The sequence below is a fragment of the Brevibacterium sp. CCUG 69071 genome (assembly GCF_021023135.1).
Classification (GTDB): domain Bacteria; phylum Actinomycetota; class Actinomycetes; order Actinomycetales; family Brevibacteriaceae; genus Brevibacterium.
Genome location: NZ_PGFV01000004.1, coordinates 461,374 through 519,044, shown reverse-complemented (window position 1 = coordinate 519,044; position 57,671 = coordinate 461,374). Strand labels below are relative to the sequence as shown.

At 65.9% G+C, this 57,671-nt stretch carries 46 protein-coding genes (2 of these 46 only partly in view); 22 read left to right on the top strand and 24 right to left on the bottom strand.

Annotated elements, in window-relative coordinates; genetic code table 11:
• Window positions 1–321 carry the start of a siderophore-interacting protein gene (locus CV023_RS13910; RefSeq protein WP_230746519.1) on the bottom strand. The gene continues 672 nt to the left of window position 1, outside the view, so the window shows 321 of its 993 coding nt (coding positions 1–321); the start codon lies at window positions 319–321; its stop codon lies off the left edge, out of view.
• 358 nt (window positions 322–679) lie between these two features.
• On the opposite strand from CV023_RS13910, the gene CV023_RS13905 reads away from it, so the two are divergent.
• Both CV023_RS13905 and CV023_RS13900 read left to right on the top strand, forming a co-directional pair.
• Complete coding sequence (locus CV023_RS13905; RefSeq protein ID WP_230746517.1) at window positions 680–1,645, top strand: ABC transporter substrate-binding protein; 966 nt, start codon at window positions 680–682, stop codon at window positions 1,643–1,645.
• Window positions 1,646–1,758: 113 nt separating this feature from the next.
• Window positions 1,759–3,237: a D-serine ammonia-lyase gene (locus CV023_RS13900; RefSeq protein ID WP_230746516.1), complete on the top strand. Its 1,479-nt coding sequence runs from the start codon at window positions 1,759–1,761 to the stop codon at window positions 3,235–3,237.
• Here CV023_RS13900 and CV023_RS13895 read toward each other — a convergent pair.
• Window positions 3,204–4,661, bottom strand: coding sequence for an APC family permease (locus tag CV023_RS13895; RefSeq protein ID WP_230746514.1), 1,458 nt, complete (start codon window positions 4,659–4,661; stop codon window positions 3,204–3,206). The two genes, CV023_RS13900 and CV023_RS13895, sit on opposite strands and share 34 nt — an antisense overlap.
• A gap of 167 nt (window positions 4,662–4,828) precedes the next feature.
• Complete coding sequence (locus tag CV023_RS13890) at window positions 4,829–5,749, bottom strand: LysR family transcriptional regulator (RefSeq protein ID WP_230746512.1); 921 nt, start codon at window positions 5,747–5,749, stop codon at window positions 4,829–4,831.
• 206 nt (window positions 5,750–5,955) lie between these two features.
• On the opposite strand from CV023_RS13890, the gene CV023_RS13885 reads away from it, so the two are divergent.
• Both CV023_RS13885 and CV023_RS13880 read left to right on the top strand, forming a co-directional pair.
• The gene (locus CV023_RS13885) at window positions 5,956–7,395 is read left to right on the top strand and encodes an aromatic ring-hydroxylating oxygenase subunit alpha (protein WP_442859942.1); all 1,440 of its coding nucleotides are present in this window, start codon (window positions 5,956–5,958) and stop codon (window positions 7,393–7,395) included.
• Complete coding sequence (locus CV023_RS13880; protein ID WP_230746510.1) at window positions 7,392–8,843, top strand: hybrid-cluster NAD(P)-dependent oxidoreductase; 1,452 nt, start codon at window positions 7,392–7,394, stop codon at window positions 8,841–8,843. Before CV023_RS13885 ends, CV023_RS13880 begins: the two co-directional genes overlap by 4 nt.
• A 93-nt stretch (window positions 8,844–8,936) precedes the next feature.
• Here CV023_RS13880 and CV023_RS13875 read toward each other — a convergent pair whose 3' ends face one another.
• A complete protein-coding gene (locus CV023_RS13875; RefSeq protein ID WP_230746508.1) occupies window positions 8,937–9,566 on the bottom strand; it encodes a TetR/AcrR family transcriptional regulator in 630 nt (209 codons plus the stop codon).
• A gap of 55 nt (window positions 9,567–9,621) precedes the next feature.
• On the opposite strand from CV023_RS13875, the gene CV023_RS13870 reads away from it, so the two are divergent.
• On the top strand, window positions 9,622–10,581 hold the full coding sequence (locus CV023_RS13870; RefSeq protein WP_230746506.1) for a quinone oxidoreductase family protein: 960 nt from the start codon (window positions 9,622–9,624) through the stop codon (window positions 10,579–10,581).
• A 94-nt stretch (window positions 10,582–10,675) separates the two neighbouring features.
• On the opposite strand, the gene CV023_RS13865 is transcribed toward CV023_RS13870, so the two are convergent.
• The 7 genes from CV023_RS13865 to CV023_RS13835 all read right to left on the bottom strand — a co-directional run bounded on the left by CV023_RS13865 (window position 10,676) and on the right by CV023_RS13835 (window position 19,457).
• Window positions 10,676–12,241 carry an ABC transporter substrate-binding protein gene (locus tag CV023_RS13865; RefSeq protein ID WP_230746504.1) on the bottom strand — a complete coding sequence of 522 codons (1,566 nt, stop codon included), beginning with the start codon at window positions 12,239–12,241 and terminating at the stop codon, window positions 10,676–10,678.
• Window positions 12,238–13,122, bottom strand: a complete 885-nt coding sequence (locus CV023_RS13860) for an ABC transporter ATP-binding protein (protein WP_230746502.1) — start codon at window positions 13,120–13,122, stop codon at window positions 12,238–12,240. The genes CV023_RS13865 and CV023_RS13860 overlap by 4 nt, the downstream gene beginning before the upstream one ends.
• On the bottom strand, window positions 13,119–13,970 hold the full coding sequence (locus CV023_RS13855; protein WP_230746498.1) for an ABC transporter ATP-binding protein: 852 nt from the start codon (window positions 13,968–13,970) through the stop codon (window positions 13,119–13,121). The genes CV023_RS13860 and CV023_RS13855 overlap by 4 nt, the downstream gene beginning before the upstream one ends.
• Before the next feature lie 23 nt (window positions 13,971–13,993).
• Entirely contained in the window at window positions 13,994–14,983 is a 990-nt protein-coding gene (locus CV023_RS13850) for an ABC transporter permease (protein ID WP_230746497.1), read from the bottom strand.
• Window positions 14,983–15,927, bottom strand: a complete 945-nt coding sequence (locus CV023_RS13845; RefSeq protein WP_230746495.1) for an ABC transporter permease — start codon at window positions 15,925–15,927, stop codon at window positions 14,983–14,985. Before CV023_RS13845 ends, CV023_RS13850 begins: the two co-directional genes overlap by 1 nt.
• Window positions 15,928–16,095: 168 nt before the next feature.
• A complete protein-coding gene (locus CV023_RS13840) occupies window positions 16,096–17,301 on the bottom strand; it encodes a proline racemase family protein (RefSeq protein WP_230746493.1) in 1,206 nt (401 codons plus the stop codon).
• Window positions 17,298–19,457, bottom strand: a complete 2,160-nt coding sequence (locus CV023_RS13835) for an oxidoreductase (protein ID WP_230746491.1) — start codon at window positions 19,455–19,457, stop codon at window positions 17,298–17,300. Before CV023_RS13835 ends, CV023_RS13840 begins: the two co-directional genes overlap by 4 nt.
• A 221-nt stretch (window positions 19,458–19,678) precedes the next feature.
• On the opposite strand from CV023_RS13835, the gene CV023_RS13830 reads away from it, so the two are divergent.
• On the top strand, window positions 19,679–20,464 hold the full coding sequence (locus CV023_RS13830) for a GntR family transcriptional regulator (RefSeq protein WP_230746489.1): 786 nt from the start codon (window positions 19,679–19,681) through the stop codon (window positions 20,462–20,464).
• Between the two features lie 138 nt (window positions 20,465–20,602).
• On the opposite strand, the gene CV023_RS13825 is transcribed toward CV023_RS13830, so the two are convergent.
• Complete coding sequence (locus tag CV023_RS13825) at window positions 20,603–22,063, bottom strand: MFS transporter (protein WP_230746487.1); 1,461 nt, start codon at window positions 22,061–22,063, stop codon at window positions 20,603–20,605.
• A gap of 362 nt (window positions 22,064–22,425) precedes the next feature.
• Window positions 22,426–24,021: an aminotransferase class I/II-fold pyridoxal phosphate-dependent enzyme gene (locus tag CV023_RS13820; protein ID WP_230746485.1), complete on the bottom strand. Its 1,596-nt coding sequence runs from the start codon at window positions 24,019–24,021 to the stop codon at window positions 22,426–22,428.
• 90 nt (window positions 24,022–24,111) lie between these two features.
• On the opposite strand from CV023_RS13820, the gene CV023_RS13815 reads away from it, so the two are divergent.
• Window positions 24,112–25,170, top strand: coding sequence for a LysR substrate-binding domain-containing protein (locus tag CV023_RS13815; protein WP_230746483.1), 1,059 nt, complete (start codon window positions 24,112–24,114; stop codon window positions 25,168–25,170).
• A gap of 80 nt (window positions 25,171–25,250) precedes the next feature.
• Complete coding sequence (locus CV023_RS13810) at window positions 25,251–26,195, top strand: ABC transporter substrate-binding protein (protein WP_230746481.1); 945 nt, start codon at window positions 25,251–25,253, stop codon at window positions 26,193–26,195.
• Window positions 26,196–26,285: 90 nt separating this feature from the next.
• Here CV023_RS13810 and CV023_RS13805 read toward each other — a convergent pair whose 3' ends face one another.
• The 9 genes from CV023_RS13805 to CV023_RS13765 form a co-directional block, all read right to left on the bottom strand.
• Entirely contained in the window at window positions 26,286–26,744 is a 459-nt protein-coding gene (locus CV023_RS13805) for an RrF2 family transcriptional regulator (RefSeq protein WP_230746479.1), read from the bottom strand.
• A gap of 105 nt (window positions 26,745–26,849) precedes the next feature.
• Window positions 26,850–27,752, bottom strand: coding sequence for a sulfite exporter TauE/SafE family protein (locus CV023_RS13800; protein ID WP_230746477.1), 903 nt, complete (start codon window positions 27,750–27,752; stop codon window positions 26,850–26,852).
• A gap of 191 nt (window positions 27,753–27,943) precedes the next feature.
• Complete coding sequence (locus CV023_RS13795) at window positions 27,944–29,329, bottom strand: tripartite tricarboxylate transporter permease (protein WP_230746475.1); 1,386 nt, start codon at window positions 29,327–29,329, stop codon at window positions 27,944–27,946.
• Window positions 29,326–29,829, bottom strand: coding sequence for a hypothetical protein (locus CV023_RS13790; RefSeq protein WP_230746473.1), 504 nt, complete (start codon window positions 29,827–29,829; stop codon window positions 29,326–29,328). Before CV023_RS13790 ends, CV023_RS13795 begins: the two co-directional genes overlap by 4 nt.
• 92 nt (window positions 29,830–29,921) lie before the next feature.
• On the bottom strand, window positions 29,922–30,857 hold the full coding sequence (locus CV023_RS13785) for a hydroxymethylglutaryl-CoA lyase (RefSeq protein ID WP_230746471.1): 936 nt from the start codon (window positions 30,855–30,857) through the stop codon (window positions 29,922–29,924).
• The gene (locus CV023_RS13780) at window positions 30,857–32,128 is read right to left on the bottom strand and encodes a hydroxymethylglutaryl-CoA reductase, degradative (protein ID WP_230746469.1); all 1,272 of its coding nucleotides are present in this window, start codon (window positions 32,126–32,128) and stop codon (window positions 30,857–30,859) included. Before CV023_RS13780 ends, CV023_RS13785 begins: the two co-directional genes overlap by 1 nt.
• Window positions 32,129–32,403: 275 nt before the next feature.
• A complete protein-coding gene (locus tag CV023_RS13775) occupies window positions 32,404–34,293 on the bottom strand; it encodes a helix-turn-helix domain-containing protein (protein ID WP_230746467.1) in 1,890 nt (629 codons plus the stop codon).
• Window positions 34,294–34,415: 122 nt separating this feature from the next.
• Window positions 34,416–35,147 (bottom strand): GH25 family lysozyme, encoded by a 732-nt coding sequence (locus CV023_RS13770; protein WP_230746465.1) that lies wholly within the window; start codon window positions 35,145–35,147, stop codon window positions 34,416–34,418.
• A gap of 23 nt (window positions 35,148–35,170) precedes the next feature.
• Window positions 35,171–36,487: a pyridoxal phosphate-dependent aminotransferase gene (locus CV023_RS13765; RefSeq protein ID WP_230746463.1), complete on the bottom strand. Its 1,317-nt coding sequence runs from the start codon at window positions 36,485–36,487 to the stop codon at window positions 35,171–35,173.
• 247 nt (window positions 36,488–36,734) lie between these two features.
• Here CV023_RS13765 and CV023_RS13760 point away from each other — a divergent pair, with 247 nt between their 5' ends.
• The 11 genes from CV023_RS13760 to CV023_RS13710 all read left to right on the top strand — a co-directional run bounded on the left by CV023_RS13760 (window position 36,735) and on the right by CV023_RS13710 (window position 49,354).
• On the top strand, window positions 36,735–37,370 hold the full coding sequence (locus CV023_RS13760; protein ID WP_230746461.1) for a TetR/AcrR family transcriptional regulator: 636 nt from the start codon (window positions 36,735–36,737) through the stop codon (window positions 37,368–37,370).
• 78 nt (window positions 37,371–37,448) lie between these two features.
• Window positions 37,449–38,261 (top strand): ABC transporter ATP-binding protein, encoded by an 813-nt coding sequence (locus tag CV023_RS13755; protein WP_230746459.1) that lies wholly within the window; start codon window positions 37,449–37,451, stop codon window positions 38,259–38,261.
• The gene (locus CV023_RS13750) at window positions 38,258–38,992 is read left to right on the top strand and encodes an ABC transporter permease (protein ID WP_230746457.1); all 735 of its coding nucleotides are present in this window, start codon (window positions 38,258–38,260) and stop codon (window positions 38,990–38,992) included. Before CV023_RS13755 ends, CV023_RS13750 begins: the two co-directional genes overlap by 4 nt.
• Before the next feature lie 278 nt (window positions 38,993–39,270).
• Complete coding sequence (locus tag CV023_RS13745; RefSeq protein ID WP_230746455.1) at window positions 39,271–39,909, top strand: nucleotidyltransferase family protein; 639 nt, start codon at window positions 39,271–39,273, stop codon at window positions 39,907–39,909.
• On the top strand, window positions 39,906–40,793 hold the full coding sequence (locus CV023_RS13740; protein ID WP_230746454.1) for an SDR family oxidoreductase: 888 nt from the start codon (window positions 39,906–39,908) through the stop codon (window positions 40,791–40,793). The genes CV023_RS13745 and CV023_RS13740 overlap by 4 nt, the downstream gene beginning before the upstream one ends.
• Before the next feature lie 143 nt (window positions 40,794–40,936).
• Window positions 40,937–43,066 carry a hydantoinase/oxoprolinase family protein gene (locus CV023_RS13735; protein ID WP_230746453.1) on the top strand — a complete coding sequence of 710 codons (2,130 nt, stop codon included), beginning with the start codon at window positions 40,937–40,939 and terminating at the stop codon, window positions 43,064–43,066.
• Window positions 43,063–45,132 carry a hydantoinase B/oxoprolinase family protein gene (locus CV023_RS13730; RefSeq protein WP_230746452.1) on the top strand — a complete coding sequence of 690 codons (2,070 nt, stop codon included), beginning with the start codon at window positions 43,063–43,065 and terminating at the stop codon, window positions 45,130–45,132. Before CV023_RS13735 ends, CV023_RS13730 begins: the two co-directional genes overlap by 4 nt.
• Window positions 45,129–46,067 (top strand): carbamate kinase, encoded by a 939-nt coding sequence (locus tag CV023_RS13725; protein ID WP_284934592.1) that lies wholly within the window; start codon window positions 45,129–45,131, stop codon window positions 46,065–46,067. The genes CV023_RS13730 and CV023_RS13725 overlap by 4 nt, the downstream gene beginning before the upstream one ends.
• 28 nt (window positions 46,068–46,095) lie before the next feature.
• Window positions 46,096–47,010, top strand: a complete 915-nt coding sequence (locus CV023_RS13720; RefSeq protein ID WP_230746450.1) for an AAA family ATPase — start codon at window positions 46,096–46,098, stop codon at window positions 47,008–47,010.
• 8 nt (window positions 47,011–47,018) lie between these two features.
• Entirely contained in the window at window positions 47,019–48,224 is a 1,206-nt protein-coding gene (locus CV023_RS19040; RefSeq protein ID WP_230746449.1) for a VWA domain-containing protein, read from the top strand.
• A complete protein-coding gene (locus CV023_RS13710; protein ID WP_230746447.1) occupies window positions 48,221–49,354 on the top strand; it encodes an XdhC family protein in 1,134 nt (377 codons plus the stop codon). Before CV023_RS19040 ends, CV023_RS13710 begins: the two co-directional genes overlap by 4 nt.
• Before the next feature lie 91 nt (window positions 49,355–49,445).
• On the opposite strand, the gene CV023_RS13705 is transcribed toward CV023_RS13710, so the two are convergent.
• Entirely contained in the window at window positions 49,446–52,472 is a 3,027-nt protein-coding gene (locus tag CV023_RS13705; protein ID WP_230746445.1) for a DUF1116 domain-containing protein, read from the bottom strand.
• Window positions 52,457–53,299, bottom strand: coding sequence for a DUF2877 domain-containing protein (locus CV023_RS19170; protein WP_284934594.1), 843 nt, complete (start codon window positions 53,297–53,299; stop codon window positions 52,457–52,459). The genes CV023_RS13705 and CV023_RS19170 overlap by 16 nt, the downstream gene beginning before the upstream one ends.
• 314 nt (window positions 53,300–53,613) lie before the next feature.
• Here CV023_RS19170 and CV023_RS13700 point away from each other — a divergent pair, with 314 nt between their 5' ends.
• The 3 genes from CV023_RS13700 to CV023_RS13690 all read left to right on the top strand — a co-directional run.
• Window positions 53,614–55,431 carry a PucR family transcriptional regulator gene (locus CV023_RS13700; protein WP_269067376.1) on the top strand — a complete coding sequence of 606 codons (1,818 nt, stop codon included), beginning with the start codon at window positions 53,614–53,616 and terminating at the stop codon, window positions 55,429–55,431.
• Window positions 55,432–55,649: 218 nt separating this feature from the next.
• The gene (locus CV023_RS13695) at window positions 55,650–57,125 is read left to right on the top strand and encodes a uracil-xanthine permease family protein (RefSeq protein ID WP_230746444.1); all 1,476 of its coding nucleotides are present in this window, start codon (window positions 55,650–55,652) and stop codon (window positions 57,123–57,125) included.
• Between the two features lie 4 nt (window positions 57,126–57,129).
• Window positions 57,130–57,671 carry the 5' portion of an FAD binding domain-containing protein gene (locus CV023_RS13690; RefSeq protein WP_269067375.1) on the top strand. Its footprint extends 463 nt past the window's final position, so 542 of the gene's 1,005 nt are visible here — the first part of the coding sequence; the start codon lies at window positions 57,130–57,132; its stop codon lies off the right edge, out of view.

Here is a 57,671-nt window from a genome sequence, read left to right as displayed (position 1 = left end):
GAGCTCACCGTTCTCTTCACTCCACTGCCGGACGGTGTAGGTCCGCATCGATCCGCGCACCTCGGGGTCGACCTGCAGCCATGCCTGGTACCAGGACACCCCGGCCTCCTCCTGCTCGGCGAGGAAGCTCAGGAGGTCGAACTGCGGTTCACGAGCACCCTGGGGCGGAATGATGAGTTTGAAGCGAAGATCACGAGGGTGTCCCTTGGGGCCGAAATCGTCGAGCCCGGGTCCGCCGAATGTGATGCGGCGGAAGGTCGGGCTGAGGTCCTCGATGCCGGTGACGGTGGCTTCGAAGGCGCCGATGGGTGCTCGTGACACTGATTCTCCTTCATTCTCCGCGACTTTCGGACTCATCCCACCGAGGGTCGCGGGATCGTATGCGAGCCGATCGGATGGGCGACCACCGGTGTGATCGGTGTGCCTCTGACAGTCGGCCTTGATGTCCATGGGCCAGCCTACGCCAAAATGGTTAGGCAAGCCTTTCCACAATGATGTTACCGTGGACCCGGCATCGTCGATTTCGGTCACAATGTGGACTCTTGCGGTCGCGCCGGGGGCCTCAGTCGCCATTTCCAGATCCAAGCAGTCCTGCCGAAACGGACGCGTCGCCATCATCGTCGTTCTGCCACAACCGAAGAACAGCACTGCCCGAACTCAGCTCACCGAAAGGCTCTTGATGCATCGCCGTCAGCTCCTTGCCCTGTCCGCTCTTGCGCCGTTCGCGCTCGTCGCCTGCTCGAGGGAGGGGACTGAGACCACGGGGGCCGCGAGCAGCGCCGAGAACTTCTCCTACTCCCCGGAGGGATATGACGGTCTGACCATCGAACTCGACCGGCCGGCCGAACGCATCGCCATGGACTTCTATTCGGCTGCGGCGCTGGCACCCTATGGGATCAAGCCGGTTGCGGTCTACGGGTTCGGCCAGAACGAGTCCCCGGGCAAGTCCTTCGATCACACCGGTGTGGAGATCGTAGGCACCGATATGGAGCTTGATGTCGAGGCGCTTGCCGCGACGAATCCCGACATCATCGTCGCCTACGGCAACGAGAAGGGCGACGGTTGGACCTGGTGGGAGGACAAGCTCAAGGAGCAGGTCACCTCCCTGGCGGAATTCGTGCCGGTCAAACTCGACGGCGCCACCCCGGACTCGATGTTCGCCCAGTACGCAGCGATCGCGCAGGCCCTCGGAAAAGACACCGAGACGGGCGAGATCGCGCAGCAACGCAAGGCCTTCGAGGGTGCGCGGCAGAAGATCCGCGACATCACCGCGGAGAAGGACTGGCTGACCGTGCTGCTCGCGAACTTCAGTTCGGAGCTCAACTACACTGCCAAGGCGCTCGGCGTCGCCAAGATGCTCAGCGACGACGGACTCAAGCTGGTCGGGCCGGATTCCGGTGCGGACACCAGCTGGGCCGAGGTGTCCTGGGAGAAGATGCCCGACTACCCCGCAGACGTCCTCCTCGTCCACGACGCCTCAGCCGAATACGAGGACAATCCGATCTTTGAATCTCTCCCCGCGGTCAAGGCCGGCCAGCTCGGCACCTGGGACGACAAACGGGCCTACACCTACGACGGCTACACGCAGTGGCTCGGCGAACTCGCCGAGGTGCTCGAGAACGCCGAGGACATCGTCAAGGATTGAGCAGTCGGGGCCCCGGGCGGAAGGGTCCGAGGGTGCGGGGCGAGACAGTCCGAGGGTGCGGGCGGCCCCGACATTGCGCCCCTGGCGGTGACCGGGCGGGATAGGATCGCTCCATGAGCGACCTCCCGCCCGATCTAGCCGATGACGACATCATCCGCTCCCTGGCCGCAGCCGTCCCGACGACATGGATCCGCGCCGGCACCGAGGTGGGTCCTGGGGGCGCGGAAGAAGCGCACACCGACATCGCAGCGGAACTGCCGGAGCTGGCCTCCGCGGCCGACGCCGCCGCCCAGCGATTCGAGCGTTTCGCTCCGTGGTTTGCCGAGACGTTTCCCGAGGCGATCATCCCCGAGGCGGTCGGGCTCGAGATGCCCGGGCACGACATACCCGGGCTCATCGAATCTCCGCTGACCCGGGCGGACGCCGCACAGAAGCGGCTCGACGCACTGTTCGGCACTCGACTGTCGGGACAGCTGTGGCTCAAACGCGATGATCGCCTCGCCGTCAGCGGGTCGATCAAGGCTCGGGGCGGCTTCCATGAGGTGCTCGAATACGCCGAGGCGGTCGCCGCCGAGCACGGGCTCGACGCTGACGACCACGCCACCTACTCCGGCGAGGAGTTCCGCAGGATCGCCGGCACCTATCGGATCGTCGTCGGTTCGACGGGGAACCTTGGGCTGTCGATCGGGATCCTCAGTGCCGCACTCGGATTCGCAGCCACGGTGCACATGTCGGCCGATGCCCGGGCCTGGAAGAAGGAGGAGCTGCGCGATCACGGTGTCGAAGTCATCGAACACGACGGAGACTTCGTTGCAGCGGTCGAGGCCGGTCGCACCTCGGCGCTGGGGTCCGAACGCACCCACTTCGTCGACGATGAGGATTCGATCAGCCTCTTCGCCGGGTATTCGGTCGCGGCTGAGCGGCTCAATCGGCAGTTCGCCGAAGCCGGCGTGACGATCGATTCCGACAGCCACCTCGTCGTCTATCTGCCCTGCGGGATCGGCGGCGGTCCGGGCGGGGTCACCTTCGGCCTCAAGCGTGCCTTCGGCGACAACGTCCACTGCGTCTTCGTCGAACCCAGCCAGGCTCCGGCGATGTTCCTCGGCGTGCGCACGGGTCTGCACAGCGGCATCGCCGTTCAGGACATCGGACTGAGCGGCGCCACCGCCGCGGACGGACTCGCGGTGGCCAGACCTTCTCGTTTCATCGGGCCGACGATCGGGCCGCTGATCTCAGGTTTCGCCTCGGTGCCGGATGACGTGATCAAAGCCGGGGCCGGAGTTCTCCACGAGACCGAAGGCATCGACGTCGAGCCTTCGGCGACCGCAGGTCTGACGGTGCCGTGGCGGATGGGAACGGACGATGACCGCGACGAAGCCCCCGCCCCGTGGCCGAAGGCGAGCGTCCATCTCGTCTGGCTCACGGGAGGTGCCATGGTGCCGGCCGATGAGATGCGCGGCTATGTCACCGAAGGGCTTGAGCTCGCACCGACGATCGCCCATTCCGCCCAGGCGGTGTTCCGCGAGTGGGCGGGCACGAACTTCGAGCTCTCAAACCATCACGCTCGGAGCAGAGCCGCTCGTCTCTTCTGAACCAGGTACACCACGATTCCTATGGCCAGCCAGATCGCACCGATGAGCAGGGCCAAGGGGTTCGCGCTGATGAGCACCGCGAGAAGCAGCAGAGCGCCGATGACGGGGATCACCCCGTGGTTGAGCCAGCTCGGCTTCTCGCTGCCGAGGCGTTTGACGAGGAAGTAGCCGACCACAGACGCCTGGACGAAGACGAACGCCGTAAGCGCACCGACGTTGACGATCGAAGTCAGTTGGTCGAGTCCATCGGCACGGCTCGCCGCCCACCCGGCGACGACGATGTTCCCGGCCGCGGCCACGAGGATCCCCTTCCATGGCACACCGGTCCGCGGGGCCACCTCGGCGAGGAATTTCGGGACCTGCCGCTGCCGACCCATATCCATGAGGATCCGCGATCCGGCGGCCTGACCGATCATCGCCGAGAACGCGGCACCGACGGCCTTGGCCAGCGCGAGCAGCCAATGCACCCACCCGCCGAGGGTGGAATCGACCGCGCTGTAGTACGCGGCCCCCTCCAGCGAGGGATCCGCCTGCAGATCGGCCGGAGTCAAGGGCGAGAGCAGGCTGCCGACCCACGTCTGTGCGACGAAGAAGACGCCGGCGAGCACTAGGCAGATCAGCGTCGCGCGCCCGACGATCCGCGGCCCGCCCTTGGCCTCCTCGGAGAAGGTCGCCAGCGAATCGAAGCCGAGATAGGACAGCACCGCCACGGACACCGCGGCGAGCACGGCGGTCAGCGAGAACGCATCGACCCCGGTCAGCGGTGAGAGCCAATCGCGGGTCGGTCCGTGCTGGGCCAGGTGCGCGATCCCGAGGACGAGCACGAGAGCGAGCACGGCCACCTCGACGAGGACGACCGTGGTGATGACCCGCGAAGCGACCTTGACCCCGGCGAGATTGAGGCCCGTGGTCAGCACCACGGCCACACCCACGAACACCCACACGGGGATGGCGGGGAAGATCGAATTGAGCGCGATTCCGGTGAACAGATACGCCACGGAGGGAATGAAGAGGTAGTCGAGGAGGATCATCCACCCGGCAACGAATCCTGCCGGTCTGCTGATGCCTGCCGAGGCGTAGGCGAAGACCGTGCCCGCCCGCGGCACCTCGCGCGACATGCGCATATAGCTGACCGCGGTGAAGGCCATGACGATCGTCGCGACCACGTAGACGAGGGCCACGGCGCCGCCCGAACGGGCGTCGAGCGTGCCGAAGACGCCGACGGCCGCGGCCGGCCCGATGAACACGAGACCGAAGAAGACGAGCTCCCTCAGGCCGATCGTGCGACGCAGCCAGCCGGTGGAATTCGCCGCGGAACCGGCGCCGGCGTCGGTTCCAGCCCCGGCGCCGGCCCCGGAGCCGGAAGGCGTTCCAGAACCGGGTTCCGGTCGTCCCTGCGTGCTCTCACCTGCATCGCTCATCATTGCTCACTCCGTCCTCGTGCCGATCATCGCTCTGACTCTATGCCCGATCCCCGGCAGAGGGAATGTGGATCCGCTCACCGGTGCGCCGAGGCGGGGTGCGGTTCGGTGCGGTCCGGATCGGTGGCGCCTGGGCCGGCCCCGGCCGGAGACACCCGCCGAGGCGGGGCTCAGATCTCCCGGCGAGCCACCTCGGCGGAGACCTCGGCCAACACCTCGAGAGCCTCGGCGATGAGCGGCTGACCGGCGGATCCGCTCCTGATCCCGGTGAGGATCTTCCGCGAGGGCACGGGATCTCCGCGCAGCGGAACCCGAGCGACATCGAAGCCCTCCGGGAGGCGCGCCAGGCGCGGAATGAGCGCGACCCCCAGCCCCGCCGAGACGAGCGCCGCCCCTGTCTCCCACTCCCGCGACTGATGCGCCTTCTCGGGCAGGAACCCGGCCGCGGCGCAAGCCGTGCGGACCAGCCGGTGATACGGCGAACCCGGTCGATCGAGGATCCAGGCCTCCTCGGCGGCCTCGCTCAGCGACGCCGCCGAACGGGTCGCAAGCCGGTGATCGGCGGGGACGAGCAGATCGAGGCGATCGCTGAAGAGTGCAGACTGCTCGAACCGCGCATCGCTGCGCGGCGGCAGCGGGTCGGTGGCCACGACCACGGCGATATCGGCCTGCTCGGCCAGCAGGAGATCGAAGCACTCTTCGGGCTCGGCCTCGATGATCGTCACCCGACTGTCGGGGTAGCGCTGTGCAAGCCGCTGCGCCGTCGGCGGCAGCAGAGTGGCCGCGGCGGTGGAGAACCCGCAGAGTCTCAGCTGTCTGCGCCGAGTCCCCGTGCCGAGGCCGTCGAGCTCCCCGCGGATCTCCTCCCACCGAGTGAACAGCTCTTGGGATCGCTCGAGCAGAAGCTGCCCGGCACGAGTGATCACCAGACCCCGGCCGCGCTGCTCGACCACGGGCATGCCGAGGTCCTTCGACAGGGATCTGAGCTGGTGCGATACGGCCGACGGCGTGTAGCCGAGACGGCGGGCGACCTCGGTGAGGGTGCCGAGTTCCACGAGCACTCGAAGGACATGGAGGCGCTGATCGATCATGCAATATTTTTGCACAATTGTGACGAAAAGTATTCGCTTTTCTTTGTCAGCCCCTAGTCGGACACTGGGAGGACAGAGGTGAAGGCGGCTCCGGAGACCGCACCGACGCTGTCGATGGCTGCACCGGCACCGTCGAAGCGGCGCTGCAGATGCAGACGGCGTCAGCCATCGCCGAGGCAGGAGATCACGATGAGGTGGTGGACGACATGACCCTGGCACCCGAGACGAACAGGTCCCCGGCAGGAGCAGGCGGATCCGGCGCGACCGCCGCGACGCCCGCGTCCGCGACCACGACGATGCCCCCAGCCGCGACCGCGACCGATCCGACCGTGATCGACCGATTCATCGACGACCGCCGCCCCGGCTACTCGCTCGAATCGCCCTTCTACACGAGTCCCGAGTTCTACGCCCGCGACGTCGAGGCCATCTTCGCCTCGACATGGATCTTCGTCGCCACCGTCGCCGAGGTCCCCGATTCCGGTGACTACGTGACGATCGACATCGGCTCCTACTCGGTCATCGTCATCCGCGACGACGACGGAGACATCCGCGCCCACCACAATGTCTGCCGCCACCGCGGCACTCGTCTGCTCGGCGAACTCTCCGGCTCGGTCGGCAACATCGTGTGCAGCTACCACCAGTGGACCTACACCCCGGCCGGCGAACTCATCTCGGCCGGAGTCCAGGCGCCCGGCTTCGACAAGGCCTGCTTCTCGCTGCGCTCGGTCAACGTCCGCGTGATCGGCGGTCTGATCTTCATCTGCATCGGCGACCCACCCGAGGACATCGACGAGGTCGCCGAAGTGATCGAGCCCTACATCGCCCCGCACGACATCGCCGGATCCAAGGTCGCAGCGCAGGTCGACCTCATCGAGGACTCGAACTGGAAGCTCGTGATGGAGAACAACCGCGAGTGCTATCACTGCGAGGCCGGCCACCCGGAACTCACCTGCACCTTCTTCCCCACCTACGGGTACACGCCCGAAGAGATCCCCAAGCGCCTCATGCCCGCCTACCAGCGCTATCTCGACGCAGAGGACCAGCTGCACGCCAACTGCGATCGCAACGGCATCCCCTATGCACTCGTCGAAGACCTCAGCGGTCGTCCCACCGGATTCCGGATCGAGCGGGCCGCCCTCGACGGCAAGGGGGAGTCGTACACGATGGACGGATCGGCCGCCTCGGCGAAGCTCCTCGGTGATCTCGATACCTTCGTCCTCGGCCGCGCCTCGCTCCACGTCCAGCCGAACATGTGGTTCCATGCGATGGGCGACCACGTGGTGACCTTCAGCCTGGTCCCCTTGGCCGCGGACAAGACGCTCGTGCGCACCACCTGGCTCGTCGCCGCCGACGCCGAGGAAGGCGTCGACTACGACCTCGACAACCTCACCACGGTGTGGATCAAGACGAACGAACAGGACGCGGCCTTCTGCGAACGCGGGCAGGCGGGCGTGTCCTCACCGGCCTACATTCCGGGACCCTACGCGCCCACCGAGGAACACCTCGAGGAGTTCTGCGCCTGGTACATCGAACGCCTCAAGGCGCACCGCGAGAAGGCGACCGGCGGCAGGGTGTCAGTTGGGAAAGCGACTGACGGAGATGCAAGTGGCGGAGATGCGACTGACGGGAAGGCGGCAGACCGATGAGATATCGCCGGAACACCCTGACCCCGGTTCTCGAGGAAGTCAGGAACAAGGCGATCTTCCGTGTGCCTTCACCTCGAAGGACGCTCGCCGAGGCGGTTCGGCAGACCCTCGAGCCAACGACGGCTCCCGAACTGGTCACGACTCCCGAGCCGGCTCCTGCGACGGCAGCGTTGCCGACGCCAGAGACTGCCCCGCCCGCGACGACCCACCCGGCGCTGCTCGTCGGCACCGGGTCCGCCATGAGCGCACCGGCGGCAGAGCACGTCGACACCATGCCGATTCTCGGCGGGGCCCTCGCGCTCGCCGGGGACGCTCGGCCGGGTCCCCGCGGGGACGTTCCGGGCAGTGACGAACTCACCGGCTTAGTCGAGGTCGTGCGGATCACCGAGGTGACCCACGACGTCAAGACCTTCGAGCTTTGGGCACCGTGGCTGACAGCGGTCGATTTCGAGCCGGGCCAGTACGTGACGATGCGCGTGCCTGAGCTCGGGCTCGAGCGCTGCTATTCGATCTCCTCGGCGCCCTTCGGCACGAACACCTTCACGGTGACGATCAAGCGCGTGCCCACAGGCATCGTCTCGACTCACCTGCACGAGAGGGTGCGCGTCGGCGACCTGCTCCATGTCGACGGCCCGTACGGTCTCTTCAGCACGAGCTTCCACCCTGCGGCCAAGCATCTGTTCCTCTCGGCCGGATCGGGCATCACCCCGATCATGGCCATGGTCCGCAGTCTCCTGGCCCGCCCGACCGGGATCCCCACCGACATCGTCTTCGTCCACAACGCCGCCACCCCCGCGGACATCATCTTCCGCACCGAGCTCGAACAGCTCGCCGAGGTGCCCGGAATCCGGGTCGTGACGATGTGCTCACGTGATTCCGTGGACGAGACATGGTCCGGCAGGCGCGGCCGAATCACGCAGGATGTGCTCGCCGAGGCGGTCCCCGATGCCGCGGCACGCGAGACCTTCGTGTGCGGTCCGAACGGATATATGGACACCGTCCGGCCTCTCCTCGCCGAGGCGGGTGTCACCGCCGTCCACGAGGAGTCGTTCGTGTTCGCGAAGAGTCCCGGCGCGCGCCTGGCTCAGTCCCGTGCCCGGGGCAGGGCCGGTGCGCGGGACGAGACGAGTGGGCGGAACCGGACGGGTGCGCAGAACGGGACCGGCGCGCAGCGGGCAGGGCTGAGCACCCATGCGATCGACTTCAGCCTCAGCGGTCAGCGCATCGACTGCGATGCTGCGACCACGGTCCTCGATGCGGCGGTCGAAGCGGGGATGACCTTCCCCTCCTCCTGCGAAGAGGGGGCGTGCGGAACCTGCAAATCGGTGCTTCTCAGCGGTGAGGTCGAGATGAACCATGCGGGCGGTATCCGGCCCAAGGAGATCGCCGCGGGCAAGTTCCTTCCCTGCTGCTCGACCCCGCTGAGCGACCTCATCGTGGAGCGCTGAGAAAAACGCGCCGAGCTGGGAGGATCCCGGCCGCGAGCGACCTCGGGTTCCGAGCCCATTCAGTCTCGGAGCCCCGCCACCCGCAGACTCCCATCACCCCTGAGCGATGCCCGCGACGATGCGCTGAACTCGGGGGATGAGCTCCTCGAGCTCGTGGCCTTCGAGCCTCAGCCACTGCTCCAGCTGTGCGGCCGAGAGCACCGCCATGACCGCCTCGGCGCGGAATCTCGCATCCTCCGGACACTCCTCGGCGATGAGGATCTCGAGGTGTCGGCGCCAGAACGGATAGACCACTCGGTCGAAGCGCCCGCGGGGGCTCGAAGCCTCGGTGAGCAGCACGAGTTCGAGATTGCCCGCGATATGGCGGATGTATGCCTCGACGAACGCGGTCAGGCGGTCGATTCCGGGCGCGCCCGGACCCAAGGGCGGTGGTCCCTGGAGCATCCGGGCATGCATATCGCGAACCCGGTCATCGAGCAGCGTCGAGGCGATTCCCGCCTTATCGGTGAAGTTCCGATAGAGCGTGCCTTTGCCGACGCCGGCGCGACGGGCCAGTTCGTCCATGGTCAGACTCGCCACGCCGTGTTCGGTCACGAGCGCTGCGGCGGCATCGAGGATGCGGCGCCGATTCCGCTGGGCATCGGCGCGCAATGGAGCGTCGGGGGAAGCCAGGGGAAGCAGACCTCTTCCAAAAGCGGACTGCGGTCCGGTATGCTCGCTCATATACGGACTATAGTCCGGATGCGAATCCGAGAGAAAGCTCAGCGAGGAGGCGACGATGACAGCGATCATGGTGCACGAACACGGAGGGCCTGAAGTCTACGTGCAGACTGACGGTGAGGACCTGCGGCCCACGGAGGGTCAGATCCTCGTCGAGCTCAGCGTCTCGGGAGTGAACTTCCTCGACGTCGTGCAGCGTCGAGCGGCCCTGCCGACACCGTTCCGTGCCGGCGTCGAAGGCGTCGGCCGAGTCACCGAAGTCGGTGCCGGGGTCACGGGCTTCGCGGTCGGCGATCGGGTCGGGTGGATGGCCGGGGGTCAGGGCAGCTTCTCCGACCACGCGCTCGTCAGTGCCGACAAGGCCGTCCTGCTGCCGGACGATATCGACGACGAGACCGCGGTCGCCGCTCTCATGCAGGGCATCACCGCCCACTACCTGACCACTGACACCTTCCCCGTCTCGGCCGGAGGCGTCGTCATCATCCACGCCGCCGCCGGAGGGCTCGGCCAGACTCTCACCCAGATCGCCGCCCTCAAGGGGGCCACGGTCATCGGCACGACCTCGACCGAGGAGAAGGCGGAGATCGCCCGCATCAACGGGGCGGCGCACGTCTTCGGCTACGAGGACTTCGCCGAACGGACCCTCGAAGTCACGGACGGTGCCGGCGCCGCAGTGATCTTCGACGGAGTCGGAGCGACGACCTTCGAGAAGGATCTCACGGCAGTCGCCACCCGCGGCACGATCGTCATCGTCGGCAACGCCAGCGGCCCCGTCCCGCCGGTCGACCCGAACACGCTCAACACCTCGGGCTCCCTGTTCCTCACCCGCCCGACGGTCGCCGACCACGTGCGCACGCCCGCGGAGCTGCACGCGCACACCGATGAGATCTTCGCGTGGATCCGCCGGGGAGAGCTGAGAATGAATATCGGTGCCCGGTACCCCATCGCCGAGGTGGCTGAGGCCTTCGCGGCCCTCGAATCCCGGGCGACGACCGGCAAGATCATCCTCGAGCACTGAGGTTTCAGGGCGCTGGCCTGGGGGCTGAGTCCGAATGGGGACTCGACCCCCGGGGCTGAGTCCGAATCGGAACTCGATCCCCGGGACCGGGTCCTCAGTGCTTGAGCTTCGTCTCCCGCAGGCCGTAGGTGCCGAGCACATAGGGCTTGAAGTCGACGACGTCTCGACTGATCCCGTAGAGAGCCTTCTGATAGGCGACGGGGATGATCGGGGCGTCGTCGGCGACCTGCTGCTGGATCTTCGCATACAGCTCGTTCTGCTTGGCTTCGTCCTCCTCGGCCACGGCCTCCTTCGCCCACTTCTCGACCTTGGGGTTGCCGTAGCCGGAGCGGATCCCCGAATCGTCGGTCACGGCGAGGAAGTTGATCATCTGCGAGGTGTCCGAGACGTCCGAGGTCGCGTAGCTGACCTGAACCTGGAAGTCGCCGTTCGTCCGGTTCGTCGTCAGGGTCGCGTCATCGAGCTTCTGCACGTGCACGGTGAGACCGATGTCCTGCCAGGCCTGCTGGGCGATCTGGGCGAGCAGCTCGCGATCGGCCACACCCGAGGGGATCTGGATCGTGATGTCCGCGCCATCAGGATGATCGGACTCCTTGACCAGCTGCTTGGCCTTGTCCATGTCGAACTCGCTGCCGTCGACCTCCTCGGCGTGCCCGGTCAGACCGGGTGAGATGAAGCTCGTGGCGGGGTCCGCGTAGCCGGCATAGACGACGTCGACGACGGACCTGCGGTCGATGGCATAGGACATCGCACGACGCAGCTTGGGGTCGCTGAGCTCCTCGGTAGTGTTGTTGAGGTTGAAGTAGAGGATCTTCGTGGACTCGAACGCCTCGGCCCTGACATCCTGTGACCGGGCGAGCTGACTCATGCTCAGCGGTGCCGGTTCCTGGTTGATGTCGGCCTGCCCGCCGAGGAGCTGCAGGCGCCGGGTGTTGTCCTCCGTGACGACATTGAAGGTCACCGAATCGAGCGAGGGCACTCCCTCCTGCCAGTAGTCCGGGTTCTTCTTCAGCCGCAGGCTCTGGCCCTTGTTCCAGGTGTCGACGGCGAAGGGTCCGGTTCCGTCGGCGTGGGTCGCCATGTACTCGGCGTCATGTCCGCCGAAGTCGTCCGGGTAGATCGAAGCGGCGAAGAGCGCCATGTAGCTGGGCAGCGGCCCCCACGGCTGCGAGAGGTCGATGCGCACCGTGTGATCGTCGACCTTCTTCACGTCCTTGATCGGGGCGAACTCACCCGCCCACAGATTGTCCTCGTCCTCCTGGTCCCGGGCATAGTCGAGCGAGAAGACGACGTCATCGGCATCGAGTTCCTTGCCGCTGTGGAACTTCACTCCCTCGCGGAGGTGGAACGTCCACGACAGCTTGTCCTTCGACTCCTCCCAGTCCGTGGCCAGCCCCGGTTGGACTCCTGTCCCGTCGGGTTTGTTGAGGGTGAGCGTCTCGTAGACCTGCTGCAGCGTCCAGATGTCCTCGTTCTGGGTCGTCGTCGGCGGTAGCAGGGTGGTCGTGTCATCGGCTCGGGCATAGACGAGATCGCCGCCCGGGCGCACCGACTCCTGATCTCCGGAGCCGCAGCCGGCGAGGACGAGCAGGCTGGCGCACAGTGCCGCGATGAGCCCGGCGAATCGGGATCGTGCGGTGGGTCGAGATCGTGCGGTCATCGCGAGCCTCCTTTGGTCCGCGCATGCAGTCGATAGTCGGTTCCGTCCGCGGAGGCTGCACCGGCCGTGCCTCCCGACCCCGTGGAGGCGCCGTCGAGGAAGGCGCTGTCGAACCTGGGGATCGCGGCAAGCAGCGTCTTCGTGTATTCGTCCCGGGGCGCGGTGAAGATCTCCGCGGTCGTGTTCTCCTCGACGAGGACGCCGTCGTGGATGACATAGACGCGTTCGCAGAGGTTCTTGACCACCGCGAGGTCGTGGGAGATGAAGAGGATAGAGAGCCCCAACTCCTCGCGCAGGCGGGCGAAGAGGGCGACGATCTCGGCCTGCACGCTGACATCGAGAGCCGAAACGGCTTCGTCGGCGACGATCACCTCGGGCTCGACGGCCAGGGCCCGAGCGATCGCGACCCGCTGTCGTTGGCCACCGGACATCGCGGACGGGGTGCGGTCGAGGAATTCGACCGGCAGTCGGACCATCTCCATGAGCTCGGCGCACCGTTCCCGCAGCGCCGCTCCCTTGGCCAAGCGGTGGTGGCGGATCACCTCGGCGAGGGTGGCCCGCACGGTGTAGCGGGGATCGAGGGAGGCGAAGGGGTCCTGGAAGACCATCTGGACCACGCGCCACTGGGCGGCGGTGCGCTTGGGTTCGAGCTCGCGTCCGGCGAAGGACACCCGTCCGGAGTATTCGCGCTGGAGTCCGCAGATGACGCGGGAGACCGTCGACTTGCCCGACCCGGACTCGCCGACGAGACCGACGATCTCCCCGGGAGCGACCGCCAGGCTCGCATCGTCCACGGCGGTGAAGGTGCGCTCGCCGCGACCGAAGGTGACCGTGATGTGCTCGGCCCGCAGGCCGGCTGAGTCTTCCCGTGTCGTGGTCATCGTGCCCCCTCTGAGGTTCCCGCCGAAGCGTCCCCGCCGGTGCCGGCGAAGACTCCGTCATCGATCCGCGGGGTCGCGGTCAGCAGCTTGCGGGTGTGATCCTCGGTCGGGTCGTCGAAGACGGACTGGAGCACACCGTGTTCGATGATCCGACCGTCCTTCATCACGCTGATGGACTGGCACAGCTGGGCGACGACGGCAAGGTCGTGGGTGACGTAGAGCAGGCCGAGTCCCCTTTCCTGCTGCATCGTGCGGAACAGGTCGAGCACCTGCGCCTGGATCGTCACGTCCAGAGCCGTGGTCGGCTCGTCGCAGAGCAGCACCTCGGGCTCCTGGACCAGTGCCGCGGCGATCATCACCCGTTGGCGCATGCCTCCCGAGAGCTGAAACGGGTAGCTGTGGGCGCGGCGTTCGGGATCGGCGATGCCGACGCGATCCATCAGCTCGACCGCCAGCTCGTGGGCGCTGCGCTTCGACAGCCCCTTGTGCTCGGCGACGGCGTCGGTGATCTGCCGGCCGACCTTCATCACCGGATTGAGGGCGATCGCCGGTTCTTGGAAAACCATTGAGATGCCGGTGCCGCGGATCCGCTGGTCGTAGCCGCGCCGGCTGCCGGAGGTGAGGATGTTCGTGCCGCGGAAGCGGATCTCTCCCTCGACGATCTCGGCGCCCGGGGGCAGCATGCCGAGGATGCTGCGCAGGGTCATCGACTTGCCCGATCCGGACTCGCCGACCAGCCCCATCGGCTCCCCGGCCTCGAGGGTGATCGAGACGTCGTCGAGGATGCGGCGACGGCCGACCTCGCCGTCGATGTCGACGGTCAGGGAGTCCACTTCGAGAATGGGCATGCTCATCTCCTCCTCACCCTTCCTCATCTCCTCGGTTTGAGGATGTTCGTCAGGCCGTCGCCGATGAGCGCCAACGCCAGCGACACGAGGACCACGGCGAAGCCCGGCCACAGGATGAGGCCGTAGTTGCCGGTGCCCATGTACTGCTGACCGTCGTTCATCATCTGCCCCCAGTCCGCGGTCGGTGGGACGATGCCCAGGCCGAAGAAGCTGAGCGTGACGACGACGCCGATGTTGAGCACGATGTCGCTCATCGCGTAGATGATGCCCTGGCTGACGGTGTTGGGAATGACGTGTCGGGACAGGATCCGGGGGGTCGTCAGCCCCGAGGCCCGGCAGGCGGAGACGAACTCCTCCTCGCGCAGGACGAGGACCTCACCGCGGACGATGCGGGCATAGGCGACCCAGGACACGGCGCTGATGGCCACGAAGATGCTCGCCATCCCGTTGCCCATGACGAACACGAGGACGATGACGAGGACGTAGAAGGGGAAGGCCGAGACGATGTCGGCCAGGCGCATGATGACGATGTCGACCCAGCGACCGAAGTAGCCGGCCAGGGCCCCGAGGGCGGTGCCGAGGATGAAGGGCACGATCACGGCGATGACCGCGACGAGGAGGTCGATGCGCCCGCCGTGGAGGAACCTGGCGAGGATGTCTCGCCCCAGCTGATCGGTGCCCAGAGGGTGCGCGGCCGAGGACCCGCCGAAGGCGTTGAGGAGGTCCTGCCGGTTCGGATCGGCGGTGACGAACAGCGGTCCGATCGCCAGCAGGAGGACCATCGCGCCGAGGATGATCAGTCCCGTCCACAGCTGCAGATTGTGCCGTCGGAGGAAGGCCGGCAGGGGCAGCGCGAATCGAGCCTGCGGGGTGGCACGTGCGGCCGTGCCTCCCCGGGTGCGCGGCGGCTTGCCGCTCGGGTCGGGGGTCGGGCCCAAGCCGGACGGAGCGCCGGGGCCGGTCCCGGCGGGTGCGCCGGCAGACGGTGACGCGGAGCTCAGCGGATCGCTCATCAGGCCCCCAATCGCACGCGCGGATCGACGAGGCTGTAGACGATGTCGGTGAGCAGGTAGACGAGGACGACGAGCACGCCGAAGATCACCGTCAGCGCCTGCACGACGTTGTAGTCGCGGGCGAGGACGGCCTCCATGAGCAGCGAACCGACGCCGGGGATGGCGAACACGTTCTCGACCACGAGGGCACCGCCGACGAGGTGGCCGACCTGGATGCCGAGGATCGAGATCCCCGTGATCCCGGCATTGCGGAAGGCATAGTTGCGCACGATCTTCGAGCGGCTCAGACCCTTCGACGCCGCGAAGTTCGTGTACTCGGCCGACAGGGAGTCGTTGAGCGCGGCCGTGAGACTGCGGATGAGCACCGGGCAGATCGTCAGCGCCACCACGATTCCGGGCAGGACGAGGGAATAGAGGTGTTCGCCGAGGCTGCTGCCGTAGCCGCCGACCGGGAACAGTCCCGTATTCACCCCGAGGACGAGGATGAGCAGGGTGCCGACGAAGAACGCCGGCATCCCCTGGACCGTGGCGGTGAAGACGCGGGAGACGATCGCTGAGGCGGCCGATTTCGTCGCGGCCACCCACAGTGACAGCGGCACCGAGATGACGACGGCGAAGATGAGGGAGACGAGCATGAGCATGAGCGTGGCCGGCATGCGCAGCTTGAGGAGTTCGAGGACCGTGGTCTGGAAGATGAAGGAGCGGCCGAAGTCGCCGACGAAGAGTCCGCCGAGGAACTGGAAGTACTGGATGATCATCGGCTGGTCGAGACCCCACGCGTGGCGCAGCTGAGCGACCGCCTCGGGGGTGGCCTTGTCGCCGAGGTAGGCGGCGGCCGGATCGCCGGGGGCGAGCTTCATGAGCACGAAGGAGAGAGTCGCGACGCCGAGGACGATGGGGATCATCAGGAGCACGCGTCTGAGGATGTACTTGCCCACGTTCATCCTCTCCGTCGATGGCCGCGTGAAGGTATGTCCAAGCTACCTTTATGTGACGTGGCTGACAAAATGACTCGCCGGAGGCTGGATCATTTCAGCACTGATCAGTGCAGATCAGCGAGGATCAGCGCAGGCCAGCGTAGGCCAGCACGGATCAGCGCAGGTCACCGCTGATCAGCGCAGGACGAAGCCGGGGACCAGATCATCGCGGTCATCGACCTCGAAGGTGCAGGTGGCGACCTTGTGGGCGGTGGCGGAGATGATCGGGACGACACCGGATTCGGTCATGTCTTCGGCTGCGTCTTCTTGGGTGTCTTCGCCCGTGGCTCTGCCCGCGGCAGCACCGGCGGCTGCACCCGTGGCAGCGCCACTGGCTGTGTCCGCCGAGAGCACACGGGCGCGGAACCGGGTGCCGATGATCGACTCGTGGATGAGCGTCTGACCCTCGGCGAGCTCTCCGCTGGAGTGCAGGGCGGCGATGCGCGCGGCAGTGCCCGAACCGCAGGGGGAGCGGTCGACCTGCCCGTCGGCGAAGATCGTGACATTGCGCTGATGCAGCTCTCCGCCGGGCAGAGTGCCCAGTCGGTTGACGATGATCGTGCCGTAGACCCCGCTGAGGCGATCATCGCCGGGGTGCGCGGTCAGCGGGTGATCCGCCAGGCCGGCCTTGATGCTGCGGCCGAGTTCGATGAGTTCGTGGAGGTTCTCCGGTGCGACCTGAAGACCGAGCGCATCGCCGTCGACGCAGGCGTAGATCGCCCCGCCCCAGATGAGATCGACGGGTATCATCCCGGCGGCCTCGGCTTCAGCCTCGGCGGCGGATGCCTCTTCCTTGATGTCGGCGGGGACCCCTGCCTCGATGTCGGCGCCGACTTCGACCTCGACCTCGACCTCGACCTCGACGTCGGCGGCGATGAGGCGGCCGGGGACGTTGATGAAGTCGACCGAGCTGACGCGTCCCGAGTCATCCGTGTGCACCGCGGCCGTGACCCTGCCGGAGGGGACGTCGATGACGACCTCCGTGATGCCCGAGGGATCGATCGGAACACGACCGGATTCGACCGCCCAGGTGCCCAGGGCGATCGTGCCGTGACCGCAGGCGGTCGAGAAGCCGTCCTTGTGCCAGAACAGGACGCCGAAGTGCGCGCCGGCATCATCGGGGTCGGTGATGAACCCGCCGTACATATCGGCATGCCCGCGCGGCTCGAAGCAGAGGAGCCGGCGCAGACCGTCGATCTTCGCGTCGGTGATCGCCGCCATCCTCTTCTCGGCCACACTCGCCCCTGGGATCTCGAGCGGCGGCTCGGGGACGATCCGGAACGGCTCACCGGCGGTGTGATAGTCGACCGTCGTCACGCTCGGGCCCGGTGCGGCGGTCATGAGAGTCCCATCCCCACGCGCAGTCCTTCGAGGACGGCCGCGTGGACGTTGCGGGAGGCGACCGCGTCACCGATCCGATAGAGCGCGAAACCCGCACTCGCTTCGGCGGGGCGATCTGCGGAGTGGTCGGCCGGGTAATCCCCGGGGTGACCTGCGGGGACATTGTCAGCGGTGGCGCTCCCGACTCCGGCCCCCACCTCGGCGAGGATCCGGGGCTGCGGGCGACCGTGGACCCAGGCATCGAGATCGAGCTCGCCGCGGTTGCTCGAATGCGGTTTGAGCGCGTAGTAGACCTCGTCGTTCGGCGTCGTGCCGAAGTCGACGACGACGGCATCGGTCTCGACCTCGGTCTCGATGTCCGAGTAGTCATTGCGCAGCAGAGCGTGGACGCTGCGATCAGCAGCGACCGGCTTCGCCGCGAGCCTCTCGCCGAGGTGGACCGTGACCCCGAACTCGGAGAAGACCTGCAGATAGGCCGGCGAGTTCATCGAACCCACGTCGATTCCGATCGTCCGCTCGGGGCTGACATAGGTGACCTGCTGACCGTTGCGGGCCAGATGCTCCACGGCGTCGAGAGCCGGATAGAACCCGTGATCGTCATAGACGAGGACCCGCTGCTTGTTCCGGAGGCTGTCATTCATCACATCCCAGACGTCGAAGGACGGGCCCTGCTCACGGAAGGGATAGCTGGAATCGGGGATGCCTCCGGTGGCGACGATGACGACGTCCGGGGACAGCGCGAGGATGTCGTCCGCCTCGGCGAAGGTGTCCACGCGCAGATCCACTCCGTGCTTGGCGCACTGCTGAACCCGCCAATCGATGATGCCGATGAGATCCCGGCGACGCTGCGAGCGGGCCGCGATGCGCACCTGCCCGCCGGGTGCGGAATCGGCCTCGAGCAGGGTCACGCGGTGGCCGCGGACTGCGGCGACGCGGGCGGCTTCGAGACCGGCCGGACCTGCGCCGACGATGACGACGTGCTTCGGGCCCGAGTTCGTGTTCGGGTCGGCGGTGACATCGTGCGGGACCTCCTGCGGCAGATCGGCTTCGCGACCGCTGGCCGGGTTGTGGATGCAGGTGGCCGAACCGGAGGAGTAGATGCCGTCGAGGCACATGTTCGCCCCCACACAGGGACGGATATCGTCTTCCCGGTCCTCGGCGATCTTCTTCACCAGATAAGGGTCGGCCAGCTGTGCCCGGGTCATGCCCACGAGATCGAGGCATCCGTCCTCGATGGCATAGCGGGCCGTGGGCACATCGGCGATCCGGGCCGCGTGGAGCACGGGGATCTCGATGGCCTTGCGGATGCGCCGGCAGGTCTCGAGCCAGGGGGCCGAAGGGGTGCCCATGCCGGGGATCGCCTCGGCGAGTTCCCGGTCGCTGCTGATCGTGCCGACGTTGAGGTTGAGGAAGTCGATTCCGTGAGCGGTGTACTCCTCAAGCACATCGACGGCCAGGCCTTCGCCGATGCCGCCGGCCATCTCCTCGAGCACCGACATCCGCAGCCCGAAGGCGAGATCCCCGGCCGCCTCACGGACGGCATCGATGACGCGCAGGGGGAAGCGCATCCGATGCGCGAGGTCGCCGCCGTACTCGTCGTCGCGCTCATTAAGTCGTTCGGCGAAGAAATAGTCGACGAGGTGGCCGGCATGGAGGACCTCGAGGCCGTCGAACCCGGCCTCCCGCACGCGCCTGGCCGCCGCGGCGAAGTCGGCGACGATCCGGTCGATGTCGAACTCCTCCATCGCCTTGGAGAACGAGCGGTGGCCGGCCTCCCGGTGGCGGCTCGAGGAGACGACCGGCAGCCAGTCGGCGGTGAAGTTCGAATTCCTCGGCCCGAGGTGGGTCAGCTGGATCATCACCGCGGTGCCTTCGGCGTGGCAGTCATCGGCGATGGCCGCGAGCCACGGGACCACCTCGTCGGTGGAGAGGTCGACGTTGCCGAAGGCCGCGGGCGAGTCCTTCGACACGATCGCCGACCCTGCGGTCATGGTCAGCCCGACGCCGCCGCGCGCCTTCTCCCGGTGGTAGAGGCGGTAGCGGTCCTTGGGCATGCCGAGCTCGGTGTAGGCCGGCTCGTGTGCGGTGGACACGATGCGGTTGCGCAGGGTGAGAGAGCCCAGCTGGAAGGGCTGGAGCAGGGGATCGTCTGACATGGGTTCCTCCTCCGTCGCAGGAACGCGTTGGTTAGTAATCGATTACCGATTACCCACCTCCATCGTGCGTCTTCGCGGTTATGCTGTCAATAGTCCGTATGAGTTGAGTCAGTCGGTATGCGTTGAGTCGTCCGGTGAACGTTGAGTCGTCCGTGCGTGATGAGTCAGCCCGTATGCGTTGAGTCAGCCCGTCTGCGTCGTCGAAGTGGAGGAGGAGCGCCGTGGATCACTCCAGGCCGCAGGCGGTGTCCCTGCGGGAGCACGCCCTGGCGATCATCCGTGATGCGATCATCGCCGGGGAGCTCGCCGAGGATCGCATCTATTCGGCGGCGGGTCTGGCCAAGCAGCTCGGCATGTCGCTCAGCCCCGTCCGCGAGGCCATGATGGCGCTCGTGACCGAAGGCACCGTCGAAGCCGTGCCGAACCGCGGGTTCCGACTCGTACCGATCACCGCAGATGACCTCGAGGAGATCATCCGCATTCGGGTCCTCCTCGCGGTCCCGGCGGTTCGTCGCCTATGCGAGGCCGTCGCCGAGGCGGGCGGCAGAGGCGGTGCCCGTGACGCTGAAGGTGACGATGGCGACGGCCGCAACGTTGAGGGCAAAAGCGTTGATGGCCGTGACGCTGAGGGCGCCGGCATCGATGTCGGCACGGCTCTCGAACTTCTCCGTGACCATGCCGCCGCGACGGTCGCCGCGGCCGAAGCCGGCGATGTCGTCGAGTTCTACACCCACGATCGCCGCTTCCACGAGGCGCTGCTCGAATTCGGCCTCGGTCGGCGCGCGGCCGAGATCAGCCTGCGCCTGCGGGATCAGTCCAGGCTGTTCAACGTGCGCAGCGAGATCGACGACATCGCCGTGGACTCGGCCAAGGAGCTGCCCGTCATCGTCGACCTCATCGAAGCGGGCAAGGCCGACGAGGTGGCCGAGCTCGTCACCGGCAATCTCTACTTCTTCAAGCGCGGCGGCAGCTCAGACGCATCCTCCGGTGAAGAGTCGATCCGGTGATCGAGGAGTCGTTCGGTGAATGAGGAGAAGGGTCGGCGTCCCCGCGGGGACGCCGACCCTTCTCAATCGGTATGAGTCTGGCGATCGCTGTTCCCGGCTGAGCGCTGGGAGCAGGAGACGACCGAACTCAGTCGATCATCACTTCGCGGCCTCGTGGATGACCGGGATCGGCATGGTGTCCGGGTCGAGGTCGGGATTGTCGTCCTGACCGGCCACCAGTTCGACCGCTTCCTCACGTGAGCTCACGGTCGGGAAGGACCCGAGCAGCGGACGTCGTGCGGACTCCTTGATGAAGCAGACAGCGATGAACGCGATCACCGAGAAGAACATGATGTAGAACGCCGGCATGTATGAGTTTCCGGTGAGATCGATCAGCGCCTGGCTGAACAGCGGGGTGGTGCCGCCGAACAGGGAGACACCGAGGTTGAACGTCAGACCCATGGCCCCGTAGCGCGAAGCCGTGGGGAACAGAGCCGGCAGCGTCGATGCCAGGCAGGCGATGTAGAAGCCCGCCGGGACCGCGACCATGAACAGTGCAATGGTGACCGCCCACATCTCACCGATCTGCATGACCGCGAAAGCGGGGACGATGAGGACGATCGTGGCGCCCGCAGCGACCATGAAGACGAACTTCCGGCCCAACTTGTCCGAGAGCCGTCCGATCAGCGGCAGACAGACGGACATGATGACGAGGACCGGGATGGTGACGACGGCGGCCTGGATGTTCGAGACCTTGACCGTCTCCTCGAGATAGGTGGGCATGAAGCTCGTGAGCGCATAGCCCACCGTCTGCGAACCGGCGACGATGGCGATCCCGAGGAGGATCTCCTTCCAGAAGTGGCGGACCACGCCGATGAGACCGTGGCGGGCGTACTGATCGTCCTTGTCCTTGACGATGAGGCCCGCATCCTCGTTCGCTTCGAAGCTCGGAGTCTCGGGGATCTTCAGGCGGAACCAGATGGCGACCGCGCCCAGGGGGATGGCGATGAGGAATGGAATCCTCCAGCCGCCGTCGACCATGGCGTTCTCGCCCGCGATGCTGATGCTGATCACGCTGGTGATGGCGACCGTGCCGGCACCGGCGGCGAAGCCGAGGTAGGAGCCGACGTCGAGCCAGGAGGCCCAGAAGCCGCGGGACTTGTCGGGAGCGAACTCCGAGACGTAGGTGGTCGCGCCGGCGTACTCGCCACCGGTGGAGAAGCCCTGGATCATCTTGAGCAGGTAGAGCGGGATGATGACCCACAGTCCGACCTGCGCCGCGGTCGGGAGCACGCCGATGAGGGCGGTGGCGGTGGCCATTGTGGCCATCGTGAAGAAGAGGACCTTCTGGCGACCGATCTTGTCACCGAGCGGGCCGAGGACCATTCCGCCGAGAGGGCGGACGAGGAAGGAGACCGCGAATCCGAGCAGGGTGACCAGTAGACCCATCTGCTTGTCCATGCCTTCGGTGAACACGGCCGTCATGGTCACGGCGAGATAGCCGTAGACGCCGAAATCGAACCATTCCATGAAGTTGCCGACGGTGGTGCCGCCGATGGCGGTCCGGATCGACTTGGTCTCGACGACGATGCAGTGCTCGGCTTCCAGCCGCTTCCTCATCGCCTTCCGCTCTTTGCGGGAGGGTTTTCGGCCCCCCGCGGCGGACTCAGCATGTTCAGTTGTCATGAGTGGTTCCTCATTTCGACAGAGTCGTGGCCGCCGAGACGAGCCCGGCGACTAAGCGTTCGTTTTCGAACAACGCGAATCATCCTTACGCGATTCGCAGGGCATGTCAACAAATTTCGTGAGCTGGATCACAGACTCGATTATGACAGAACTTCGGCTCAGTGGCGGGAAGAATGCCGAATTTTCGGGCACGGAAAGGGCCGTTGTCCCCAGTGAAGACAACGGCCCCCGACGATCGGTGCCTGTGTGGAATCTGAGTGCCGTATCCGGATAAATCGGACACCGCCCCACGTCGGCTATCTCACTTTTTTGGTCACACGGAAATGACCCAATTCGGGATCGACGCTGCCGCGGACGTGACCCGAGGGGCTCGCGGCGACGGCTTGGAGGAAATCGACGGTCTCCGCGGTGATCTCCTCACCGGGAAGGACATTGGGGATTCCGGGCGGGTAGGCGGCCAGCGAGCTCACGCTGATCCGACCTACCGCCTCGGCGGCGGGAACGACCTCGGAGTCGGCGAAGAATGCCTCCCGGGGCAGCATCGCCAGTGCGCCTGCCGTCGGCAGAGGTGGGATCTCGGGCTCGTGGTCGGAGGCTGGAGCCTGCGCGCTCGAGGCCGCATCCTGCCCGTCCGAGACGAGATTCTCTGCGGTCTCGCGGCGCATGGTCTCCAGCGCCTCGAGCAGACGGGCGATGTCGGGGGACTTGCCGAGGCCGATGAGGGCGACGATCGTCGTGGCCGTGGCCATCTCGACGAAGATCCCGAACTCCTCGGTCAGGCGCTTGCGCACGGTGTGCCCGGTCAGCCCGGTCGCGGTGATATCGATGGGAAGGCGGAAGGGATCGATGTCGACGACATCGGAATGACCCAGGAAGTCGGCCGAGAGCAGGCGGTAGTGACCGGAGCCTTCGATCTGCGCGCGCACGTGCCGGATGTTCGACAGCGAGTCGGTGATCGCCTCCCGGGAACTCATCAGCTCCCGCCTGGCGATGTCGATCGAGGCCATCAGGTGGGCGTTCTCGCTGGTCGAGGCCGTCATCATGAAGGCACGGGCGAGGGCCGGCTCGAGCACCTCGGCGAATTCGGTGTCGCCGAGGTGGAGCAGCGCCGACTGTGTGAACGAACCGGCGAGCTTGTGGGTGCTCATGATGACGATGTCGGCACCGAGGGTGACCGGGGAGGCAGGGAGATCCGGGTGGAACCCGAAATGGGCGCCCCAGGCGGCATCGACGATGAGGAAGGCACCCGCCTCGTGGGCCACCTCGGCCAGCGCCCTGACATCGGCCACGGCACCGAAGTAGCTGGGAGTGACGAGATAGACGGCGGTGACGGGCTCCGGGTGGGCGGCGATCGCGGCGCGCAGTGAATCGGGGGTGACGCCGTGGGCGATGCCGTTGACGTCATCGACGCTGGGGTAGACGAAGTTCGGGTTGAGGCCGGCCAGCACGATGCCGTCGATGAAGCTCGAATGCGCGCTGCGCTGCACGACGACGTTGCGGCCGAGGGTGCCGATGGCCAGGGCGGCCATGCGGTTGCCCTGCGAGGATCCGTTGGTGAGAAACCAGGTGCGTCGAGCGCCCCAGGCCGCCGCGGCCAGATCCAGCGCTTCGTCCTTCGGGGTGTCGACGCCGAGGTCGATGCCGTCGAAGAGTGGGGGGATGTCCAGGGAGAGGATATGCTCGCCGAAGTACTCGGCCTGACCTGCGGAGATGCCCTGCCCGGTGCCGCCGTGGCCCGGAGTGGAGAGGAACAGCGAATCGCGGTTCGCGGAACGGGCCAGCGCCTCGGCGTAGGGTGCGCGGGACTGCGCCTCGCTCGGGCTCTGCGATCCGCCCGGGGAGGCGAATGAGTCCGGGGTCGAGGGCATGTGGGAATCCTGGTGCACGGTCATGTACTCAGATTAGGCAATGCGTCCTTGCCGCGGAATATCAACTTTTCTCCAGTACTCTATAGACAGTATTGAACCGGAGACTGGAGAACTATGGAGACTCTTGATACTCGGGGGCTGACGGCCCTGCGTGCGGTCGCTGAGGCCGGGTCGGTCGCCGCTGCCGCGGCATCCCTGGGCTGGAGCCAGCCGACAGTCAATCACCATCTGGGCAACCTCGAACGGGCCCTCGGCGCGAGTCTCATCGCCCGCGGCCCGCGCGGTTCGCAGCCGACGGTCGTCGGCGGACTCGTGGTCTCGCGGGCGATCGAGATCCTGGGACTGTGCGAGCGCCTCGGCGAGGAGGTCGCGATGTGGCGCGAGACCCAGGCGGTGCCGGTGAGGATCGGCGCCGTGCCTACCGTGGGAGCGCGCGTGATCCCGCGACTGCACCGGCAGCTGCAGGAGCGCCCGCGGTGGCGGACCGGCGAGGCCCCCGCGGCGCGGGATAGTGACGCGGCCGCGGACCGCGGCGGCAAAGAGGCGACAGCGCGAAGTGGGGAAGGTCCCGCCGCGGCGCTCGATGTGACGATGGACGAGCATGCGAAGCTCGTGGCCAGGCTCGAGGCCGGTGACCTCGACCTCGCACTGCTGGTCTCGACCGACATCGACAAGACCTGGATCCCGGTGACGCTGAACGCGGAGCCGCTGTACTCGGAGCAGCTCTATCTGTGCGTGCCCAAGTCGGTCGGGCCGATCGCGCTCGACGCTCAGGGGCTTCCCGACCTCACCGCTCTGGTCTCGCAGACCTGGGCCTTCAGCATCGACCCCGGCGATGCGATCGACGAGGTGGTCCGCTCCTTCTGCGTCGCCGCCGGGTTCGAGCCCCGGGTGGGGATGCGCATGGACGACTACGCGGCGATCATCCGCATGATCGCCGCCGACCTCGCGGTCGCGATGATCCCCGAGTCCTCGCTGCCGAGCGACCCTCACATCGAGGTGATTCCGATGCCGCTGAGCGCCTGCCGCCGCGACGTCCTCCTCGTTTCGCGTGCACGTTCCGTGGCGACGAATGCCCGCACCGGGCGGCACGACGCGATCGCCGCGGCCCACTCCGCCGCCATCGCCGAGGTGGTCGCCGACGTCCGCACGGTCACCGCGCAGTGGCGCTGACGCCGAGATCGGACTGGCAGAGGCGGTGCTGAACCCGGGGCCGCCGCCCTCCACATGAAGTGAGGGTAGGCTATCCAAATGTGAAAGACACTTCTCCGGCCGTCGCCCGGCCCACCAAGCTCTCCCTGCCCAGCCGACGATCCGTCCTCGGAGGTGTCACCGGACTGGGAGCGAGCCTCTTTTTGGCCGCCTGCAGCGGATCCAAGCCCTCCTCCGAATCGACCTCGAGTGCTCGGCCCGAGCGCATCGTGGCCCTGTCCACCGGACACCTCGACCACTGCCTGGCACTGGGGACCATGCCCGTCGGTCTGGCCGTCGCCGTCTCCGAGGCCACCGACAGCAGCGGCATCCCCGACTACATCGCCGATGCCTTCGGCGCCGACTTCGATCTCGACAAGATCGAGATCGTGGGGGAGCGGATGAGTCCCGACCTCGAGAAGATCGCCTCCCTCGAACCCGACCTCATCCTCTCGAACAAGCGCGGCGAGACGAAGCTCGAGGCGGAGCTGACCGGGATCGCCGAGGTGGTCAAGACGAACGGCGGATCCGAGAACTTCAAGGCCGACCTCGGCATTGTGGCCGATGCCCTCGATCAGCGGGACAAGGCCGATGAGCTGCTTGCCGACTACGAGAAGCGGGCGAAGGAATGGGGCGAGTCCCGAGGCAATTCCGACAGCATCTCACTGGTGCGCTCCAAGGGCGACCAATACCTCTACTTCGGGCGTCTCGCACTCGCGAGCATCGTCGCCGAGGACGCCGGGCTGACCAGGCCGAAGTCTCAGCAGTTCGATGACAAGGCCAGCCACGAACTCTCGCTGGAAGAAGCCGAGGAGCTCGACGCGGACTGGCTCTTCCACGCCTTCCCCGACGGCAAGGCCAGCCCGACCGAATCCGAAGTGTGGAAGAAGCTGTCGGTAGTCAGGACGGATCGGGCGCTGCCCGTCGATGTCGATCCGTGGTTCCTCAACGCCTCGGTGGTGGCGGCGAATCGAGTCCTCGACGACCTGCAGAAATTCATGAGCTGAAACCGTGGGCCGGGATCGCCTGCGGTCGGAGGCTCGTAACGGGAATACCTGCGGCCAGAGACCCGCACCGGGAAACCCCGCAGGCCTGGTTCAGTGGGGGTTCCAGGCGTCCTCGACGGCGACCTTGTCGGTAACCGCCTCCGGCAGAGTTTTCGCTGCCAGCTGTGCGATGCTCACATGTTCGAGGACGTCACGCAGCGAATACCTCGCGGCGATCCACACCTGCTGCAGGGACTCCGCGGTCGAGTCATAGCTGACCGCCTCGGGGCGCTGGCCGTAGATCGAGACGAGTGGTCCGTCGACGGCGCGGATGACATCGGCGACCGAGATCTCCTCCGCCGGCTTCGTCAGCTTCCAGCCTCCGGATTTGCCGCGGATGGAGGTGAGTAACCCGACGCGACGCAGATCGGCGAGGATCGCCTGGAGGAAGCCCTTGGGGATGTCCTGCCGCCTGCCGAGCTCATCGGCGCTGATGGGTTCACCGTCGTCGACGCAGGCGATCTCGATGAGAGCGCGCAGCGCATAGTCGGACTTGGTGGTGACCCGCATGCCGTCATCGTAGCAGTGGACCCACCGTCACAGGTGGCTGACCAGCGCTGATCCGCGGCCGCGCCCGAGCCGGGCACGGGGAGGTGCCCGACCTCGCGCTCAGGCTCAGGCGACGGGCTCGGCCACGGCCGCCTCGGCGGCTTCGGTCTTCCTCACCTTGCGTTCGACCCGGACCATATGCACGATCAGGCCGACCCAGACCACGGCAAGGGCGATGAGGACGGTCGTCAGCAGCGCGGTGGAGGCGCCGAGTGCGAGGGTGATGGTGCGGACGTTGGTGAGGATGATGATCCCGCCGGCGGCGACCGCGAGGATGCGGGCCGGGAGCACCCTGACCAGCCAGGCCGCGAACGGGGCGGCGATGACCCCGCCCACCAGCAGGGCCGCGACGATCTTCCAGTCGATGCCGGAGTGCCCGAGGGCGAAGAGGAAGCCGAGCGAGCCGCCGACGGCGACGACGAATTCGCTGGTGTCGATCGAACCGACCACCTTGCGCGGTTCGAGCCGCCCGGATGAGAGCAGCGTCGTGGTTCCGACCGGACCCCAACCGCCGCCGCCGATGGAGTCGAGCGCACCGCCGAGGAGTCCGACCGGGAGCAGCAGCTTGACCCCCGGGCGGCCCTTGAACTCGGGGCGACGGCCGCCGAGGGCGAGGAAGCGCCAGATCACGTAGACGCCGAGGGCGAGCAGGATGCCCGAGATCCACGGGGTGGCCGAGTCGCCGTTGAGCCCGGAGAGGAAGGTGGCGCCGACGAAGGCGCCGATGAAGCCGGGGACGGCGAGGATCGACACAGTCTTCCAGTCGACATTGCCGAACTTGTGGTGCGAGATCCCGGAGACCAGGGAGGTGCCGATCTCGGAGAAGTGCACCGCCGCCGAGGCTGCTGCCGGGGCGACTCCGGCCGCGAGCAGCAGCGTCGTCGAGGTCACCCCGTAGGCCATTCCGAGGGATCCGTCGATGAGTTGGGCGATGAGTCCGACGAAGCCGAGGACGATGAGCTGCCGCATGGTGGTTGCCTTTCCGCATGCCGAAAATTGTTGAGCAATTCCTTCGCGGCCAACAATACCTACTAAGTCGAGTCGAAAACTACACTATGACTCTCTGTGACATCTGCAGCGGCGGGAAGTCTTCGATGCGTGAGCGGAAGCGCCGGTGGCGGAGCTGGTGAAAGGCCCGGCCAGGGTGGCGACGGCCCAGGTTACAGAGCCAGCAGCGCGGGCACCGTGAGGACTGCGACGTAGTAGCCCATGAACTGGACTCCCGCGTGCATGCCGATCATGCGGTTGAACAGTCCTCCGACGAGGCCGACGGTGAGCGTCACCCCGAGAGCCAGCAGGCCGCCTTCGTAGAGGCAGATGACGCAGATGAGTGCCGCGAAGCCGGCGATGATCGCCTCATGGGAGACCGATCGCATCACCCAGGACGCCGCCCGGTGGGCGTTGCGCATGACGAAGGGGTAGGCGACGGCGATGGCGATGACCGCGGCGATGACCGCGAAGAGGGCGAACTCCCCGGTCGAGAGCAGATCGTGGAGGTTGTTCGTCGTCCCCGCCTCGGCGTCGAGGGTGTAGACCGGGGGTGCGTTGAACAGCGGAGCGGCCGGGCCGGCGGCCATCGGCGAGAGCGGCAGGCCGATTGCGATGAGCGGAATGAGCGTCTCGGCCAGATAGGTCGACTCGGTGGTGCCGTTGCGCACGGTGATGACAGTGGTCAGGCGGTGATAGCCGTTCTTGATCCGGCTGCCCGCGATCTCACCCATGAGCACGGCCATCGCCACCGGCGAGAAGACGAAGGTCGCACTCGTAATCGCCGCGGAACCGCTCGTATAGGCCAGCTGCGAGCGATCGAGGACCCGGAACGGATTCGGCAGCTTCGCCCCGCCGGCCGGTCGCACATCGGGGGCGAGGTTGAACTCGCGCTTGCCCGACTGCCGCATCGACCGCCGCCCGACTGGCGAGAGCGCGGAGAAGAGATCGAAGATGAGCGGGCCCGTGGCGATGCCGAGGAAGAACGAGGTCGTGAACGTCGCCTCCTTCTGCTCGAGGATGAAGGCCTGGAGTCCGACGATGACGAGGACGAATGGGATCAGCCCGACCACCGCGGCCAGCTTGCCCTTCGAGGTGTAGGCGACGAGGACGGCCGCGGCGATGAAGATCCAGGGAGCGGCAGCGCCGATCGCCTCGGCGAAGGGAGTGAGGATCAACGCGAAGAGGATCGACAGGGGAATCGCGATGATCACCGAGACGACGCCACCGGAGATCGCCTTCTGCAGGGCGAGGTGCGGAACGCCGAGGGAGCGCAGCAGCTGCGCCTCGCGCAGCATCGGCACCGCCGTGGTGTCACCGGGTATGCCGAGCAGAGTCGTCGGCACGGCATGGGAGATGTGCTTGGCGATGATGGCCGAGAGGAAGAAGGCGATGACTCCGGCCGGCGGCACCCCGATGAGGATGACGAGCAGAGCCAAGGGCGCGACGATCGCGGTCTCGTCGGTGCCGGAGATCAGGCCGATTCCGGTGAAGACCACCGCGGCCAGCAGGGCCATGCCGATCGCCCACAGGATGGGCTCGATGAGTTCGGCGCTCACAGCTCGGTGCCCTTCGCTCGGTCGCTGTGGCCCTGCACGGAGTCCCCACCACCATGGGCAGAGCCTCCGTGGCTCTGCCCAGCGGCTTCGGCATCTCGGGCACGCTTCTCATGGTTCTCCAGGAGGGCATCGAAGAGCCCGAGGGCGCGGATCTCCGCCTGTGCGGCGGACCCGAGCTCGCGGGGATCGCCGAGCTCGCCGTACTCCTCGACGACCTCGTCGATGACTTCCTGCCGGTTGCGGGTGTCGGTCGCCGATTCGGTGATCACCCGTTTGGGTTTGAACAGGAGGCCTGAGATGACGGCACCGACGATGCAGCCGAGAATCCCGACGAGCAGCGCATAGGAATGGCCCAGCGACCCATCGTCTCCGGCATCGGCGAAGATGCGATCGGCGATGAGATAGGCCGGAACGGCGATTCCGACGCCGATGGCGATCGAGCCGATGAGGTGCTTGCCATCGACGGTGTCGTTCCACACTTCGAGCATGTGGGGCATCATTGCCTCCCTTTACAGAACTGATGGTCGACTTCACCGAGGAAGTCGCCGGACCGCGGTCCCTCGGGAGAGGGCGGGCCGATGGACGGTGGACTCTACTGGTGGACGATAGCCGATGACGTCGCCGAGGGCAGTCGCCTGTCCAGCTGTGCGGCCAGCCAATGACTGGTCTCGGCGAGGGCGCGCATGTCGATTCCGGTGTCGATGCCGAGACCCTGAAGCATCCACAGCAGATCTTCGGTGGCGAGGTTGCCGGTGGCGCTCCCGGCGAAGGGGCAGCCGCCGAGTCCGCCGGCCGCGGAATCGAACTCGCTGACCCCGAGCTGCAGGGCCGCGTAGACATTCGCCAGGGCCTGCCCGTAGGTGTTGTGGGTGTGCAGGGCGATGGCCTCGACCGGCACTCCGGCCGCGAGGAGGGCCTCGATCACGGCGCTGACGTGCCCGGGAGTGGCCGTGCCGATCGTGTCGCCCAGCGATAGGCTCCCACATCCGGCCTCGAGGAGTCCGAGGGCCGCGGTGACGACCCGCTGCGGATCCACCGACCCCTCCCAGGGATCGCCGAAGACCATCGACAGGTAGCCTCGGACCCGCATCCCCGAGGCGACCGCGGAGCGTGCGACCTCGTGTGCACGCTCCGTCGTCACCTCGAGACAGTCGCCGAGGTTGGCCCGGGAGAACGCGTCCGTGACACTGATGAAGACGGCCACGTCTTGGGCGCCGGCGGCCCGTGCGTCCTCGAGTCCGCGGTGGTTGGGCACGAGGACCGGATAGGACACGTGCGCATCGAGATCGAGGGCGGCGAGGACCTCCGCGGTGCCCGACATCTGCGGCACGGCCTTCGGAGAGACGAAGCTGCCCGCCTCGATCTGGGTGAGTCCGGTCGCGGCGAGTCGCGTGATCAGCTGCGCGCGCAGCTCAGGGGAGAGAGTGAGGGTCTCGGCCTGCAGGCCGTCCCGTGGGCTGACCTCACAGATGCGGACGGTGTCGGGAAGGGAGTCCATCCCGAATCTCTGCGGCAGGAGGGTTGCCATCAGCGGACTCCAGTGCGCAGTTCGGTCAGGATCGCCTGGACTCGGTCGAAACGGAAGGCCTTCTCCGCAATGAGCCGGTCGACGATGACGGCTGCCTCCTCGTCCGTGGCTCCGGCGGAGACAGCGAGGTTCTTCGCATGCAGGGACATGTGGCCGCGCTGCACACCTTCGGTGGCGAGGACGCGCAGGGCCGCGAGATTCTGCGCCAGACCGGCGGCGACGATGAGTTCGGCCAGGTCCGCAGCACTCTTCACCTCGGCGATCTGCAGTGCCGCTCGGGCGGCAGGGTGCACCTTGGTGGCACCGCCGACGAGGCCGACCGGCATGGGCATCTCGAGGGTGCCGACGAGGTCGCCGGCGGCATTCTTCTCGAAGGCCGACAGCGAGGTGTAGCGGCCGTCGACCACCGCGTGGGAGTGGGCTCCGGCCTCGACGGCGCGGGTGTCGTTGCCGGTGGCGAGCACGACTGCGGAGATCCCGTTCATGATGCCTTTGTTGTGGGTGGCGGCCCGGTAGGGATCCGCGGCCGCGAGCTCGTAGGCGTGGAGGATGTTGTCGATGACCTCTTCGCCGCCGAGCAGCTCCTTGTCGAAGATCGCACGGGCCCGGGAGAGTCGCAGATCGGCTTTGTTCGTGAGGATGCGCAGCAGGGCGCGGCCTTCGGCGATGGCCGCGATCGTGTCGGAGGCGGCTTCGGCCATGGTGTTTACGGCGTTGGCACCCATCGCGTCGCGGACATCGACGAGGAGGTGGACGAGCACGTAGGTCTCGGACTTCGCCTCGACGAGGCGGACCTGCAGTCCCTTGACTCCGCCGCCGACCTCGACGAGCTTGGGATCCTGCGCATTGGCCAGGTCGATGATCTCGTCCTGGCGTTCGAAGATGCGAGAGCGCGCGGCATGCGGATCGGCGACGCCGAGGAGTTGGATCTGGGCCTGCATGATCGGCGTGGTCGAGCTCGTGTGGAAGCCGCCTGCGGGGCGGGCGATGCGGGCGGCATTGCTCGCCGCGGCGATGACCGAGGCTTCCTCGGTGGCCATGGGCACGAGCACGTCGGTGCCGTTGATGGTGAAGTTCGTGGCCGTGCCCAAAGGCAGGGAGAAGACGCCGAAGACGTTCTCGCTGAGATTCGCGGCCTGCTCGGGACCGAAGGCGTCCGCATCGACCTGGTCGAAGACTTCGTCCTCGAGTGCGGTCTGGTTCGCGACGGCGTGGCGGCGTTCGGCCACCGACATGCTGCGGAAACCTGCGATGCGACTGGTCTGGGCCATCTGTGTCTCTCCTGGTGAGTCTTCATCGACCGACCGTGGGTGACGGTCTGGAATGCTGTGCGAGATCCAGCCAATCACCGGAACGACGAGGCGGAAATGGCCGATCCGGACCGGATTCGGGCGTGACCATGGCCGATTCGGACATAGTGAGGCGTCGGGGTGTAACCGTGCGGAAGACTGCCGCGGTGGGGTGGCCCGCTGGGACAGCTGAATCGTCTGACCAGATGGCCCGACCGCCACGGTGAGGCGCCTCCGGTGGGACAACCTCGGCGAGGTCAGTCGCGCAGCGTCGCCAGCCCGGCCAGTCGGAGCGCGACCTGCAGGCGGAACGACTGCTCGGGTTCCCGCCATCCGGTGCCGAGGACGCGGTCGACCCGCTCCAACCGCTGTTTGACGGTGTTGAGGTGGACGGAGAGAGCCGTCGCGGTCCGAGTGAGACTGCCGCCGTTGTCGAAGTAGGCGCGCACGGTGCCCGTCAGATCGCTCGAGTGCGAGCGGTCCCAGTCGCGCAGTCGGCCGAGCATGCGGTCGAGGAATCTGCCCACCTGCTCGGGTGCGGTGCCGAACATCGCGGTGTAGGGGGCGAAGTCCTCGGCCGGGTGGACGCCGTGCTCGATTCCGAGGGCGCCTAAGATGCGGACGCAGGCCCACAGCTCGTCCTCCGCCGTGCGCAGCTGGGCGCGGTCGTGGTCGGTCTCGGAGACGAGGATGAGGTGGTCGGCGAGGCTCTCGGAACGGGTGAGAGCGTCGACCAGGGAGGGTCTCGACCGGTGCACGGAGCTCGGGATGAGGACGGTGAGTCCGGGGGAGCGCTGGGTCAGGAGCATGCGGGGTTCGATCCTCGTCAGCAGGGCGCCGATGCGGTCGTAGTCGTCGGGTCCGGTCTCCACGGCGATGATCCGCCAGGGGCCGTCGAGGCTGAATTCGCTGGTGCGGGCCCGGGCCTTGAGTTCGTCGAGGGGGCGGGTCCCAGCAATGAGGTCGACGGCGAGTTCGCCGCGCACGCGGTTCTCGGCATCGGCTCTGGCCTGTTCGTTCATGCGGATGAGGGCGAGCGATTGGGCGGCCTGGGCGACGATGCTGAGGTCGCCGTCGGCCGGTTCCGTACGGAACTTCACGAACAGCCCGCTGTGCCTTCGTCTCTGGGAGGCCACCGAGGCGGCGAACAGGTTCTGTGCGTGCGGAATCGGGGCGCAGCGACCGGTCTCCCGGCTGGTCTCGAGCGCGGAGAGGATATCGGTGCGGGCAGCCTCGGTGTCGGTGAGGAAGTCGTCGTCGGGGGATTCGAGACGGTCATGGTCGACGATGCGCACCTCGGCGTCGAGGGTGGCCGCGATGAGGTCCCCGACGTCGGTGCTTCCTCCGCCGCGCAGCACCACTCGGGTCAGCTGTTCCTCGACCTCGACGAGGCGCTGCAGGGTGTCGGCCTTGGCCGCCGCCAACTCCTCGGACGCGGCCGAGGTCCGGGCCGCCTCGGCGAGCTCTCCCATGAGTCGGGCGGTCTTGAGCACGACGGAGGCGTGATCGGCCAGGGCCGAGAGCAGGGCGATCTCCTCCGAGGTGAATTCGTGGGAGTAGCGGTCGGCGGCGAAGAGGGCGCCGAGGACCTCGCCGTCGACGACCATCGGCACGCCGAGGAGCGATTCCATGCGTTCGGCCCGGACGGCGGAGTCGACCTGCCGTTCGTGGGGCAGCTGGGTGAGGTCGTAGTCGGAGGTCCAGTGGGCGGTGCGGTCGCGGACGACGCGGCCGGCCAGCCCGATCCCCGGCGGGACGCGGAGTTCCTTGAGTTGGACGGAGATCGCTCCGCGGCTGGCTTGGACGCGCAGTTCGTCGGTCTCGGGATAGTACTGGGAGAGGTAGGCGATGTCGCAGCCGATGAGGGAGCGCGCCCGGTCGACGAGCTTCTGCAGGAGGCGGTCGGTGTCTCTGACCCGGATGAGTTCGGAGGCGCTTTCGAGCAGTGCGGAGCGTTCCAGATCTTTCTGCTTCCACCGTGTCATGGTCCCCGACAGGTCGACGAGGGAGTCGATGAGCGTCGGGTGGCTGCCCAGCGCGGTTTCGAGACTCCTGCGGTCCAGCGGATTCCCCTGGGCCAGCCCTCTGATGGCTGCGGTTATCGTATCCGCCGGCACCGTAGCCTCGTCGTTGTCGACCTCGTCCATGGGCTCATTGTCTCAGGACGGGGCGGGTCAGAACTCATGCGGCCGTACGGCCGCGCCTGGGTTCGGCCGCCTTGCCCGGTTGAGAGCTCAGCCGGCCGCGCTCGGCGGCGACGCTCGTTCCCTCAGCCGAGCCTGAGCACGTCGAGGTCGACCTTTCCGTCGATGCCGTCGACCCTGGCGAAATAGTGGATCTGCCACATCGTCCATTCGTCAGTGGGCGGTCTGAGGAAGAAATGTGTGACCCACTGCGGACGGTCGGCCAGGGAACCGATCGAATACTTCGTGGTGAATGAGCCGCGTGCGTAGACGAGCAGCGGCCGATCCCAGGCGGCCTCGACGATGCGCCGGAAGTCGCCGAGCTCTTCATCGACCTCGGACTGCGGGGGACGACGAGTGCAGGCACCGATGAGTTCGAGGTCGACGACCGGTGCCAATGCTCGCTGGTCGGGAGGTGCTTCGCGCAGAAAGTTCGCGGCCTGGTCGGCTCCCGACGAGCACAGGGTGAAGAAATGGTAGGCGCCTCGGCGGATGGAGGTGGCTGAGACCTGCTTCCAGTTCTCACCGAATCGAGGATCGACGTAGTCGTCGCCTTCGGTGGCTTTGATCATCGCGGCGCCGATTCCATCGTCTGCCACGGAGTTCCAGTCGATGACCCCCTGATGGTTCGACACATCGATCGCATGAACCTCACCCGCGCCCCGGTCCAGAGTCGGACGATGGACGGGCACGATGGCGAACCACCACACGCAGCCGAGGAACAGAGCCGCGGCGAGCACGATGGCGATGACCGAAAGACTTATGCGCAGACGCGACCGCGGACGATCCTTCGCCTGACCTCCTCCGACATCTGCCATGCTCCCATTGTCGCAGTGGCGAATCACCCCGCGGCGGCGGAACCGGTGTTGACCTCCGAGGCGGTAGCGGCGGCGCCAGCAGCGGCGGCATTCTCCCGCACGATCGGCAGCTCGCAGGTGGTGCTCGCGACCTGCTGATACCCGGAGAGGAATTCGCCGAGGCGGTTGATCGATTCGTCGAGCACCTCGACCGAGGGCAGGGTGACGAGTCGGAAGTGGTCCGGCCGCGACCAGTTGAAGGCGGTGCCGTGGGAGACGAGGATCTTCTGCTCGCGGAGCAGGTCGAGGGCGAACTGCTCGTCGTCGGTGATGTTGAACTTCTCCACGTCGAGCTTCGCGAACATGTACAGGGCTCCGCTGGCCCGGTGTGCGGAGACGCCGTCGATGGAGTTCAGCCCCTTGTGCGCGAGATCCATCTGCGCGCCGAGGCGTCCCTGCGGCAGGACGAGGTCGTCGATCGACTGCTTTCCTCCCAGTGCCGCCTGAATCGCGTGCTGGGCCGGGACGTTCGCGCACATGCGCATGTTCGCCAGCAGTTTGATGCCTTCGAGGTAGCTCTTCGCCTCGCTCAGAGGGCCCGTGATGGCCAGCCAGCCGGCACGGTATCCGGCGATCCGGTAGGCCTTCGACAGCCCCGAGTAGGTCAGGCACAGCACATCGTCGCCGGTGATGGTGGCCATGTTGACGAGTTCGACACCGTCATAGGTGATCTTCTCGTAGATCTCGTCAGCGAAGATGATGAGATCGTGGCGGCGGGCGATGTCGACGATCTTCTTCAGCGTCTCGCGTGAGTAGACGGCGCCGGTGGGGTTGTTCGGGTTGATGACGACGATGCCGCGGGTGTTCTCGGTGATCTTCGATTCGAGGTCGTCGAGATCGGGCTGCCAAGCCGTGGATTCGTCGCACAGGTAGTGCTTCGGCGTTCCTCCGGACAGCGCCACCGATGCGGTCCACAGCGGGTAGTCCGGGCTGGGAACGAGGATCTCGTCGCCAGGGTTGCACAGAGCCTGCAGCGACAGGGTGATGAGCTCACTGACACCGTTGCCGAGGAACACCTCGGGGGTGTCGAGATTGTGGATCCCGCGCGTCTCGTAATACTGGACGACGGCACGACGGCCGGAGAGGATCCCGCGGGAGTCCGAATACCCCTGCGCCACGGGAAGGTGGTTGACCATGTCGTGGACGATCGCCTCGGGGGCTTCGAAGCCGAAGGGTGCGGGATTGCCGATGTTGAGTTTGAGGATGGTGTGGCCTTTGGCTTCCATCGCCTCGGCCTCTTCGAGAACGGGTCCCCGAATGTCGTAGAGGACATTGGCCAATTTCGATGACTGCCGGTACATGGGGAATCGAGGATCCTTTCGCTGTGGGGATGGTCTCCATCCACCGTATGACCCCCGCCGAGGTGGTTCCGACCATCCAGAGGCCCGTTTCGGAAACCTTTGCCCAGAATTTCGGATCGATGTGCAGACCTTTCGCGGTTCGCGCACTCGAGTCGGATGGGCCGGGCGGCTGGGCCGGATGGCCAGGTCGGCTGGACAGATCATCGATCTCCGACGGCAGTGTCCGACATTGTCTATGCTGAGTGGCATGGTCGAGTCAGGATCCGCGCCCCGTCGTCGCGGGCGTCCGCGCAAGGGGCAGAGCGGGGACACGCGAACCCGGATCGCTGAGGCGGCCGCCGCCGAATTCTCGGACAAAGGCTACGACGGCACGAGCATGCGCGGCATCGCCCGTCGGGCAGAGGTCGACGCGGCGCTCGTCCACCACTACTTCGAGACGAAGGCCGGCCTGTTCGCCGAGGTGGTCAAGCTTCCCGTCCGTCCCGACCGGATCATCGCCGCTGCCCTCGACGCGCCGTTTCCCGAGCTCGGGGGCTCGATCGTGCGCACGGTGCTGCTGGCGTGGGAGGATCCGAAGCTCAAACACGTGGGAGTGACCGTGCTGCGTTCGGTCGTCACCGGTTCGGCCGCAGGTCGGCTCCTCCGCCAGTTCCTCCTGCGCGAACTCATGTCAGCGGTGGCCGAACGGATCGAGGGCAGCGGTGTCGACGCCGAGGAGGCGCGAGGCCGGGCATCGATGGTGATCTCCCAGATCGCCGGAGTGCTCATGCTCAGGCACGTCGTCGAGGTCGAGCCGCTCGTCTTCCAGCCCATCGAAGGTGTCATCGCGGCGACCGTCCCTGCGGTGCAGGGCCATATCGAGGGAGTGCGGGTGGAGGATTGATCGGCGGCGGGTCCATCGAGGCGGCTGATCGCTGCGCAGGTCTTGACGAGAAAGCGATCGAAGCGTCTAATTCATCATATGATGAATAATTCGATCGAGGCTCGCGGACTGCGCATCCGGCGTGGGAAGTCGATGGTCATCGACGGCCTCGACCTCACTGTGCCCAAGGGTGCGATCGTCGGGCTGCTCGGCCCCAGCGGCAGCGGCAAGACGACGCTGATGCGGGCCGTCGTCGGCGTCCAGATCATCGCCGGCGGATCGCTCACGGTCTTCGGCCAGACGGCGGGGAGTGCTTCTCTGCGCCACCGGGTGGGCTACATGACCCAGCAGGCGAGCATCTACGACGATCTCTCCGTGCGCCAGAACCTCCGCTACTTCGCGCGGATCCAGGGAGCACCGCTTGCCGATGTCGATCGAGTCATCGAACGTACGGATCTCACCGGGCAGGCCGACCGACTCGCCAGGACGCTCTCCGGCGGTCAGGCCAACCGAGTCTCCCTGGCCGCGGCGATGCTCGGATCCCCGGAGCTGCTCGTCCTCGACGAACCGACCGTCGGCCTCGATCCGGTGCTGCGCGCCGACCTCTGGGACATCTTCCGCGGACTCGCCGACGACGGCACTACCCTGCTCGTCTCGAGCCACGTGATGGACGAGGCCACTCGCTGCGACCGGCTGCTGCTCATGCGCGAGGGCGAGCTTATCGCAGACACCAGCCCGCATGCGCTGCTCGAGACCACTGGGGCAGACACCGCCGAGGACGCCTTCCTCGCCATCATCGAGTCCGAGGAATCCCGTCCCGCGCACTCGCGAACGCATCTTCTCGCAGGCGGAAGTCGACAGACCCGCCGAGGCGGCCGAGCCGAGCGGACGCGGAAGTCGGGTGCCCGATGACTCCGACTCGTACCTTCGCCACCGCAGGCCGCGTCCTGCTGCAGATCCGCAATGACCCCCGCACCATCGCTCTGCTGCTCGTGGTGCCGAGCCTCCTCATCGGACTCGTTGCCTGGATCTTCGATGAGACGAACGTCTTCGCCACGATCGGCCCGGCTATCCTCGCGCTCTTCCCCTTCATCGTCATGTTCCTCGTCACAAGCATCTCCACCCTGCGCGAACGCCGCAGCGGCACGCTGGAGCGTCTGCTCTCGATGCCGCTGGGACGTGGGGACTTCATCCTCGGCTATGCGCTCGCCTTCGGACTGCTCGCCATCGTGCAGACGGCGATCGCCGTCGGCTTCGCGACCTGGGTGTGCGGGCTCGAGATCGAGGAGTCCCTGTGGCTGCTCTTCGCGGTCGCGATCGCCGACGCGCTGCTCGGCACGGCCCTGGGCCTGCTCGCCAGTGCCTTCGCCCGCACGGAGTTCCAGGTCGTCCAGTTCATGCCGGTTCTCATCTTCCCGCAGATCCTCCTCGGCGGGATCTTCCTGCCTCGAGATCAGCTGCCCGAGGTGCTCGAGGTCATCGGCGACTGGCTGCCGCTGTCGCATGCGATCGACGCATTGAACGCCGTGTCCACGGGTGCGGAGGCTGTGTCCTATATCTGGCTGCGGATCCTCTTCATCGGCTGCTGGATCGTCGGCGCCGTCATCGTCGGATCACTGACCCTGCGGCGTCGGACGCCGTGATGTTTGCTCGCCGTTTCCTTACAGTACTGAGCGCGGAGGTGTTGAAGCTGGGCAAAATTGCTTCTGTTCTCGAAATCAAAGGGTCAATGGCCAGAATGTATCTGCAGATTAGGCCGCTTGCCCAGTAGACAGTAAGCCAAGACAGGGCCGAACATGTTCTGGAAGCAAGCTCACGGCTGCAACTTCGGGCCGCTGGAAGGCCGCCATACCGCCTTAGCGCCGAAGCTCACGGCCGCTGAGCAAGTGGAACGTCGCGTCTAATGTGAGAGCCTGGTCACGTGGATCAGCCGACTGAGGTGCCGAGTCTGGTTCTCCTCGCGGCCGGAAGCGGCACGCGCATGGGAGGACCGAAGGCTCTCTTGCACTACGAGGATGGCACGTCACTTGTGGCCAGACAGGTCGAGCGGATGTCTGAAGCTGCCGCCTCACGTGGTTTCGACGCGGACGTACTCGTCGTGCTCGGCCCCTGCATTGCGGAAGCCTCCCGGCTCGTCACATCTCGGGCGCGGGTGGTTGAGAACCCATGTTTCGGCGAAGGGTTGAGCACGTCTCTGCGGGCGGGCCTGCAGGCAGTTCCACACGGTGCTTCCGGTGCAGTCATCTCCCTCGTCGATCTCCCTGATGTCCCTGCCGAGGCTTATGGTCGTATGCTCGATGCGCTGACCCTCGGCGCCCTGGCGCGTGCCCATTGGAACTCGGTTCCCGGACACCCCGTCGCGATTGGCCGAGACCACTTTGCCGAAGCGATCGACTCCGCTCACGGAGACAAAGGCTTACGCACCATGCTGGCTCTCCACGAGGTCAGCGGCATCGAATGCGCCGACCTTCTGCCGCCAGAGCGCAGTGGAATCATCGATCTCGACACTCCCGAATCGGCGGCCCGCAGGGGGCTGCACCTGAAAGGACATGACACATGAGCTCAGCTTTCTCCACGACGTCGCCGATCACAGGTAATGCCACATCGGCAACGGGCGATGGCGCACCGGCGCGCAGGATCGCCATCGTCTCAGGTACGGGCAAAACCGGGCGTGCCATCGCCGAGGCGGTCCGTGCCTTAGGCGCTTTACCGGTCCCTTTGGGGCGCAAGGAACTGACCGATCCTGTCGCTGCGCTGCGGGGCTGCCAAGCTGCCTACCTTATGGCGCCGAACCTGCACGGCGACGAGCTCGAGCTGACGGAGAAGCTCCTCAACGCCTGCCACTTGGCCGGGATCGAGCGGATCGTCTATCACTCGGTCGCCGCTGCCTATGCGCCTTCGATGCCGCACCATCTGGCGAAGGCCGAGTCTGAGGACCGGGTGCGCAGAAGTTCTCTACCCTTCACCATCGTCCAACCCTGCGCCTATGTCGACAATGTTCTTCCGGGGCTGCGCAGCGCCAGCCCCGGGATTAGTGTGGCCTATAACCCGGACACGCCCTTCGGTCTCATCGGCCTGCGCGATGTCGGCGAAGCGGCCGCCCGCCTGCTGACGAGCAACGACCACCTCGGGGCAACCCTCGAACTCGGAGGGCCGCGGCTTGTGAGCATCCGGGAGGTCGTACAGGTGGCCAGCCGGGTCCTCGGCACCGCGGTGGCGCTGAACGTCATCACCCCCGCGGACTGGGCGCGCGAGCAAGAAGCACGCGGCGCTGAATCGGGCCTCGACGCCCGTGAACGCGAATGGCTGACTGCGATGTTCGACTACTACGACTACTACGGGCTGCCATGTGGGTCCTCGGGGATCCCGGCGATTCTCGGTCGTGAGGCCAGGGCCGTCGACGAAGTGATCATCGGGGAACTCTTCGGCAACCTCGACGAGTGATTCTCCAGTGATTCCTTGGGCGAATCGGTCAGTTGTGAACTCTCGCCAACAAACTCCAGTGCGTTTGTCATCACTTGCCGGTTCAGTGAGCGTGGGCACCGGGAAAGATGGTGACAAATCCCACGCGACCTGGAAGGACGAAGATGTCGCCCCAAGCACCACGGATCCGCATCGGCATAGACACCGGCGGAACATTCACTGACATCGTCGCATTCGACGAAACCACTGGCACACTGACGACGACGAAGACACCTTCTACTCCGTCTAATCCTGCCGATGGCTTCATCAACGGCATCGACAAGGTCCTCGCGCTGCTCGGAGACACGGTGTCTGCTGAGCACATCAGCGCAGTCAGCCACGGTACAACCGTCGCCACGAACCAACTGCTCGAAGGAAAACTCGACCGTCTCGGCTTCATTACGACCGAAGGCTACGAATTCATCCTCGAGATCGCTCGTCAGGCCGTCCCTGATGGCTACGGAAACTCCTATTTCTGGGTGAAGCCTGACCGGATCGTCCCCGCCGACCTCGTCAAAACCGTCTCCGGACGATTCGACTTCGAAGGTAAAGAGGTACGTCCCTTCGACGATTCCCAGGCCCGCGAGGTCGCGCAGTGGTTCAAGGACCAGGGCATCATGACCCTGGGCGTGAACTTCCTCCATGCCTATGCGAATCCTGTCCACGAGCAGAGAATGCGTGAAATCCTCACCGAGGTCCACCCCGACGCCACTGTGTCTCTGAGCTCCGAGGTGCTGCGCGAATACCGCGAATACGAGCGATCAATGACCACCCTCGTCGACGCGGCCGTCAAGCCCAAGGTTTCGATGTACGTGCGTAATATCCACGACCGCCTCGACGCCTACACCGGCGTCGAAGAAGATTCGACGCTGCCCTTCTACATTATGAAGTCCAACGGCGGCGTTCTCTCTGCCGAAGAGGTCGTCCACCAGCCGATCACGACCGTGCTCTCTGGCCCCGCAGCGGGTGCCCTGGGCGCGGGACTCATTGCCCGGGAAGCCGGATTCGACAAGGTGCTCACCTGCGATGGCGGTGGAACGTCGACCGACGTCACAGTTGTCATCGACGGTGAACCAGCACTGACGACTGAAGGATCCGTCGGTGTGTACCCCTCGAAGATTCCGATGATCGATGTCGTCACCGTCGGTGCCGGAGGAGGTTCGATCGCGTGGACCACCCCCGAAGGACAACTCAAAGTCGGCCCGCAGTCGGCGGGCGCTGACCCGGGCCCCATCTGCTACGGCAACGGCGGAGCCGAACCTACGATCACCGATGCCCACGTCTTCCTCGGACGAATCCCGCCCCACCTCCTCGGCGGGGAGATTCCACTCAATATCGATGCCGCGAAGTCCGGCATCGCCGACATCGCAACGCGCCTGGGCCTGAGCGAAGAGAAGGCTGCGACGGGCATCCTCGAGATCTCTGCTTGGAATCAGGCTAACGCTCTGCGCCAGGTCTCCGTGCAGCGCGGGCTCGACGTGCGTGACTTCATGCTCACGACCTTCGGCGGCTCGGGTTCGCTGCTGGCCTGCACCCTCGTCGACGTTCTCGACCTCGCAGGTGTCGTCGTCCCGCTCAACCCGGGCAACGTCTCCGCGTTCGGCCTGCTCACGGTCGACGTGAAGAACGACTACGTCCAAACGCACGTCAGTCGCGACGATCGCCTCGACATCGCCGAGGTGGCCGATCTCCTCGCCGGACTGACAGATCGCGCCACCAAAGCGCTCAATGGTGAAGGCTTCCCTGCCTCGAACCACCAGTTCGACCGTTCGGTCGATCTGCGCTACTTCGGTCAGGCCTTCGAGGTTCGTGTCTCCGCACCGTCGGGTCCGGTCACAAGAGAATGGGCCGACGAGGTGACACGGGCCTTCCACGCCGAGCACAAGAAGCTCTACGGCTATGACTTCGCCGACACCGCGGACCAGTTCGTCGAATGGGTCAACCTCAGAGTCTCCGGCATCGGCCCGATCACTCGTCCCGAGACCCGCCATATCGCCTCCGCCGATGGTGCTGCCCCCCTCGACGAGAGAGGTAAGACGGGCAATCGACCCGTCTGCTTCGACGCGTCCCACGGCTTCGTCGATACCCCGGTCTACTGGCGAGAAGAACTGCTGGCAGGGGACGAGATCTCCGGCCCGGCGATCATCGAAGAGTTCGGCTCCACCGTACCGCTCCACCCGGAGTTCACAGCGCGCATCGACAGTGCCGCCAATATCATCATCACTCGCACCACTGGTCAGGAGGACAGCAAATGACCGCGACAGCTGAAACAGGCGCAGGGGCATCGATCGTCGATTCGGGCTCGATGTTGCGCACCGAGCCCCTGGTTGGTCAGGAGCTCGCGGACTACATCGCTGCCTCGCCGATCAACTCTGCAGGTCTACCCACGGCCTATGAGCACGGCAACCGTCTCACGTCATCGGGTTCGAGCGTCGACCCGATCATCGTGGAGATCGTCGAAGGCACCTTGGCCAGCGTGGAGATGGAGGTTGAGACCTCGATCTCGCGGACCTCCCGATCGCCTATGATCCGCGACGCCCACGATTTCCGCGCCGGCATTCATGACCGTCAGCTGCGCAAGCTCACCGGCCGTTCATACTCCGCGCTCGTCCACCCTGTCGTCCGCGACTTCCCCATTGAGGAGATGTGCGAGGGCGACGTCTTTTTTCACAATGACGTCTACGAATCCGAGGGCGGCATCGGCCATCTTCCGGACATGTGCGTGACCGTACCTGTCTTCGCTGACGGCCGAGTCGTATGCTTCGTCCAAGCGTTCGGCCACCACGACGACATCGGCGGCGCCTGCCCGGGTTCGATGCCTTCAGGTGCGACAAGCGTCTTCGAAGAGGGACTGATGATCCCTCCGATCAAGCTCTGGTCCGAAGGCAAGCCGAACAAATCTGCCCTACGCATCATGGCCCGCAACTCGCGGATGCCGGATTCGCTCTCGGCCGACCTCGATGCCGAATGCTCGGCTTGCCTCATGGGTGCGCGTCGACTGACTGAGCTCTTCACCCGCTACGGCGTGGAGACCGTTGAGGCCGCCTTCGATACGATCCTGCAGAACTCCACGGAGACCTATCGCCGGGAGATCCTATCTAAGATACCCGACGGTCAGTACGTTTGGGAGGACTACGCGGAGCACGATGGTGTCTCCGACCCCACGCTCCACACCCAGCGCATCACACTGACGAAGACGCCGACAGGTGGGCCCGACGACGGGCCGCGGCTGATCGTCGACTTCACCGGCACCGCAGCACAGGCCGCCGGACCGATCAACCACTGTGGTGACTATGTTGGTGGCAACTTCCTCAAGAAGTGGCTTGCCCCGATCCTGCGTAACCTTGCAGACACCCCTGAGCGGATGGCTGAGCTCGATGTCAACGAAGGGATCGTGCCGCTCATCGAGATGCGTTTCCCGGAGAAGGGCACGCTGCTCACTCCCGAATTCCCCGGTCCTACGAACGCGCGCACATTCGTCATCCTCCGCCTTCTCGGTGTCCTCGCCGGAGTGGTCGCGAAGGCCGTGGACGGACGGATGCCCGCCGACCAGGAGACCATCCGCTACACCGGCGTCTACGGCAAGGACCGAGACGGTAAGGACTACCTTATGCGTGAGGTCCTCGGCGGCGGTTCCGGAGGACGCTACTATTCCGACGGTGAGGACACGATCCACGTGGTACCGGACTCACGCAACCTGCCGACCGAGTTCACCGAATCTAGGTTCCCGTTCCGCGTCGAACGTCTCGGCCTGGCCGTGGACTCCGGAGGTGCGGGTCGATTCCGTGGCGGCCTCGGCTACGAGAAGCACATCCGGATGCTCAAGGACGGTCACTTCATGTCGATCGCCGACCGCTCCATCCTCGCCTGCTGGGGAGTCAAGGGCGGGAAGGCCGGTAAGCCTTTCCAGGTGACAATCGAGCCAGGAGGGGCCAACGAGCGTGAGATCGACGCACTTGCCGATGCCGAGGTGATCCGAGCGGGAGAGGTTGTGCGCATCCGCACGACCGGCGGTGGCGGCTGGGGCGATCCGCTTGACCGCCCTGTCGATGAGGTGCTCCGCGATGTCAGTTGGGGCAAGGTGAGCATCGATGGTGCCCGCGATTCCTATGGTGTCGTTGTCACCGCCGACCCTAGTGTCTCGGTCGGGGCCGACTCAGCCGGTGTCGACGGCGCCGAGGTCGACGAGGCTGCAACTGCGACGCTGCGGGAGAGAATGCGAGCCGAACGCGAGACGAACGAACCTTTCTTCGACCGTGGACCCGGCTACGCCGAGCTGTCCGTCGACGGCGCTTCGGCTGCGGCGGTCGACTGGCTGTGAGAGTTCTCGTCGCCCTCGGGGGCAACGCGATGACTGGGCTGGATGGAGATGCGTCTCCATCCGCCCAGCAGCACGCGATCGCCGCCGCAGCAGTCCACCTGGCCGAACTCACTGCCGCGGGACACGAACTCGTCATCACCCACGGCAACGGCCCCCAGGTGGGCAATATCCTGCGCAAGAACGAACTCTCCGCGCATGAGCTGCCTCCGGTGAGCCTTGACTGGTGCGGGGCGCAGACCCAGGGGACAATCGGTTTCACGATCGTCAATGAGCTCGAACGGGAGTTCGCCGCCCAGGGGCTTGAGAACAAGGTCGCCGCCGTGGTGACGCGCACCGTTGTCGACTCCGATGATCCCGCGTTCGCCGATCCCGTCAAACCGATCGGCAGCTACCAGGATGCGGACTTCGCGGCTGAGATGACTGCACATGGCCAGACGTGGAAAGACTTCGGAGAAAAGGGGTGGCGCCGGGTGGTGGCCTCCCCGGCACCGGTGACGATCCTCGAGACACCGATGGTCTCCTTCCTCGCGGACTCCGGATGGGTTGTCGTCGCCGCAGGCGGAGGCGGCATCCCAGTCGTTGCCGCCGACGGCGGATGCACCGGGATCTCAGCAGTCATCGACAAGGACCTCAGTGCGGCCAGACTTGCCGCATCGGTGGGCGCCGATCTCCTCATCATCGCCACCGATGTGCCCTGTGCGGTCGCAGGCTATGGCACGCCCGAGGCCGAAGACGTCGGTGCCGTGACTACGGCGGAACTCAAGGGGCTGCGCGATACGGGCACGTTCGCCTCGGGGTCGATGGGGCCGAAGGTCGACGCCATCATCGATTTCGTCGACAACGGCGGCACTCGTGCCGTCATCGCCGAGCTCTCGCAGCTTTCGGCCGCAGCTGCTGGGACGGTGGGCACCGTGGTGACCGCTGACGATCAGTAGACTCGGGTCGGGAGGAGACGAGTACGCCATGACCATATTCGATGATCCCCGTTCACTGGCGCAGGCGCTGGAGCGTGTGGGACACATCGTCGCGCCCGAACTGGCGACCACCTGCGTACTCGCTCAGCGCCTCGGCAAACCGCTTCTCTGTGAAGGGGCACCGGGTGTCGGGAAGACGAGTCTGGCCAGGGCTCTCGCTCGGGCCTCGGGAGGCCCGCTCATCCGCCTACAGTGCCACGACGGTCTTGATGCCAGCCAAGCACTCTACGATTGGGACTTCGCGAAGCAGATCCTCCACGTGCGAACGATCGAAGCGGCGTCCTCCTCGGCGGGGGAGCGCATCAATGCTCCACATCTTGACGATGAACTCCACCAACGGGAATTCCTCCTCGCTCGTCCCATTCTGCAGGCCATCGAAGGATCATCGCAGGTCGGCGCCGATGGTCCGCGTCCGGTGCTGCTCATCGACGAGATCGACCGGGCCGGTGACGAATTCGACGCACTCCTGCTCGAGGCGCTCGCCGACTGGTCGGTCACCGTCCCCGAACTCGGCACGATTTCGACCGAAACGCCGCCCTTGGTCATTCTCACCTCGAATCGCACGCGCGATCTCCATGATGCGCTGCGTCGCCGCTGCCTTTACCAATGGTTCGATCAGCCCGACGCCGAGGTGGAATCGACGATCCTGTCTCTGCATGTTCCCGATGCCAGCCAGTCCCTGCGCCTGGCCGTCGTGGACGCCGCGAATCGCCTCCGCACAGCAGGGTTGCTCAAACCGCCGGGCACGGCCGAGGCCATCGACTGGCTCCGTGCCCTGCGCGCCCTCGACCTCGACGAGCTCGACGAGCCGTCGATTGCTGCCACCCTGTCCGCCGTGCTCAAAGATGCCGATGATCTGGCGCCCGCCAACGCTGTCCTCTCCGTGACCGAGGCAAGGCGATGACGAGCCTCGTGGACACTCTTCTGCGTCTCGGCACCCGGTTGCGGGCAGCCGGTCTGCCGGCGGACCCGGAGTCGGTGCGCTCACTCATCTCGGCTGCTGCACTGCTCGACCCGCTTGACCCGCAGCAGATTCGAGCCGCGTCTCGGGCGCTGACCTGCACTCGGCATGAACAACTGAGCATCCACGACGCGGTCTTCGATTCGACCTTCGGCCTGACCAAAGGACAGGTCACGAAAGACCCGGGCATCGAGGTCACCGTTCCCCGCCCCGAGATCAGTGCGGAGGCCACCGGCGGGGCCGAGGCTTCCGAGATCACCGCGGCCAGCCGCTCCGAACAACTCCGTCATGTCGACCTGGGGGCCGAGGACGGGTCCGCCGCCGCCGCTCTCATCGATGGACTCCTCTTCTCCTCCCCTCGAGGTGTTGCACATCGGTCTCGTCCAGGACATTTCGGGATCATCGACACCCGCCGAATTCTGCGCCAACTCATTCGCTCCGAAGAGATCGCTTCCATTCCCCGGCGACGGCATCTCCACCGCCGGCGTCCCGTGACTCTCGTGGCCGATGTCTCCGCCTCGATGACACCATGGCGAGAGCCTGTGCTGCGCTTTCTCACCCGGGGAGCCGAAGCGGTGGGTGCTCGCTGCTTCACCGCCGGCACCCGACTGACCAGAATCGACGGCAATCCGGCCGTCTCGGGTGCCAGTGCCATCACTGGCAGTTCAATTGCCTCGGGTGCCAAGGTGGCGGCCAGAAGCGGTGCTGACGTCGGAGCGAGGCCAAGCAGGAAGGGGCTGGCCGCTGCGCTGGGCACGGTCCTTGATGCGGGAGGCGGAACCCGCCTCGGCGTCTCGCTGACAGGGCTGCTGGACGAACGCACAAAAGACTTGGTCCGCGGGAGCGTCCTCGTCGTGATCAGCGACGGCTGGGAGCACGGCGACTGCGCGGAACTCGAGGCCGCGTGTGCGCGTCTTGCCAGGCTCAGCCACACCTTTCTGTGGGTGAATCCGCGAGCTGGACGCCCGGGGTTCGAAGCACGCACGCGAGGGCTGTCGGTCGCCGACGAATATGCTGATCTCGTGCTGCCGGCGACCAGCGTCGCCCAGTGGCAGGTGGTGGCCGAGGCGATCGGCACCCGGACCACGATCTCCGGTGCCGGCAGGGTCCTCAGGAGCTGGCAGTCGGTTGCAGCTCGGCAGGAAGCCACGGCATGAACGAGACCGAATCAATCCTCGGCTGGCTCCAGGCTGATCGCGACTTCGCGCTTGCCGTGGTCACAAAGACCTGGTCGTCGGCCCCGCGACCAGCGGGCGCGATGATGGCAGTCGCCGCCGACGGAGAGGTCATCGGCAGCCTCTCGGGCGGATGCGTGGAATCCGCCGTGCACGAACTCGCTCTCGAGGTTATTGCCACCGGTCGAGCAGCCTCCGCCCACTATGGAACGAGCGATGCCGAGGCCTACGCTGTCGGTCTGGCCTGCGGAGGTCAGATCGACGTCCTCGTCACCCCTATCCTCGATGATGCCAGTTCTTCCCAACTGCAGGTCTACCTTCGCGCGATGGCTGACTCAGCGCCGGCAGCGCTCGCCCTGGAACTCCCCGGAGTCACGGACGATGAGTCCGCCAGACTGGACAGGCTCACCCACATCCTCGCGATCACAGCCGATGAGACCATGCAGGGGGACTTCGGGCATGCTCGTCTCACGGAGCACATCGCCACCGATGCTCGGGCGATGATTGGCCGCGGTGCCGTTGGAATCCTCGAATTCGACGCGACCGGGCGCCGCCTCGGCGCGGGCACCCGTGTCTTCGTCACGACCTCAACGCCACCGCCGCGACTGCTCATCTTCGGTGCGATCGACTATGCTGCTGCCCTGGCGGAGCTGGGCCGGTTCCTCGGCTACCGGGTGAGTGTCTGCGATGCGCGGGGAGTCTTCGCCACCGCCGCGCGATTCCCCGCCGCCCACGAGGTTGTCGTCGCCTGGCCCCACCGCTACTTCGCCGCCGAGGTCGAGGCAGGGAGGATCGACTCCTCGACCGTGGTTGCCGTGCTCACTCACGACCTCAAATTCGACGTCCCCGTCCTCCTGGAGGTCCTCCGTTCTCCAGCCGGTTACGTCGGTGCTCTGGGAAGCAGGCGCACACACGACCAGCGCGCCGATGCGCTGCGCGAGGCCGGAGCGAGTGAGGAGGAGATCGCCCGGATCCACGGGCCGATCGGGCTCGATCTCGGGGCCAGATCCCCCGAAGCGACCGCAGTGTCGATTCTCGCCGAGGTGCTTCTCGAGAGATCGCAGGGCACCGGAAGCTCCCTGAGCGCCATCACCGGTGCCATCCACCGCTGATCGAGTTCATTTCGGTCTGCGTTCTCCGCACACCGTCGAGCCTGCTTCGGCGTGCATTTGAGAGCACACCGCAGCAGACTCAGCGCTGACCTCAGCTGCGTGCTGCGCTCAGACCCTCGATCGCCGAGGTGAAGCATTCGGCCGGGGGTGTGACGAGTCCCGCTCCCACCTGACCGACACCCGCAACCTTGCCTGCCATGCCGGTGTTGATCTGGGGAAGCACCTGCGTGCGCAGCACCTTGACGAGGTCGATTCCGCTGGGGACTCCGCGGAACTCGAGGACCGGGATCTGGTGCTGCGGATGTTCGCCGAGAGTGATCTCATACATCCGTCGGCTCGTGTCCACAGCGAAGGCGACGTCCCCGCCGACGAGTCGCACAACTGCAGGAGCCGCGGCCATTGCGAGGCCGCCGATGCCTGCGGTCTCCGTGATGGCGGAGTCGCCGATATCGGGATTGGCGTCCTCGATGCCGTAGGAGCCGAGGTAGAGTCCCTCGGCGATCTGTGCCGGTCCCGTGTACCACTGATCATCGGTGCCGGAGAGCTGAATGCCGAAGTCCGTGCCGTTGCGAGCCATGGTCACCACAAGCGTGGAACCGGGTACACCCTTCGCGGCAGCCATCGCGAGCTTGCACGTGGGCATGACGAGGTTGAGCGCGAAGTAGTCGTTCTCCCCGAGGAAACGGGCTACCTCGGCGAGGTCCCTGGTGGGGAAGTCGAGGGTGAACAGCTTGGGCATGATGTCGCGGAGGAAGAGCAGGGTCGCCGTCCGGTTGCGGTTGTGCCCCTCGTCTCCAGACTGGAGCATCTGTGTGACGTAGTTCTTCGTGTCCAACGGCCCTGTGGCGGCAACGGCGGCGCCGAGAACGGGGCCGAGCACATCGCGCATCCACCGCAGGCGGGTGAGCACTTCCTCATTGTTCGCCCCGTAGCGCAGCACCTTGCCGAGGCCCTCGTTGAGTGTGCAGTAGGCGCGATTGCCGTGGATCGGGTCGACGAGTTCGAACATCCACATCGAGGCGCTGACGACTCCGGCCATCGGCCCGACAGTATCGCGTGAGTGGCAGGGCGAGAAGGAGAAACGACCCGAAGCGAGTCCAGCTTCGGCCTCTTCAAGCGTCTCGGTCAGACCTTCGAAGACGACGGCCCCAGCCAGGGCTCCGCGCATCGGTCCTGACGCCCGGTCCCAATCGAGCGGGGGACCGGCGTGGAGGAACTCGTCGTTGCCGAGACCAAGACATTCGCGGGCCGGACGCAGGCCGACGACCTCGGCTCCGGCTGCGAGCATGCGTTCGAGCGCCTCGGCGTTCGCCGTCTGACGGCGGGGGTCCGCCATTGCCGCATAGAGCGGCGCGGGATCACCGAAGGCAGGTTTCCAAGGCACTTCTGCGACCGTGACTGCCTGAGCGCGCAGCTCTTCGGCGAAGAGACCGAGACCCACGGAGACGACAGAAGGTGCGGACTCGAGAAGACCCGACAGCGTAGCTTCGCCAGTCGTTGCGGAAGAAGAGGCGGGCGCTGCAGACGCTGCGCTGGTTGGTGCGCTGGCCGCGGGCGCTGTGGAACTGGCGACGCCTGTCAACGTGACGGGCGAATCGCTTGTGCCCACCTGGGCTGGATCGGTGGTGGCCTGGTGGCCGAGGTGGGCCAATGCTCGCAGGCTGGCTTCGGCATTCGAGAGGAACACCTCGGCGCCGGCCGTGACGAGTGCCTCGAGGGCACCGGAGAAGTCCTGTGGATCGGAGTTCGTGCCGATGAGGCTGACGACGACGGGAAGCGACTCGCCCTGAGCAGCAGCGGCGGACTTGGCTTCGGTGATCGCCGTGGCAAGGTCATCGGCAGGATCTTTGTGGGCACCGTGACCGAGCACAAGGTCGAGCAGCAGGACGCCGGCACTGGGGCCGAGATCGCGAATGGCCTGCAGTCGAATCGACGGGTCGATCATCGGGTGCGCACGGCCGCGGGTCATCTCATCGTCGCCGAAGTCGAGCACGGTATGGGTCGCTACACTCGTCGACGTGCCGCTGACCCGCGGGGCGCCGGGAAGCGGAATGTTCGACGAGATCGGACCGAGTGCGGAGCGGGAGATGAGCATCGCCTCGTCGGCCATGGTCCCCCCGCAGAACAGGCCGATGAGCGAGCCGGAGCGCGTCGTCGTCGAATCGGAGACTCCCCACGACGGCCACTGAGGCACAGTGACTCCGGCGGCCCCGAGGACGGACTCGACCCCGACCGTCAGGCTGGGGGATTCGGGCCCGAGGACCGCCCATGTCACCGAGACTCCGAGCTGCTTGGCAAGTGTTTCTATCTCGGCGACCACCGTGGCATCGGCAGGCTTCGAGACCACGAGGATCTGTTCGGTCTCCGGATCGGCGGCCAGTGCCCGCAGCGCCTGGCGGGCGCTGATGCCGCCGACCTCGGAGGAGAGATCACGCCCGCCCGTGCCGATGAGGTGGCTGACGCCGACACCGGCGGCATCGAGGAGGACCGAGACCTGCTGGGCGCCCGTGCCCGAGGCCGCGATGATGCCGAAGCTTCCGCGGCGAACATCATTGGCGAAGCCCAGCCCGACCCCGGAGATGATCGCGGTGCCGCAGTCGGGACCCATGACGATGAGATCGTGCTCGGCGGCGCGGGTCTTGAGTTCGATCTCGGTGGAGAGCTCCACATTGTCGCTGAACAGGAGCACCGAGGAACCGGAGTCCAGGGCTGCGAGCGTTTCGATGCCTGCGTTCTCGCCCGGCACGGACACGAGGGTGAGTCCGGAACCGGACCGGTCCAGGGCCGATTCGACGGTGAGCGCGGGCTGGACGGAACCGCCCGGACCCGTTGACTCATGAGCGGCAGAGGCAAGTTTGTCGAACGCCACATCGACAGCCGCGAGTCCCGCTGCCAGGTCCTCCTCCGAATGCGCGCGCAAGGCGATGAGGAGGTCGTTGGCAGTGACCTCCTCGGCGATGTCGAACCCGGCAGCAAGGATGAGGTCGAGGTTGAGTGCCGAACCCATTCCGATGAGTGCGTCATCGACACCTGGAGTGGTCTTGACCTCGGTCGAGACTTGCATGAGCGCGACGGAGTCGACGTAGACACCATGTCGGACGGTCAGTGAGTGAGGCATGGGAGAGTCCCTTTCGATGGGTGTCCTGTGTCAGAGAGTGGATGCTGTGTGCGGGTGGGTGTACTGAGACTTCGAGCGGGTGTGCTGAGGCAGAGTGCGGATGTCGAGCCGGAACGGGGTGAGTTGCGTGGTTGGCCGTCGAGGCCGAGAACGGCGAGGAAACCTGTGAACAGGTCGTGTCCGGAACTGTGTCCGATATGGTCAAGCGCCGACAGAGCAGAACTGAGCAACTTCCTGTCTTCGGAGCCCGCCGCGAGCAGAACACGGGTGGAACGGATCGCCGAGGCAGCCTCGGGCACGCAATGACCGGCGACGGCAGCCTCGATGAGCACCGCCGAGAGTGCCGTTGTGGCCTGGCTCAGGCCGATGGCCCCGAGTGCGCGGATCAGCAGCTCGAGTGATCGCGTGCGACCGAGGGATCGGAACGCGAGTGCGATCCCGCACAGCGCATCATCGCCGCTGGGAGTGCTGCCGGGCCCGCGGCCGAGGAGCGCTCGCACACCTGCGTCGATGCCGAGTTCGTCCTCGTCGTGCAGGGCGGAGGCAAGCGTTCGAGCGAGGTCAGCGAGATTGTGTAGACCGGGCCGCAGACTCTCTGCGATGGCCGTGACTCGTGCAGAGTCCGGGGCCAGCCACGATGTCGGCCGAAGTCGCAGCGGTTGATGTTCGCGAACGATGTTGATGTCGACGTCGGGAAGTTCGATCCGGTAAGCAGAGGACGTCTTGATGAGGGTCGCCCGGACTCCGGGCCGCAGTCTCGTGAGGTGCTCGGGTTTAAGGTGCGGAACGGTGATCCCAAAGGGCAACTGCACAGCTTCAGGGCCCATGACAGGAAGCAGTCTCTGCCCGGGGCGTAGGGAGTCATGGTGATGAGGCGTCAGAGAGGCATGGTGCCCGGCCCGTAGGGAGCAAATGGAGTCGTCGATTGCCAGATAGAAGCCTGCCGAGAAGACATGGAGGACCTTGCCGGAGGATTCGCCCTCGCTCTGGCGATCTGGAGAACACTCACCCGACTCGACGGGCGCTACGTCGACAGGGGTCATGTCGATCCGTGGTGTGGGCAGGACGGAGGCGGTGGCGGGCAGAACCACGGACCTAGACCTCATTTCGACAGGCTATCCCGCCCTGTTATCGTCAATGCATGTCAAATGATGCCAAGGATTCCGGCCGTGGTCAGCAGGAATTGACATTCAATGGTCGAGAATCGAACATCTTCTCTTCCGAGTTCCTCACCGTCGCGGATGTCCTCGAACTGCCGAGCATGCGCGAAGCGAAACTCATCGCCGGTTCCGCTGGTCTCGACAAAGTCGTCGAGCTGTCGAACGTCATGGAGGTCCCGGACATCCTGCCGTGGGTGAAACCGGGAGAACTCCTGCTTACTACCGCATATCCGATCCGCGACCGTCCCGAAGACCTCGCGGGGCTGCTCGAGACCTTCGATCAACACGGAATGGCGGCGATCGGTCTCAAGTCCGGCCGCTATCTCGAACACATTCCTGAGGCAGCTGTGTCGGCTGCGGATGCCCTGGGACTTCCGCTCATCCACCTCGGCGAGAACGTGGGTTTCGACGAGATCATGCAGGATGTGCTCACCGGAAATCTCGACAGGCGAGCACAGGTGATCGCGCGGACGGAGGCCTCGATGCGCGAGCTCGTCGATGTAGTGGTCGGCGGAGGCGATCTGGCGGATGTATGCCGCATGCTCGCGCAGTGGACAGGGGTGGCGGCGGCGGTGACGACGCTCGATGGGCGGGTGAGATGTCTTCGCACCGCCGACGAAGGACGCTCCTCCGCGGATGTCTACGGCCTCATGTGCTTCGACCGCTCAGGGCGCTTTCTCGTTGAGGACGAGCCCGCTGGTGTAACTGGCCAAGGTTCTCAGGCCGGTGGGCTCGGCCGAAGTGTGCCCACCGACGAACTCATCCGGCATGCTCCTGCGTCTGCCACAGATGAAAGCGCCATTGCCGAGGGAATGAACTGGGGAAACGTCGTCATCGAAAGTGGCAGGAAGCCCACGGATGATGATCTTCCTGCTGCTAAGAATCTCGGTCGGATCGTGGCGTTCGGAAACCAGACTTTGCGTGCGGACGATTTTCGCCTGCTTGAACAGGCTGCCGCCGCGGCCGCGTTGGTCATCACGCGCGAACAGGCAATCACCGCGGTCGAGAGCAAATACCGTACAGACTTCGTCCTCGAGGTGCTGCGTGGCCACATCGCTTCAACAGACCGCGTGCTGTCCCACGCGCATTCGCTGGGGTGGGACCTCGACCGGCCGATCAGCATAGCCGTCGCCGAGGTGGACTCCGATGCCGATTCCACCGATGCGCGAAACAAGCGGACGATGCAGGCACTGTTTGCCGATGCTTGGACGAAGGTCATCACCCAGTTCGACCCCCGGGCCGCCGTCGTCGGCTCGGGCGATCAGGTGATCGTTCTGCTGGAGGCGGAATCTCGGGAGAAGATCACTGGTCGAATGGAGGAGTTCGTCTCCGCCGTGCGCGGCTTCGGGGGAGGCGGCAGGCGTCAGTTTTCGGTCGGAATCTCCCGTCCTGCCGAAGGTGTTTCGCGCCTGGCGTCGGCCTACCAGGAAGCGATGAGAGCCCTCGAAGTCGGGCGCCAGCTCGCCAGTGGACAGGGCTTGAGACACTACGACTCATTGGGCGTCTATCGACTACTGCTTCAGGTCGGGGAGCAAGCCGAGCTGCGCAGTTTCGCCGAGGAGGTTCTCGGTCCGCTCGCCAGTGACGCCAAAGCGGAGTACGCGGGACTGCGCGAGACCCTTCAGGAGCTGCTCGACCATAATCTCAATGTCGCCGAGACCGCCCGCGCCCTGTTCTTTCACTACAACACCTTGCGTTATCGGATCGGCAAGCTCGAGCAGATGGTCGGCCCATTCACCGAAGATCCGGATCTGCGGCTCTCACTTGCGCTCGCCCTCCAGATCGTCAAACTGCCCTGAGCGCGCGAGTCCGGATGCCTCGGAGAAACACTTGGCGAACACTGCCGAAGGCTACGGTGTTTCTTTGGCAGTTAATGACGTGATGCAGGCCGCACCGGCGCAATAGAGTCAGTTCCTGAGTCGGAGTGATCCGCGAGCGTGCCGACATCAATTCGGGTGGCCCGGCCACCTCGGACGTTGGATCGGAACCGGCCATTCTCAACGGCGAGGAGAGACACATGTCGATGTTTTCGTGGAAACTCCATGGGGACGGCAAGACCATAGAACCCGGAGGCGCAGTCGCCCCTGACGAGCGCCTCACCTGGGGCAGAACAGTCGGTCTCGGAGTCCAGCACGTCGTCGCTATGTTCGGCGCGACTTTCGTCTTCCCGATCATCATGGGCCTGAATCCGCAGCTGGCGGTGATGATGTCTGGTGTAGGCACGATCATCTTTCTGCTCATCGTCAAGGGCAAAGTACCCAGCTACGTCGGCACCTCCGCCGCCTTCGTTGGCGGCGTCACTGCCGTCACTGCCCAGGGTGGTACCCCCGCCGAGGTGACCGGAGCGATCATGGTCTCCGGTGTGATCCTCGCCCTTGTGGGCACATTCATCCATTTCATCGGCTCCTCGGCACTGACGAAGGTGCTTCCGCCAGTTGTGACTGGCGGTGTCGTCATGCTCATCGGCTTCAACCTCGCCCCGGTCGTGGCAAGCACCTATTGGCCGCAGGACCAGTGGATCGCCGTGATCGTTATGGTCTTCATCGTCTTCATATCCGTGTGGGTGCGCGGTTTTCTCGGGCGAATCGCCGTGTTTCTCGGTCTAGTTCTCGGTTACGTGCTGTCCTGGATCTTCGATCGCGTCTTTGGACAGATCACTTCCTACAGTGCAACCGTCGGTGAAGTGACGACGCACTTCCGGGTCGACTTCTCCGGAGTCGAAGCTGCCTCGTGGATCGGATTCCCGCCTTTGACCGACACCGCTGCAGGCGTCGTCGGCGTTCACCTTCCTGTATTCAATGCTGCAGCCATCATTGTCATGCTCCCGGGCATCATTGCGCTCGTCGCGGAGAACGTCGGTCACGTCAAGGCAGTGGAAGAGATGACCGGCGCGCGACTCGACAAGTACATGGGGCGGGCCGTCATCGGCGACGGTGTCGCCACTGTTGTGGCGACCTCGGTGGGTGGATCGCCGACCACAACATACGCAGAGAACATCGGCGTGATGGCAGCGACGAGGGTGTATTCGACGGCCGCCTACTGGGTCGCAGCGCTCGTGGCGATCATTTTCGGGCTCTCCCCGAAGTTCGGCGCTCTCATCTCCGCGGTGCCCGGCGGCGTCCTCGGCGGCATCACCGTTGTCCTCTACGGCATGATCGGAATGTTGGGTGCGAAGATCTGGATCGAGAATCGTGTGAACTTCGCTAACCCGCTCAACATCGTGCCGGTCTCCGCCGGACTCATCATCGCCATCGGTGACGTCAGCCTCGTCTTCAGCGAAGACTTCGTGCTCTCTGGAATTGCTTTAGGGACGATATCGATGCTGGTCATGTACCATGTTGCTCGATGGTTGGCACCTGCTGACATGAGAGACGACTCCGGCGAAGAAGCTGACGGAGCGGTTCTGTCAGTCGGTCAAGAAGGGCACCAGAGAAGGGTGGCCGACAGCGTGGAACGCGACCGCGGACGTCGCGCTCCGAATTCTAGCGAGTGAGACGATGAAGCCACCCCCATTGCGGATCCACCGACCGACATCGATCGATCAGACTCTGGACCTGCTCAGTGAGCACAGCGTGTCAGGAAAGGTACTCGCGGGAGGGCAGAGCCTCGTGCCGGTGCTCAATATGCGGCTGGCCGCTCCCAGTGACCTCATCGATATCACCGGAGTATCGGGACTCGACGAGCTGACTGTTTCCGGTCCCGAAGGACAGCAGGAGATCGCGGTCGGTGCCACCGTGACCCATCGGCAGGTCGAACGCTCCGTCGATATCGCGCGAGCCAACCCTCTCCTCGCTGAGGCTCTTCGTTTCGTTGCCCACCCAGCGGTGCGCAACCGGGGTACGACCGTCGGTTCCCTGGCGCACGCGGACCCGAACGGTGAAATGCCGATGATCCTCGCGCTCACCGGCGGTAGCGTCGATGTGCGCAGCAGGCGCGGCATCAGGACCCTGAGCGCCGAGGAACTCAACGTCGGGCCCTTGGAAACCTGTCTGGAATCCGATGAGCTCATCACCCGCGCGATCTTCCCGGCGTTGCCCGC

Coding starts and splice junctions, on each gene's coding strand:
- CV023_RS13820 (WP_230746485.1), bottom strand. CDS start 24,021: ATGACCGTGCACCAGGATTCCCACATGCCCTCGACCCCGGACTCATTC.
- CV023_RS13770 (WP_230746465.1), bottom strand. CDS start 35,147: ATGGCAGATGTCGGAGGAGGTCAGGCGAAGGATCGTCCGCGGTCGCGT.
- CV023_RS13875 (WP_230746508.1), bottom strand. CDS start 9,566: ATGAGCGAGCATACCGGACCGCAGTCCGCTTTTGGAAGAGGTCTGCTT.
- CV023_RS13865 (WP_230746504.1), bottom strand. CDS start 12,241: ATGACCGCACGATCTCGACCCACCGCACGATCCCGATTCGCCGGGCTC.
- CV023_RS13760 (WP_230746461.1), top strand. CDS start 36,735: ATGGTCGAGTCAGGATCCGCGCCCCGTCGTCGCGGGCGTCCGCGCAAG.
- CV023_RS13740 (WP_230746454.1), top strand. CDS start 39,906: ATGAGCTCAGCTTTCTCCACGACGTCGCCGATCACAGGTAATGCCACA.
- CV023_RS13825 (WP_230746487.1), bottom strand. CDS start 22,063: ATGAGGAAGCGGCTGGAAGCCGAGCACTGCATCGTCGTCGAGACCAAG.
- CV023_RS13735 (WP_230746453.1), top strand. CDS start 40,937: ATGTCGCCCCAAGCACCACGGATCCGCATCGGCATAGACACCGGCGGA.
- CV023_RS13835 (WP_230746491.1), bottom strand. CDS start 19,457: ATGTCAGACGATCCCCTGCTCCAGCCCTTCCAGCTGGGCTCTCTCACC.
- CV023_RS13860 (WP_230746502.1), bottom strand. CDS start 13,122: ATGACCACGACACGGGAAGACTCAGCCGGCCTGCGGGCCGAGCACATC.
- CV023_RS13700 (WP_269067376.1), top strand. CDS start 53,614: ATGTCAAATGATGCCAAGGATTCCGGCCGTGGTCAGCAGGAATTGACA.
- CV023_RS13850 (WP_230746497.1), bottom strand. CDS start 14,983: ATGAGCGATCCGCTGAGCTCCGCGTCACCGTCTGCCGGCGCACCCGCC.
- CV023_RS19170 (WP_284934594.1), bottom strand. CDS start 53,299: ATGGGCCCTGAAGCTGTGCAGTTGCCCTTTGGGATCACCGTTCCGCAC.
- CV023_RS13730 (WP_230746452.1), top strand. CDS start 43,063: ATGACCGCGACAGCTGAAACAGGCGCAGGGGCATCGATCGTCGATTCG.
- CV023_RS13880 (WP_230746510.1), top strand. CDS start 7,392: ATGAGATATCGCCGGAACACCCTGACCCCGGTTCTCGAGGAAGTCAGG.
- CV023_RS13705 (WP_230746445.1), bottom strand. CDS start 52,472: ATGCCTCACTCACTGACCGTCCGACATGGTGTCTACGTCGACTCCGTC.
- CV023_RS13785 (WP_230746471.1), bottom strand. CDS start 30,857: ATGGCAACCCTCCTGCCGCAGAGATTCGGGATGGACTCCCTTCCCGAC.
- CV023_RS13895 (WP_230746514.1), bottom strand. CDS start 4,661: ATGATGAGCGATGCAGGTGAGAGCACGCAGGGACGACCGGAACCCGGT.
- CV023_RS13890 (WP_230746512.1), bottom strand. CDS start 5,749: ATGATCGATCAGCGCCTCCATGTCCTTCGAGTGCTCGTGGAACTCGGC.
- CV023_RS13780 (WP_230746469.1), bottom strand. CDS start 32,128: ATGGCCCAGACCAGTCGCATCGCAGGTTTCCGCAGCATGTCGGTGGCC.
- CV023_RS13840 (WP_230746493.1), bottom strand. CDS start 17,301: ATGACCGCCGCACCGGGCCCGAGCGTGACGACGGTCGACTATCACACC.
- CV023_RS13750 (WP_230746457.1), top strand. CDS start 38,258: ATGACTCCGACTCGTACCTTCGCCACCGCAGGCCGCGTCCTGCTGCAG.
- CV023_RS13845 (WP_230746495.1), bottom strand. CDS start 15,927: ATGAACGTGGGCAAGTACATCCTCAGACGCGTGCTCCTGATGATCCCC.
- CV023_RS13765 (WP_230746463.1), bottom strand. CDS start 36,487: ATGTACCGGCAGTCATCGAAATTGGCCAATGTCCTCTACGACATTCGG.
- CV023_RS13805 (WP_230746479.1), bottom strand. CDS start 26,744: ATGCGGGTCACCACCAAGTCCGACTATGCGCTGCGCGCTCTCATCGAG.
- CV023_RS13800 (WP_230746477.1), bottom strand. CDS start 27,752: ATGCGGCAGCTCATCGTCCTCGGCTTCGTCGGACTCATCGCCCAACTC.
- CV023_RS13815 (WP_230746483.1), top strand. CDS start 24,112: ATGGAGACTCTTGATACTCGGGGGCTGACGGCCCTGCGTGCGGTCGCT.
- CV023_RS13885 (WP_442859942.1), top strand. CDS start 5,956: ATGACCCTGGCACCCGAGACGAACAGGTCCCCGGCAGGAGCAGGCGGA.
- CV023_RS13855 (WP_230746498.1), bottom strand. CDS start 13,970: ATGCCCATTCTCGAAGTGGACTCCCTGACCGTCGACATCGACGGCGAG.
- CV023_RS13720 (WP_230746450.1), top strand. CDS start 46,096: ATGACCATATTCGATGATCCCCGTTCACTGGCGCAGGCGCTGGAGCGT.
- CV023_RS13790 (WP_230746473.1), bottom strand. CDS start 29,829: ATGATGCCCCACATGCTCGAAGTGTGGAACGACACCGTCGATGGCAAG.
- CV023_RS13900 (WP_230746516.1), top strand. CDS start 1,759: ATGAGCGACCTCCCGCCCGATCTAGCCGATGACGACATCATCCGCTCC.
- CV023_RS13870 (WP_230746506.1), top strand. CDS start 9,622: ATGACAGCGATCATGGTGCACGAACACGGAGGGCCTGAAGTCTACGTG.
- CV023_RS13755 (WP_230746459.1), top strand. CDS start 37,449: ATGATGAATAATTCGATCGAGGCTCGCGGACTGCGCATCCGGCGTGGG.
- CV023_RS13695 (WP_230746444.1), top strand. CDS start 55,650: ATGTCGATGTTTTCGTGGAAACTCCATGGGGACGGCAAGACCATAGAA.
- CV023_RS13710 (WP_230746447.1), top strand. CDS start 48,221: ATGAACGAGACCGAATCAATCCTCGGCTGGCTCCAGGCTGATCGCGAC.
- CV023_RS13905 (WP_230746517.1), top strand. CDS start 680: ATGCATCGCCGTCAGCTCCTTGCCCTGTCCGCTCTTGCGCCGTTCGCG.
- CV023_RS13775 (WP_230746467.1), bottom strand. CDS start 34,293: ATGGACGAGGTCGACAACGACGAGGCTACGGTGCCGGCGGATACGATA.